Raw genomic sequence first — 57,272 nt, forward strand, 5'->3', positions numbered from 1 at the left:
AGTGCGTCACGGACTGCGGGGGCGAGCGCTTGCGCACGCGGTGTCAAAATACGTACGCGGCCGCTCAGGATAAATAGGTCATCATGGAAATAATCGCGCAGCCGGGCGACGGCCGCACTCATCGCCGGCTGACTTAGGTTGATGCGGCGTGCCGCCTCCGTGAGCTTGCGTTCGGTCAGCAGCGCGTCAAGCACCACGAGCAGATTCAGATCAAGACCCTTGAAACGCATGTCTTAAGCCATCCAAAGCGTGTATGCGCTTCATCTAAACAAACGATTGTACCGATTTTGCAGAACCTTGCATAGGGTATCCAAGGATGGAAGCCCTAAACCTTCTGATGTGGGCGGAACATCAAGCGCGTCGCATGTCCATTGCGACCAGATTTGTCGGTGATCTGCGCAAGCTACGTCGCGGCGGCTCGGCGCGACAAGCTAATTGCGTGGGCGCTTAGCTCGAGAAACCGTAACCAAGATGAGGCTTCCATGCGCTCACAGCTACGATGGAGGTTGTGCTGGGAAAATGAGTTGCAACTGGCCGACCACATCGAACTCGCCGACTTCTTCCGAAAGACTTATGGACCGACTGGGGCCTTCAATGCGAAGCCATTTGCAGGCAATCGGAGTTGGGCCGGAGCAAGACCCGAGTTGCGTGCAATCGGCTATGACTCGGGCGGTGTAGCGGCTCATATGGGCTTACTACGCCGCTTCATTAAGGTTGGCGAAGTCGATCAACTGGTGGGCGAACTCGGATTGTACGGGGTGCGTCCGGATCTTGAAGGACTCGGAATCAGCCTTTCGTTCCGAGTCGTCTATCCAGTGCTGCAGGAGCTTGGCGTTCCATTCGCTTTCGGCACGGTTCGGCACGCGCTGCGAAACCATATTGTAAGATTCTTCAGAGACGACTTGGCGACCATTGTGTCGGGCGTTCGCGTACGGTCGACCCAAGCAGAGGTATATCCCGACCTCCCGCCGACGCGCCTTGAGGACGTGCTCGTTGTGGTCTTACCGGTTACGCGGCCGATGAGCGATTGGCCGACGGGTGCAATAATTGACAGGAACGGGCCAGAGCTATGAACCCCAACTATCTGTCCGAAGTGCCGTTTGAGTTCGCCGACCGCGTTAGCGATCGCAGCGTTTATTTGACGTTTGATGACGGTGCTAACCTACTTTTCACACCGCAGATCCTCGACGTGCTGGCGCAACATCGGGTGCCGGCGACTTTCTTCGTCATCGGTGCCTACGCCGCAGAGCAGCCGGAACTGATCCAACGAATGATCGCAGAGGGGCATGAGGTAGGCAATCACACGATGACCCATACGGATCTGTCCCGATGCGGATTCGAGGAAGTACAACGTGAGATATTTGACGCGAACCTGGCCATCATGATGGCGTGCCCGCAGGCCTCGGTGCGCTACTTTCGCGCGCCATACGGGGCCTGGAGCCAAGAGGTGATCACTGCCTCGGAGATCGCTGGGCTGACCCCCCTTCATTGGTCGGTTGACCCACGAGACTGGTCTCGCCCCGGCGTCGATGCAATCGTCGATGCAGTGCTCACCTCAGTCCGTCCTGGCGCAATAGTGCTCTTGCACGACGGGTGCCCTCCCGACGAGCTGACTCTTGGCGCTTACGCCTATCTGCGTGACCAGACCACAACGGCGCTGTCCCGTTTGATTCCGGCGTTACACGACCGCGGATATGAAATTCGCTCCCTTCCACAACATCACTGATCAATGAGATCCTATGGACCTGCTAGCTCCAGTCAGTACCTTCGTCGTGTCTTTTTATGCGCTGTTCTCGGCCGCATATGAAGGCTTGCAGGCGGTTTATGCCCTGCGGACAAACGGTTCGTCAGCATCGGACGAACTGGTCGGCCCCGACCCTTGGCCGAGCGTAGATGTCATCGTACCCTGCTACAACGAGGACCCGCGCACGCTCTCGGCATGCCTAGCTTCCATCGCAAGCCAACAATACGCCGGAAAACTGCAAGTTTATGTGGTTGATGATGGTTCTACAAATTGCGACGCCGTCGTACCTGTACACGATACCTATGCGCGCGACCCGAGATTCAACTTCATTCTTCTTCCCAAAAATGTCGGAAAGCGCAAGGCCCAGATTGCGGCGATACGCCGCTCATCAGGAGACTTGGTGCTCAACATCGACTCGGACACGACAATCGCATCCGACGTCATCACCAAGCTTGCACGAAAGATGCGAAATCCAGTGATCGGGGCGGCCATGGGGCAGTTGACGGCCAGCAACCGGATGGACACTTGGTTGACCCGATTGATCGATATGGAGTATTGGCTGGCTTGCAACACGGAACGCGCCGCACAGGCTCGCTTCGGTGCGGTTATGTGTTGCTGCGGCCCATGTGCTATGTACCGCCGCTCCGCGCTCGTTTCCCTGTTGGATCAGTACGAGACGCAACTGTTTCGAGGGAAGCCGAGCGACTTCGGTGAGGATCGTCATCTAACGATCCTCATGTTGAAAGCAGGCTTTCAAACCGAATACGTTTCGGACGCCATCGCCGCAACAGTCGTTCCGGACAGGCTGGTGCCGTATTTGCGCCAACAACTCCGCTGGGCGCGGAGCACTTTTCGAGACACGCTGCTAGGGCTGCCCCTCCTGCCCAGCCTCAATGGCTACCTCACGTTAGACGTGGTCGGACAGAATCTAGGTCCGCTATTGCTCGCCGTTTCAGTACTAACAGGGATCGCGCAGCTCTCACTCACGGGCCAAATGCCGTGGTGGACGGTCCTGGTGATCGCATCGATGACATTGATTCGCTGCAGCGTGGCAGCGTTACGTGCACGTGAATTGCGATTTTTCGGCTTTGCTCTTCACACATTCATCCAAATCTTTCTGATAATTCCGGTGAAAATCTACGCGCTGTGTACGTTGAGCAATAGTGATTGGTTGTCACGCAAAATTGGCACTGTGCAAAACAGGAGAAACAGGCAATTCATCGTGCAAATCACGATTGCTGTATCAAAGACTACAGCACGTCTCGCAATTACTGGGTCAACTGACAGGGAAGATCCTTCGCAATGCTCTGCGGGGCTGGCGACGTGTGGCGGCATTTGCCGCGACGAGTAAGACTAGAAGCTCTGACCCCAGACGAGCCGAGCTTCTCATCGAGCATGCGGAGCTCACAGGCCGAATAGCTTTTCGAAGGCTGACGTAAGCGCATGTCTAAATTTGCAATGGAACTCACCGGGGTAAAGAAGTCGTACGGCGACAAAATCGTTGTCGACGGGCTGTCGTTCACCGTTGCACCGGGAGAGTGCTTCGGCCTTCTGGGACCGAATGGCGCGGGCAAAAGCACGATCGCGCGTATGGTCCTCGGCATGATATCGCCAGACGCGGGCAAGATCACGGTTCTTGGTGAACCTGTGCCGTCACGCGCTCGCTGGGCCCGCATGCGCGTCGGCGTGGTCCCTCAATTCGACAACCTTGATCTCGAGTTTACAGCGCGCGAGAACCTGCTGGTCTTCGGACGCTATTTTGGCAAGAGCGCTCGCGAGCTTGAAGCGGTGATCCCATCGCTCCTCGAGTTTGCCCGCCTTGAGAGCAAGGCGAATGCACGTGTGGCCGAGCTATCCGGCGGTATGAAGCGGCGCCTAACGCTGGCACGTGCGTTGATCAACGACCCGCAGCTGCTCGTATTGGATGAGCCGACCACCGGCTTGGACCCGCACGCGCGCCACCTGATCTGGGAGCGCCTGCGTATCCTGCTGGCGCGCGGCAAGACGATTATTTTAACGACCCACTTCATGGAGGAGGCTGAGCGGCTTTGCGATCGGTTGTGCGTACTCGAGCATGGACGCAATATCGCCGAGGGCAGCCCTCACGCCCTGATCGATAAGCATATCGGGTGCCATGTGATCGAGATCTTCGGTGGCAATCCGCGGGAGTTGAGTTCGCTGATCAGGCCTTACGTTCAGCACATCGAGATGAGCGGCGAAACACTCTATTGCTATGCGCCCGATCCGGAACAGGTGCGGGTGCAGCTACGCGAGCGCGCTGGTCTGCGGCTTCTGCAGCGTCCCCCTAATCTGGAGGACGTTTTCTTGCGGCTGACCGGGCGCGAGATGGAGAAGTGAATGATGGACGAAGGTTTTGCGGCGGCTCTACCCGCCAACGCGTGGAATTGGCTTGCCGTGTGGCGCCGCAATTATCTGGCATGGAAGAAGGTGGCATTTGCGTCAATTCTCGGCAACCTAGCCGATCCGATGATCTACTTTTTCGGACTAGGCTCTGGCCTCGGAATAATGGTCGGTCGCGTTGAAGGTACCTCGTACAGTGCTTTCCTGGCAGCCGGGATGATCGCGGCAAGCGCGATGACCGCTTCGACCTTCGAAACAATTTACGCGGCTTTCGCTCGCATGCGCGACCGGCGCATTTGGGAAGCGATCTTGTACACCCAGCTCACCCTCGGCGACATCATTCTCGGTGAGTTGGCGTGGGCAGCCACCAGGGCCTTCCTGGCCGGTACGGCAATTACAATTATTGCCGCCATGCTGGGCTATGCGGCTTGGCCGTCCGTGCTCTATACGCTGCCGGTCATCGCCCTCACTGGCCTAACCTTTGCGAGTTTGGCGATGGTCGTCACCGCCCTTGCGCCGAGCTACGACTATTTCGTGTTTTACCAGACGCTCGTGATCACGCCCATGCTGTTCCTGTCCGGCGCTGTCTTCCCAATCAACCAACTGCCTGGCGCCTTTCAGCAGGTAACACGCTTCTTGCCGCTGGCACATTCGATCGACCTCATTCGTCCGGCAATGCTCGGTCGCCCGGTTGTTGATGTCGGCGTGCATATCGGCGCTCTTTGCATTTACGCAGTAGTAGCATTCTTCTTGTCGTCTGCATTGCTTCGCCGACGTCTGCTGCGTTGATACTGCTTGCGACTTAAAGAAGGAGACACGGGTGCAGCATCGCTACAGCCTGGAGGTAAGCGTGCTCGGATTGGAAGAAGTGGCGCGAGCGGATATCGAAGGCCGAGGCGCCGGCGCAACTGACGCACAACACCACCAGCGAAGATGTCACCTGTTATAGAAGGTCCGGATGGAATCGGAGCAGGTGCTGAGCGCTACGGAGCAAAGCCACCCCCCAGTTTGAAGAGCCGGCGGTGCCAGGATTCTTTGCTGGATCCTTCGCAAATGTTAATCGGAAACGCACTCAATGACCCATCTCCGCACTTCTCCTGAGCCATTTGCAATCCTGGCGATGCCAAGGAGTGGCACGCACTACCTGGAAGAATTGCTAAACGAGCATCCGAATGTGTTAAGCAACGGTGAGTTGCTCAATACATATGATACGAATTGGCCCGATAAGGATCGCCTGCTACGCAGCGATCGCGAACTCCTGGAGCAGGCCTTCTTGCACTACCCGACGAGAAGCGACAAGAAGGTGACGCATGTTGGCTGCAAGATCAACGAACCTCAGTTTTACGAGCGTCCGGGCTTTTTTGGACAACTGGCCCGTTGGGAGGGCCTCAAGGTCATCCTTTTAATTCGCAGAAACACATTGGAATCGCTGAGATCGCTAGTGCAGGCAAGACAAACTCGCCAGTGGCTTAAGTTCAGTTCGGACAAGAATACCGCTCCACCGTCACCCGTGACATTGTCACTCGCCGCCTGTGAGGCCTACTTCAAAGCTGCCGATGATTTCCACGCTCGGGTCGTGAGCGCCTTCGGGTTAACTAACATGCTCGGAATCGAGTATGAGTGGCTTCTTCGCGATCCCGGCGCTTGCGTGGCAACTGTCTTGGATTTCCTTGGCGTTCCAGCGCTTCAGCTCCCTGGTAGCGGCGTCCTTGAGCGCCAAGAAACGCGCCCGTTGCACGAAACGGTATGGAATTTTGATGAGTTGCGGGCACACTTCGCACATGGTCCTTATGCGAAATTCTTTGAGCTCGGTGCCGCCTGACTGGCTCCTCGCAGCCACTGGCGCGCTTACTCCCAGCGTCACATTGCATGCTTGTTGACGTAGCATTCCTTTTGCGGGAAGAGGCGCTCCGCTCTATTGTGTCAGCGCTTCAAGGCATTTGTCGGCCCGGTCCCAGTCTGCTTGTAGTCACCTCGAGGTCCATGTCAGCGCGGTCGAAACAGTTGACCAAGACGACGCCGGCATCGATGTGACGGGTAAAGGCGTGGGCGTTCCCGATGTCGCGCATCCAGATGGATGCCGAGCGCGACGGTTTTGTCGCGAAGCAAGGCTTTCGTCCTGATCTTGACGCCAAATTCGGTCACTCCACCAGGACCGGCGTCGCCATGTTGCCCAAGGCTTTGTTGTGATTTACCGGAGCATTGCCGTTTAGCGGCGAGCGGTCATCCCTTTGGCCTCCCTCACGCTGCCTGGCTGGGCTTACGGGGCAACCCGGTCGAGAAAGACATCGAATGCGGCAGCAACAGCGCGAATCACAAAGCGATGCTCCTGCCGCACGCGGATGAAACCCTTTTCGATGTCCACTATCCCGTCCTCGGCCAGCATCGCCAAGCGTTCAGCTGAATCGAGAAAGCGGCTCGGATCAGATCTATGGGCGGCGCAGATTGCCGGCACATCGGCCTCGAGATCGCTCATCAGCCGCTCGATGATTGCGGCTCGCACGCGGTCTTCGTCGGTGAGGCGGTAGCCCTTTGACGTCGCCAGATGCCCAGCTGCGATGTGCCTGGTGTAGGAATCCCGTGTAACCTCGTTCTGGACGTACCCCTCGCCGACACGGCCGATAGCCGACGCGCCGAACCCGATCAGGGTTTTGCAGGTGTCGGCCGAATAGCCCAGCGAGTTACGCCGCAGGCGACCGGTTTTTTGTGCCAGCGCGAGTTCGTCGTCCGGCAAGGCGAAATGATCGAGCCCGATCTCTCGGTAGCCTGCGGCAACCAGCGTCTCGGCTACGGCCGCAGCATGTTCGGCGCGAGCAGCGCTGTCCGGCAGCGCTGCCTCGTCGATCAGGCGCTGATTCTTTATAAGGGACGGAATGTGCGCGTAGCCGAACACCGCAAGCCGGCTGGGGCGCATGGCGATCGCCGCCGTCGCGGTTTCGATGCAGGACCGCACCGTCTGATGCGGGAGGCCCAAGATGAGGTCGAAATTGATGCGGCTTACTCCATGTCGACGCAGCATTTCGACGGCAGCGGCCGTTTGCGCCTCACTCTGGACCCGGTTGATCTCTTTTTGAACAATGGGGTCGAAGGTCTGCACGCCGAGGCTCGCCCGGTTCACGCCGGCTGCTCCTAAGGCTTCGGCCATCTCGGCCGTGAACGTTCGTGGGTCGATCTCGACGGCGACCATAGCCGTTTTCCTCAACGCGAAACCGCGGCCCAGGAGTTCCATCATGGCCAAGAACTCCGCTGGCCCAATGAGGGTCGGCGTTCCACCGCCGAAATGCACGTCGCTCACGGGCAGCGGTTGCGGCACTTGCTCCAAGACCAACCGGATCTCGTCACGCAGCACCGCGAGATACTTGATGATCGGGGCATCCTGCCGGGTGATGGTGGTAGGGAAGCCGCAATACCAGCACAACGATCGGCAGAACGGAATGTGGAGATAGAGTGACACCGATTCCTCGGCCGGCAGGTCCCTCAGCCATTCCTTGTATGACTCGGCACCGACCGCCTCGGAGAACTCCGGCACAGTCGGATAGATGGTGTACCAAGGCAGGCGGGCCTTGTGATATTTTGTCAGGATCGAGGTCCGCAACGGTTTACCGTCCTATGCCGATAACTGTCATTCTTACCGCTGCGGCTCTCCTGTGTCTTTGCGCTAAGTCAAATCCGTTCCGCTTTCGCCGCGAAACCGGCGTTTCGGCAACCTGCAAGCTCGCGCAACCCAGGTAGAAGCTAATACCGGGAGCGACCAATCGGACAGCGAATTCATGGTCAGCCAACTCGTGTCGTAATTTCGGATTGAATCGTCATTGCGGTGTATAGGGAAGCATCTAGCGGCAGATTCCCAAATACCCGTTGACAAAGAAGCTAGTTGGAACCTGCCTCTTCCAACTGATCAAGCAGAGTCTTTCGCATAGACGGCCGATCCTACTACGCACAATTCACTCCCGATTGCTGCATCGAAGGTCAGCGGCAAGTTTGGCGGAGTCGCGATGGCATTAAGGTCGTGAACGAATCTAAAACTCCTGAGCCATCATTCGTAAGCAGGTGCGGCGAGCGAATACGCATCTGCTTCAGAACGCCCAATGACGACCATTCGGAGTAACAAGAAATGGCGCTTTAGCTTCGCTCGATCCAATTTCGAGAAATTGAGCACCTTGCATCATGTCAAGTTTGCAGTTGAACGAAAAAACTGGCGACATCCTCGCCACCCTATCGCCCGGGGGCAAGGAAAGCTCTATAAATGAGCCCGAGGAGTTCAGACGATCCGTTACCTGCGATCACCTGATCCTTGGAGACGCCGTAGGCATTGGAGGCCGCCTCCCTCAAGCTGATGTTGCCGTCTTCTGGATACAGTTATTGGCGTTCGATGGCTGCAACCGCACTTTCCATTATGCGTGCCGGCAATGGAAATGGGTTCTCATTTGTGTTTTAGTTTGACGCAACCTAAATCCGGTGCTGGTCCGTTGGACGGCAGAGCTTCTAATTGTCTCGTCACTTGCAAAAGGGACGGAAGAACACTTTGCAGTTTTGCATCGCCTTAACACCTTGGTCAGGGCCCGACCGCCGTGAGGTCGGTCGGGCTGTCCTCGATCGGATGGACTGTACGTCGCGGCCGATCGGGCCCTGGTCACGGTCAAGCGCGAGAAACGGCCTGACGTATCACGTCGCAGACATTGCCGTTCCAATTCCATCTGCCGGGAAATTTCTGATGGAATGCTATCATAGACGGCTGGTTTCCTTTCACAAATGAAAGAGAGTTCGATTGACTCTCCTCCCTCATTCCGGTCTCCTAAATCAACGGGTGGTTGTTGGGCGGCAGAAGCCAGACAGCCAAGAACGACGGCCGCGCGTCATGGAAGGAAGGTCTGCCCAGCGCCTCCGCGGTCCCCGGCACGCGCTGACGGCCGAGCGCATACGCCTATTGAAGTAATGGCGGAACAGGTTATCGCTGCCGACGAGACTGGTGGGCTCACTGGCGTTGCTTGCGGCAACCGCCATTCCCCTCGTCATTGATGACGGAGAAGATACAGCAGGCGGTTTCGCGTGCGACGGCACGAAGTCGTCGAGCGCGGCGTCCTTGGGAGCGCGACGACTGCGAAGCCTCTTTTGAACCGCACCATCGCGGGTCGGGAACCAGCGGTCTCTGCTTCTCGACGTCCTATTTCAAAGTGTCGATTGCAGCGCGAGCGCGGCAAGGACACGGTCGCGTAAGGAATACGCCCTTTGCTGGTGCCAACGATGCGGCTCGTCGCAAAGACGACAAAAGCGAGGGGCGAGCAAAACCGCAAGCCCAAGAGGTCGACCGACGGCCGATCTGCCAGGGAACAAAAAGACCTGCTTGAAGGCGCGCCCTTATCAATCTTATGCATTCTTCAGACCGACCGTTGGCGAATCTTCGTGCGAGATTCCGCTAGGGGTGAAGGCAGACAGTGCGATTATCCGCACAAGGCCGCTTGCGCGGCGTGACAAAAGCTCGGGAGAGGACGTTGTGACACAGGTCTTCCATTTGGCACGGCACTTGCGGCGAGATGGCAGCAGCGTTCGACCGGCGCCGCGATGGGAGAAGCCTGTGAAGGGCATGAACAGCCCGCCCCAATCCGGTCAGGGAGAGAAACAGTGTCAGCCCCACAAGTCCCCAGCGCGAGTCCCGCGCCCCGCAAACCCTTCTATGCCAGGCTTTACGCGCAGGTGCTTGCTGCCATCATCCTCGGCGTCGCAATTGGCCATTTCTATCCGGAACTCGGCGAGAGCCTGAAGCCGCTCGGCGATGCCTTCATCAAGCTCGTCAAGATGATCATCGCCCCTGTCATCTTCCTGACAATTGCGACCGGCATCGCCGGCATGAACGATCTCCAGCAGGTCGGCCGCGTTGTCGGCAAGGCGATGGTCTATTTCCTCACCTTTTCGACGCTCGCATTGATCGTCGGCCTTATCGTCGCCAATGTCGTTCAGCCTGGCGCCGGCCTCAACATCGATCCGGCCTCGCTCGATGTCCAGGCCGTGAATACCTATACCGCAAAAGCCCACGAGCAGTCCGTGACCGACTTCCTGATGAATATCATCCCGTCAACGATCGTCGGTGCCTTCACGGACGGCGACATCCTGCAGGTCCTGTTCTTCTCGGTTCTGTTCGGCATTGCTCTGGCGATGGCCGGAGAGACGGCCACGCCGGTCACTTGCTTTTTCCAGGCGCTGATCGCGCCCGTCTTCAAGCTGGTCGGCATTCTGATGAAGGCTGCGCCGATCGGCGCTTTCGGCGCCATGGCCTTCACGGTCGGCAAATATGGCGTCGGTTCGGTCGTGAACCTGGCGATGCTGGTCGGGACGTTCTATTTCACCGCCTTCCTCTTCGTGTTCGGGGTTCTCGGCGCGGTCTGCCGTTACAACGGCTTTTCGATCTTTTCTCTCATCCGCTACATCAAGGAAGAGCTGCTGCTTGTCCTGGGAACATCCTCCTCGGAGGCCGCGCTGCCCTCGCTCATTGAAAAGATGGAAAAGGCTGGCGCCAAGCGCTCCGTGGTTGGTCTGGTCATCCCGGCCGGATATTCCTTCAATCTGGACGGCACCAACATCTACATGACGCTTGCGGCCCTTTTCATCGCGCAGGCGACGAATACGGATCTCTCGATCGGCGATCAGGTCCTCCTGCTGCTCGTCGCGATGCTCTCCTCGAAGGGTGCTGCAGGTGTCACCGGCGCGGGCTTCATCACGCTAGCCGCTACGCTCTCCGTAGTACCGAGTGTTCCCGTTGCCGGCATGGCTCTGATCCTTGGCGTCGACCGCTTCATGTCCGAATGCCGGGCGCTCACGAATTTCGTCGGTAACGCAGTGGCATCGCTCGTCGTGGCCCGCTGGGAAGGCGAATTGGACCAAGTGCAGTTGCAAGCCGCCTTCCGCGGTCACCAGATTGTCGAGACATTAAACCGGCCAACCGATCAAACGCCCATCGACCTGTTAGGTCGTCGCACTCGTCACAAGAAATAAACATCGAACCGCAGGCTCCAAACGGCGCTTCGCGAGCTCATGGAATCAGAGCGCTAATGCGGTGAGCGCAAAATTATGAGTGCCACAAGCAAACGAATCGTATGTTGATAGGCGCCCGGCTACGCTTGCAGTCCTGTTTGTCGATCACGGAGCATGCGCACGCCTTCATTTTTGCCGCCCGTGATCGTGGCCGAGGCGCGCTGGTCGATAGAGAGCCAACGGCATAAAACAAATCAGAATTGGAACATGGCCAAGCGTCCCACAATTGCCGATCTTGCCCGCGAAGCCGGGGTCAGCGTCGCAACAGTCGATCGGGTGCTGAACGCCCGCCATCCCGTGCGAGAGGAAACCGCGCGGCGGGTCCACGAGGCCGCCCGCGCCATCGGCTATCATGCTGCCGGTCTCATCAAGCAACGCCTGCAGCGGGACTTGCCGCACTATCGGCTGGGCTTCATCTTGAGAAAACCCGCCCAGAAATTCTACCAAGACCTCGCGCGCGAGCTCGAAGCCTCGGTCAGCACGGCCCAGTCCTTCCATGGTATTCCGCTCATCGAATTCGCGCCGTCACATGTGCCGGGCGACCTGGTCGCGCTCCTCAAGGATTTGGGCGCACGCTGCCACGCCATCGCCATGGTGGCGCCGGACCACCCGAAGATTACGGCTGCGGTCGAGGAGCTCAAGGCAAAAGGCATTCCGGTTTTCTCACTGCTTTCCGATTTCGCCACCGGCGTGCGCCAGGGCTATATCGGCCTCAACAACCGTAAGGTGGGGCGGACGGCCGCTTGGATGTTTTCCCGGGTCGCAAAACGGCCCGGTAAGGTGGCGGTGTTTGTCGGCAGCCATCGTTTCCAGGGGCACGAGCTCCGCGATGTTGGCTTTCGCTCCTATTTCCGTGAGAACGCGCCGACATTCGAGGTGCTCGATACGTTCATGAACCTCGAGAAACGGCAGATCACCTACGAAGCAACGCTGGATCTCATGCAGAGGGAACCTGAACTCGCCGGCTTCTATCTGGCCGGCGGGGGCATGGAGGGCGCCATCTCCGCGCTTCGTGAAGAGGGCCAAGGTCAGGATCTCGTGGCGATCGTGAATGAAATCACGCCGGAGTCACGGGCGGCGCTCGCAGATAACATCATCACGATGGCGGTCGCCACGCCACTTAGCCGGCTTTGCCAGGAGCTGATGACATTGGTAGTCCGGGCCATCGAGACCGGCACCGCGGAGACACCGGGGCAGACATTTCTGCCGTTCGACATCTATCTGCGGGAAAATATATGACCTGATGGAATTCTATCATCTGAGCTTCCTTTCACAAATGAAAGAAAGGTCGATTGACTATCCTCATTGCGGTCTCGTGAACCAACGGGCGGTTGGGGCGCGGCACAAGCCCAGACAGCCGACAACGGCGGCCGCGCGTTATGGAAAGGAAGGCCGAGCCATGCGCCAGGCATCGCCCTGCCCTGCACCCGATCACATGGCGGCGCATTTTTCACACAGCAGATTCTCGAAATCTCGCGGATGTGGTCTGGACAAAGTGTGCCGCTGCGTAAAGTCCGTTGCAAGTTCGATATCACGCCGGATCGCGTGATCGCCGAGGTGAACGCCTTAATGGATCATTGTAAAAAGGTCCGGGACAAACTTATCGTCGCCAGCGCTCACGACAATCACGATAGCCCAGTTCTGGGTCGCTGATGCATGTGTCAAACTCGCAACCTCGCAGCCTCAATTAGAAAAACACCAGTTCGCACCAAGGAGCGAAAGCATATGGACCGTCGTAGTCTGATCAAAGGGTTCGGCGCATGCCCGATTTGCGCTCAGGCCGCGGATGCGGCGAGCACCCATTGGGGATATGCTGGCCCGGTCGGACCCGAGTACTGGGCCGATCTGGATATGAAAAATTTCGTCTGCTCGGCGGGCACGCAGCAATCACCGATCGATATCAACAGCGCGGTCAAGGCGGATATTCCGCACATCTCTATTGGTTGGCACAAGGGCGGCGGCAAGATGGTGAGGCGCGACAAATGCCGGCTTTGCCGGCCTTGCCGAAGCTTTTCCCATGCGGCTAGGCGAGGAGATGGCGGTCGACGAGGTCGATCCCAACGGGCTTCTGCCGGCCTCGCTTGGCTACTGGACCTATGAGGGATCATTGACGACGACCCCCTGCACCGAAAACGTCGAGTGGATGGTGGCGATGGAACCGGTCCAGGTCGGCGCTGCAGATATCAAGCGATTTACCTCACTCTACCCGTCGAATGCGCGGCCGATCCATTCACCCAATCGGCGCTTTATCCTGGGCCTCTACCCCATGACTCTTGGTATAAGGTGGCCCGCGACGGTTCCGAACCGTCCGGCGGCAAGCCCGCAGCGTCCGCGGCGACGCTGGTCGGCAGAAGCTACGGCACGGTTTGAAGTAGCCGGGTGCGGACGTGTTGGCGAGCGCGCGAGAGGCTGGTCTGGCGGCCTCACTGTTGGACTGGCGGCCCAAGATGATCAAGCGCGATGCGTCACGACATCCGAGCGGGCGATGATGCCGATAGCTGTTGCCATCAATCAGCGTTCCGGCTTGTCGTCCCGTTCGATGAGAATCCGCTCGGCAGCTCCATCAAGATCCTCGTATTGGCCACTCCTCAGAGCCCAAAGAAAGCCAGAGAGCCCAAGCGCTCCGAGGAACAGAGCCACGGGTATGAGGTAGACGAGCGTCGTCATGACATTCGTGCCCATTCGCCGATGCGGGAGCGTCTGTTGTGCGGAGCAATTCTGGCCGGAGCGTTCGACGCAAATCCTTGCAAGCGCAACGCATTTCCGATGACCAGGAGCGACGAGGCGGACATCGCGACCGCCGCGATCAGCGGCGTGACATTTCCCAGAATGGCGATCGGCACCGCGACGGTGTTGTAGACGATCGCTATGGCGATGTTCTGGCGGATCAGCTGACCTGCCTTCCTGGAAATATCCAGCGCGAGGGGTACTGCCAGAAGGCTATCGCGCAAGAAGACAAAATCCGCCGCGTTGCGGCCAATGTCGGCGGCGGTCGCCGGAGCAATCGAGACATGCGCCGCGCCCAGCGCAGGCGTATCGTTAAGCCCGTCGCCGACCATCAGAACCTTATGTCCGCCTTTCGCCAGCGTCTCGATCCGTTCGACCTTGCCGGAGGGAAGCATCGCGGGAACGAAACGATCGACACCCAATGTTTCGGCCACCTCGCCGCAGGCCCTTGCCGTATCGCCCGACAGCATTTCCACCGACAGGCCGGTATCTTTCAGTTGCTTAACGGCTGCGCTGGCATCGGGGCGCAGCGCATCCTCGAAAGCAAAGGATGCGGTGATGATCCCATTCTTCGAGAGGACTGTCGCACCGAACCCGCCTAATTTGCCTTCGCCGCCGGTTCGGGCTTTCCATCCAGCCCATCCGCGCCGGCCAAGACGCCAAGTGTTTCCGGCGGCGCTGGCTTCGATCCCGAAGCCCGGATATTCGCTGACGGATTCGAGCTTGGGCTGGCCGGAAAACCCCGCAAAGCCGGCCATCGCCCTTGAAAACGGATGGCGGGAATGCGCGGCCATGTCGGCTGCGATCGCCAGCATCGTTGGATCGATGGACGATGCATTGACGAGCCGCGGCTGGCCGAGCGTGAGTGTCCCCGTCTTGTCGAATACCGCTGCGTCGATCGTCGCCAGGCGCTCCATGGCCGAACCATCCTTGACCATCACGCCGTTCTCGAACAGACGCCGCGCCGCAACGACCTCCACGATCGGCACTGCGAGCCCGAGAGCGCATGGGCAAGTGATGATGAGAACGGCGATGGCAATCGTGATCGCCCGGTGCCAGTCGCCAGTGGCCAGCATCCAGCCGATGAAGGTCACAAGGGCCGTCAGATGGACGACCGGCGCGTACAGCGCCGAGACGCGATCGGCGATGCGGCGGTACCGTGCGCGGCCACCCTCGGCGGCTTCCATCAGCCGAACCATCTCCGCCAGGAAGGAATCCTTCGCAGCAGCGGTCGCCTCGATCGTAAGTGGACCAGTAAGATTAAGGGTTCCCGCCTGAACCACACCGCCCGGTGCCACTGTGTTTGGCGTGCTCTCGCCGGAGACCAGCGAGCAGTCGAGATCCGATGTCCCGTAGATGATGGTGCCATCAACCGGAATCCTTTCGCCGGCCGCGATCAGCATTTTCATGCCGGGTTCGATCTCGCCGACCGGCAGGTAGTCGCGCGTGCCGTCGTCGCCCAGCACCATAGCCCCGCGCGCGGCCAGCCGCGACAGGCCTTTGACGGCGGTCCGGGCCCGCTCGCGCATCACGTGGTCCAGGGTGCGGCCGATCAGGAGGAAGAACAGCAGTGAGACAGAAGCGTCGAAATAGGCATGGTCGCCATGGTTGATCGTCTCGTAGAGGCTCATGGCATAGGCGAGCGACACACCGACGGCGATCGGCACGTCCATGTTCATCCGGCCATGGCGAAGCGCGTTCCAGGCCGAGCGGAAGTAGATGCCGCCGGCAAAAGCCAAAGCAGGGATGGCAATCAGCGCCGAGACCCAATGGAACAGGTCGCGCGTGGCACCTTCGGCGCCGGACCAGACCGACACTGAAAGCAGCATGATGTTGCCCGCGGCAAATCCAGCGACCGCGACGGCGCGGATCAGTTCAGAGAGCGTCTTGTCCTTCTCTTCGACCTCTGGATCGAACAAATGCGCCTGGTAGCCAAGCCGGCCAAGGGTGGCTACGAATGGCGGGACCTCTTCTCCATGCCAGCGGATCGAAACCCGTTTCGTCGACAGGTTGACGCGAGCAGCATCGACATTGTCGAGCTTGCCGATCGCCGTCTCGATCGACTGTATGCAGGCGCCGCAATGTACCATTGGCACCGACAGGTCGATCTGGCGGAGCTCTCCGCCGAGGGAGCGGCTTGCCAATTTTATTTCCTGGCTCGAGGGCAGGACGGATGTCACACCGTCCAGGTCCAATGCCATTTCGGCATCCGGTGCGCAGCAGTTCATTGAATCGCCCCTTTGGAAATGATAATGCGGCGAACGTCGCGATAGGGTTCGGCGAGGCCGGCATCGGCATCGATTTGAACGATCCAGACGCCGTCCTTTGGCGTGTGTCGTGTGCTGAATTCCTGGTCCCGGCCTGACGCCAGGGTGATGGCCTTGTCCTCGGCCTCGTAGGCAGGATGGCGAAACAGAACCTTGACGCCATTCATTAGAACAGACTTGCCGGCAGCGTCGCTCAACGAGTAGCGCACATTGCCCGATGCGATCGTCAGCTTGCCGGTCCAGCCCAACGCCGCTTGCGCGCGCCCTTCCTTGGCCTTCTCGTTGAACTGCTGGCTGGCCACATAGGTGTTTTCCACGACCAGGCCTGTCCAGCTCGTGCTGGCGAGCGTTGCCATGGTGAGGTTGACGCCGATGACCACGCCGAAGAAGCCGAGGATGGTGAGCAGCATGTGCCTGCCGGTGAACTCGCGGGATTTCTGCGATTGGGCACTCATCTGGCAGTCTCCGGTGCATTGAACGTGGCGGTGTATTCGGCGGACTCGAGGCCTGCCTTGTCCTCTATCCGGAATTTGAAGCTCCGCGCGGTGCCCTCGACCTGGCCCGCCGGCTGGCGCACGAAGACCTTGAGCACCTTCAACCGATCGGGCTCGACAAGCGTCTCGAATGACCGTGCCGGAGGAAGCTCGATGCCGACCGCGCTCATCTCGGCGCCCGGCAAGCCTTGCAAGGTGACGACGATCGCCCTCGGTTCGGGGATCATGTTCAGCAGCTTGACGGTGTAGCCGTTGCGGATAGAGCCGTCGGAGAGCGAGACGAATTGCGGGTTGCGATCATGCAAGACATTCAACTCGAGCCTCTCGCGTGTGAGCAGCGAAATGAGCAGCGCCAGTCCGACCGCCGACCATGCGCCGAGGTAGATGAAGGTGCGCAGACGGAAGATGTTGCGAAGTTGGAAGTGTGCCAGGCCGTCGGAAAATGCGCCTGTGACAGTCCGGACGAGTGCCGGGTTCACCGGGACGGTGCCGCCGGCAGTCGCAAGCGCCATGTTGGCATTGTAGTCCGAAAGCCTCGCATAGGAGATCAGCCCGCGTTCCCTGCCAAGCTTGTCCATGATGCCGTCGCAGGCGTCGATGCAAAGCGCACAGGTTATGCATTCGAGCTGCTGGCCGTCGCGAATGTCGACGCCCATCGGGCAAACGGCGACGCAGGCATTGCAGTCGACGCAATCGCCGACCGGCTGCCCGGCGGCAATAGCCTTCTTGGCATGACGCGAGCGCGGTTCGCCGCGCCAGTCATTGTAGGTGACGGTTAGCGAATTCTCATCCAGCATCGCCGCCTGAATGCGCGGCCACGGGCACATATAGGTGCAGACCTGCTCGCGCATCAGTCCGCCGAACGTGTAGGTGGTCGCCATTAGTACGGCGATGGTCACATAGGCCACAGGAGCGGCGGTGCCTTCTACGACGTCCAAAGCCAGCGTCGGGGCATCGGCGAAATAGAAAATCCAGGCGCCACCCGTTGCAACCGCGATGACCAGCCAGATAGCGTGCTTGGAGACCCGCAACACCAGCTTGCGCATTGTCCATGGCCCTGCATCGAGCTTCATGCGGGCGTTGCGATCGCCTTCGATCGCTCGCTCCACCACCAGGAACAGGTCGACCCAAACGGTCTGCGGGCAGGTATAGCCGCACCAGGCCCGGCCAACCGTCGATGTGATCAGGAAGAGACCGATTCCGGCCATCATCAGAAGGCCGGCGACATAATAGAATTCCTGCGGCCATATCTCGACGAAGAAGAAGTAGAATCGCCGATGGGCGAGATCGAGCAGCACGGCCTGATCCGGGGCGTATGACCCGCGGTCCCATCGAAGCCAGGGTGTCAGGTAGTAGATGCCCAGCGTAATCGCCATCACCAGCCACTTGAAGCGGCGAAAGTTGCCGGAGGCGCGTTTCGGGAAGATCTTCTTGCGCGCGGCATAGAGCGGCTGCCGCGTCTTGGCGGAATTGACCGCCTCGGCTGCGTGGGGCGCTACCTGCGTTTTCTTTAGCACGGGCATCTCCTCGCGCGCCGCCGATGGTATTGGCGTGCAACCGCACTCGTCTGCTTTGGGTAACGTCCAAGATGCTGAGCTAAGCATGTTTTGCCGCATCGACACGGAGCGCCCCATTAATCAGAACAATCGCCGCACGCCCGAATGTGTCGAGGCCCGGCGCGCCGGGCCTCGTCGCTTGGCGGGGAGGGCCGAGAATAGGCTTCCGATCCTATTCTCCGCCGCCAAGCGAATGGACATAGACTGTGAGTTCCTTGACTGCGGTCTGGCCGAGGCGCCCGGCCCATGCCGGCATGATGCCATGCTTCGGCTCGCGGACCTGGGCGGCGATGGCGGTCTCGCCGGATCTGTAGAGCCAAATCGCATCGGTCAGATTGGGCGCGCCGAGCTCCCTGTTGCCTTGTGCCTTGTCGCCATGACAGGCCACGCAGTTCTCGGCGAAGACCTTGGCGCCGGGCTCGACCAGGCTCGCGTCTTTGACAGCCCCCGATAGGCTGGCGACATAGGCGCTGACCTGAGTGATCTGCTCGGGCGTTATGATGTCGCCAAAAGCGGGCATTTCCGAAACGCGTGTATCCAGGTCGGACGCAAAGCGAATGCCATGCATAATCGTTTGCTGAATCTGCTCCGCCTTGCCGCCCCACAGCCAGTCGTCGTCGTTGAGGTTGGGAAAGCCCGCGGAACCTTGCCCGCCGGAGCCGTGGCACTGCACACAATTGACCTTGAAGGCGGCGCCACCGGCTGCGACGGCGAATTCGCGCAGTGCATCGTCGGCAACAATTTCGGATACGCTTTTCTGCTCGATGGCTGCGACGTAAGTGCCTTTGGCTGCTTCGGCAGCCGCAAGTTCGTTCTTGACGTCGTTTCGGCTGGAAAAGCCCAGAACGCCCTTGGTGGCGGAGCTGAGCATCGGCCAGGCGGGGTAGGCAATCGTATAGGCGGCTGCCCAGGCGATGGTGACGTAGAAGGTGATCACCCACCAGCGCGGAAGTGGGTTGTTAAGTTCCTTGATCCCGTCCCACTCATGGCCGGTCGTCGCGATCCCTGAGATTTCGTCGACTTGCTCGTTGCTCATCATCAATCCTCCTCGAGAGGAATCCGGGCGGCTTCATCGGCCAGCCCGCGGCTGCCGGGTCGGAGCGCAAATGCAATGCAGCCAATGAAGAACAGAGCCATGGCGAGCAGGCCCCAACTGTCGGCAAACTCCCGCATCAAATTGTAATCCATCGACATTCTCCTCAGCGGTAGCCGGCGGCTTCGTCGTAGTTTTTGAAATCAACAAGCGTGCCGAGCATCTGCAGGTAAGCGACAAGGGCATCCATTTCGGTGACCTGTTGGGGGTTGCCGTCGAAGTCGCCAAGCTTGGCCTTGGGGTAGCGGCCTTCCAGACCGGACGTGTCGGCATTGGGATCAGCCTGTGCCATCAGATCGGCATTTGCCTGGGCGATCATCTCGTCTGTGTAGGGGACGCCGACTCGCCTGTTCGCGATCAGATGCGTCGAGAAATCCTTCACCTCGATCGGTGTGCCCTTCAGGAAGGCATAGCTCGGCATGATCGATTCCGGTACCACCGAGCGTGGCGCGTTGAGATGCTGGACGTGCCATTCGTTGGAGTAGCGGTCGCCAACGCGCGCGAGGTCCGGGCCGGTTCGCTTCGATCCCCACTGGAACGGATGATCGTACATCGACTCGGCCGCCAAGCTGTAGTGGCCGTAGCGCTCGACTTCGTCGCGGAACGGCCTGATCATCTGGCTGTGACAGAGGTAGCAGCCCTCGCGCACATAGATGTTGCGTCCGGCGAGCTCGAGCGGCGAGTAAGGCCGCATGCCTTCGACCTTCTCGATCGTGTTGTCGAGATAGAAGAGCGGTGCGATCTCAACGATGCCGCCGACCGTCACGACCAGCAAGGACCCGACGAGAAGGAGCGTGGCGTTCTTCTCGATGACTGCGTGTTTGTCCATCAAGCCCATTTCTGGCTCCTTATTCGCCGGGCTGGAGGGCGGGCACGGAACCCGGCAATGGCTGTTCTTTGCGCTGGTAACCGCGAATGGTCATGGCGACATTCCATGCCATGATCAGGGCACCGGACAGATACATCGCACCGCCGATGGCTCGCATGACATAGTAGGGATGCATGGCGGCGACGGTTTCGGCGAAAGAGTAGACCAGGAAGCCCTGCTCGTCGTATTCGCGCCACATCAGGCCCTGCATGATGCCGGACACCCACATCACCGCCGCGTAGACCACGATCCCGAGCGTCGCCAGCCAGAAATGCCAGGTAACGAGCCGCAGCGAATACAGTCGATCGCGGTTCCACAGCTTCGGCACCATGTAATAGATCGCACCGAACGAGATCATGCCCACCCAACCGAGCGCTCCGGAATGGACATGGCCGATCGTCCAGTCGGTATAGTGTGATAGCGAGTTGACGGTCTTGATCGACATCATCGGGCCTTCGAAGGTCGACATGCCGTAGAAGGCGACGGCCATCAGCATCATGCGGATGATCGGATCGGTGCGGAGCTTGTCCCAGGCGCCGGAGAGCGTCATCACGCCGTTGATCATGCCGCCCCACGACGGCATCCACAGCATGATCGAAAACGCCATGCCGAGCGTCTGCGCCCAGTCGGGCAAGGCGGTGTAGTGCAGGTGATGCGGGCCGGCCCAGATATAGAGAAAGATGATCGCCCAGAAATGGATAACCGACAGCCGGTACGAATAGACCGGACGGTTCGCCTGCTTCGGCACGAAGTAATACATCATGCCAAGAAAGCCGGCCGTGAGGAAGAAGCCGACGGCGTTGTGGCCGTACCACCATTGCGTCAGCGCGTCCTGGACACCGGAAAACGCGGAATAGCTCTTGGAGCCCAGGAAGGAGGCCGGCATCGACAGGTTGTTGACCACATGCAGCATCGCGATGGTCACGATGAAGGACAGGTAAAACCAGTTGGCGACGTAGATATGCGGTTCCTTGCGCTTCAGGATCGTGCCGAGGAACAGGACGAGATAGGCGACCCAGACGATGGTCAGCCAGATGTCCACATACCATTCGGGTTCGGCGTATTCGCGGCTCTCGGTGATGCCGAGCAGATAGCCGGTCGCCGCCATGACGATGAAGAGCTGGTAACCCCAGAACACGAACCAGGCGAGATCGCCGCCGAACAGCCGCGCGCGGCAGGTGCGCTGTACGACATATAGAGACGTGCAAAGCAGCGCGTTGCCGCCGAAAGCGAAGACCACGCCCGACGTATGCAGCGGCCGCAAACGGCCGAAATTGAACCAGGGCTGGATGTTGAGATCGGGGTAGGCGAGCTGCAGCGCGATGACCACGCCGACCAGCATGCCGACAACACCCCAAAACATGGTGGCGATGGCGCCATAGCGGACCGGACCGTCCATGTAGGCCGTGGGGTCGATCGGAGCGGCGGGCTTGAACTCCGTGTTGCGCATCAGGATCACGGTGAAGCCAGCCACGGTGAAGAACAAAACCCACATGTGCTGGCGAAAAGTTTCATCCACGCCGAAGCCGGCGGCCACAAGGGCGGCAAAAGCAAACAGGCTCAAAAGGGCGATCTCTGTGCCGAATTTCATCGCAAGTCCCGATCTCGAATTCCCGCGGACGCCAAATCCGCGGTGCATTACTTGCCGAGCCGCCGCGTGCCCGCCATGATCCAGGTCAAAGCCGCACGAATTTACTGGGCAGCATTGAGCTCGGTGCAATCAGAAGGTGGCGATTGACTGAGAAAACGCAGCACGAGCCGCCTGTTCGTGAGAGAGTCCGACGTCCCCGGCCCGGCTTGGAGGCGATTCCGTACGATGTGATGAGAGGCGGCGTATCGGGAAAACTGAGGCTCTGCGACGCGCGCTGGAAAGCGTCAACAATGCCTTTCCGAACGTCTCAAATGTCTTGGCATAGGCAACGCGGGTCGTTCACTTCTCCGTGACGTTTATAGGTTCGAAGAGACGGTTCATTTTCCCGGCGTATGAGGCGTGCTTGACCTCGGCCGGAGTCGATCTTGCCTCCACCAGCCGGTTGCTCGTCGAGTATGTCGAGGATCAATGCTTCGCCGACGAAGTGGTCGAAACACTCCTGGCGATCGGCCATGGACCCAATAGACAATGCGGAAGCTGTCGGGTTCATGCTACGCGGCTCCTTCAAAGGCTTGCGGCGGGAGATCGCGATCGAAGAAGAGGCATGTCCCGCCGCGGCTCGGAGTATCGGACGTAGGTTCCGTCACTTAGGTCTTATTGAAAGAGCGGTTGTCGCGCGCCTCAGCCGCCGCAGCGCTGTTCCAGCCGGCTCATGTTGTCCACCGTCACATGGCGATTGTTCTCGATCCGGATTATGCCGTCAGCCCGCAATCGCGTCAGCTGTCGGCTCACGGTCTCGAACCTCAGTGCCAGGAAGTCAGCAATGTCGACACGCGTCAGCGGCAGATCGAAGCGCGCCGACCTGGCCGCCGGATCAACAGTCCGATCGATATTCCGGGCGATCGTGAGCAGAAAGCTCGCCACCTTTTCTGGTGCCGTCCTGCGCCCCACAGTCACCATCCATTCGCGGGCTGCGTCGAGTTCGATCAACGTCTGCTTGAATAGGCGATGCTCGAGTTCCGGTGCTTCCTTCATAATCCGCTCGACCGCCGCCTTCGGAAACGAGCACAAGGAGACAACTGTAGCCGCTTCCGCGTTGATCGGGCTTTCCACCTTGAAGGGCCGTCCCAGAAAATCCGGTGCGAACTGGAGGCCGACGATCTGCTGCCGACCGTCCGAAAGGCTTTTCGTCAGCTTGACCACACCTGAAAGCACGTTCGAATAGCTGTCGACGGCCTCGGCGTCGCCGATCAGTTTGACCCCGGGCTCGATTTTGTGACGCCACGAGGTCTTGGCGAGCCCGACCAAATGGTCTGGGTCGAGCGCACCGCAGGCACCGCGATGCCGTGCCTCGCAAGACAGGCAAAGGACGGGAATACCGGAACTGTGAATGTCCTGCTGTACCGTCATTACGCTCGCTTTTATTGATCCCAAATGCCGGCAGGATAACAATCGGTGCGAGAGAAATCCTGCGGCAGTTTGTCCATGCCGAGGGTTGACCGAAATCAATGCTTTGGCTCAGCGATGCATCTAGGGTCCCGCGATGCAAACACGGTGGACCGCGATATGCGACCGGAATTAGCTGCCAGACTTGGCGAGAACGTCCCGCGCTATACCAGTTATCCGACCGCGCCGCATTTCCATGCGGGCGTCGATGCTGCCGTTTACCGCGTCTGGTCGCAGGCGCTCGGAAGCGGTGACGAGATATCGCTCTATCTTCATATCCCCTATTGCGACAAGCTGTGCTGGTTCTGTGCGTGCCATACCAAGCAGACGCGTCATTACGAGCCGGTGGCCGCTTATCTGCGATCGCTGCATGGGGAGATCACCACGGTTGCCGGTCTTGTCAGCGGCAAGGGTCGTGTCCGAGCGGTCCATTTCGGTGGCGGTTCGCCGACGATGGTGAAGCCCGAAGATCTAGTCGCATTGGGGGTTCGCCTACGGGACAGCTTCGATTTTCTCCCGGACGCGAAAATCAGCGTCGAAATCGAACCCAATGACATGGATGAAGCACACCTGGATGCACTCGCCGAAATTGGCATGACGCGGGCGAGCCTGGGCGTGCAGGATTTCGATTCGAAAGTGCAAAAGGTGATCAACCGCGAGCAAAGCTTTTTGCAGACCAAGGCAGTCGTCGACGGAGTTCGTTCACGTGGCGTCGAATCGGTCAATCTCGATCTGCTCTACGGCTTGCCGCACCAGACCAGGGGGAGCGTCTGTTCCACCGTAGCGCAGGCGCTGACCCTGGAACCGGACAGGATGGCGCTTTTCGGCTACGCTCACGTGCCCTGGTTCAAGAAGCATCAAACGATGATCGAAGAGGCATGGCTCCCCGGTCCCACGGAGCGGTTCGCACAATCGCAACTTGCCGCACGAGCGATTGTGGACAAGGGATACGAAGCAATCGGGCTCGACCATTTCGCCAAACCGGGCGATGCGCTGGCGGTGGCTGCCCGCACAGGGGCCCTGCATCGTAACTTCCAAGGCTATACAGAGGATCGCTGCGAGACATTGATCGGTCTCGGTCCTTCGTCCATCGGCCGTTTTCGTCAGGGCTACGTCCAGAACATGGCCTCGCCCGCCGAGTACGGACGCATGGTCGCGGATGGCGGGCTGGCCGCCGTCCGCGGCATCGCGCTTTCCGACGACGATCGCGTCCGTGGCTGGATCATCGAGCGGCTGATGTGCGACTTCGCCTTCTCGGCGATCGATCTGGTAGAACGCTTCGGCGAAGCCGGCCAGAGGCTCCTTCAGCAGTCGAGTTCCATGGCCCTCCACGGTCCGGTTCGATTGCTTGAACTTGATGGCGACAAATTCGTTGTGCCGGCCGCAAGTCGCCCTTTCGTGCGAAGCATCGCGGCCAAGTTCGACAAATATTTCGAAAGTAGTACAGCCAGGCACTCGGTGGCAGTCTGAGCAACGCAGACGAACGGTCATCGTTTTCAGTCGATCGCGAACCGATTGCCCTACGTTTGTGACCCTCCATCGGCGACCGTCGCATCAAGATAGGGTTTTGAGAACGGACTAGATGCGAGGGTCTTTGGCATAGGGCGACGATATCGCCGGGTCGTGTCTTCCTTTCGAAGCTCCTCAGTCGCCCGTGAAGAAAGCCATTCGGCACCGGCGTTGTAGGCGAGCCCCGTTTCAGAGGCTATTCCGGTTGAGCTGCGGAGGTCAGGCTGATCGTGGCTGGACCGGTGACGCCGCAGCGGTTGCAGCAGCGCCAAGAGGTAGGCAAACAAAAGCCTCAGCCAGTTGAGCAAGAGGCTGAAGTTGTAGCCGACGCCGGCGAGCATGGCGTTGTTGGCGTCGCTTCGGTGAAGGCCAGGAAGTTGCGGCCCATGCGGTGGTCCTGCTTGAGATGGCCGATGACCGGTTCGACAGCGGCCCGGCGTCGCAGTGCCCGCTTGATGGCCTTGGTGATGCCGCCCCTGGTAGCCGGCGACATGGACCTTGAACATCTTGTCCTTCGGCGCGTTGTGGCCGCGATAGCCGGCATCGGCGACGATCTTGCCGAGATTGGCACCGATAGCGGTTTCGATGGCGGGAATGACGGTGGCCAGTGTGTGGCCGTCATAGCGATTGCCGGGCAGCGCCTTGACATGGGCCGACGAACTGGCCGCCGCGGTTGCGCTGCAGCGTGGTGGCGACCGAGACCTCGACGCCGAACTCATAGGCTTGTGGGCCTACCCTTGCCGATGCATTCCACCTCGGGAGCGTGCAGGGAATAGACCTTGCGGCCGCGCTCGCGCTGCCGCTGGTCCCTGACGCGCCGGGCAAGCCAGCGGCAGGGCGAAGACCTGGGCAGTTCGGGCTGCCCGGCGAGCTTGCGGGTAATGTCGCGGATCACCGCGCCGAGCATGGTGCGCAGCCGCTTAAGCGCCCGGTTTGCGCGCTTGGACTGCTTGGCATGGGCATAACGCTGATGCTTGATCAGCGCGAACTTGCCGACCCGCGCATAGGACTGGCGCAGGCCGATGCCGCTTTTTTGGCCAACTTCACCAGCCACTCGCGGGCCCGATGCATCAGCTTGGCGTCGGTCGGAAAGGTGATGGCCTTCTCCTGCACTGTGGTGTCAACGATCACCGCACGGACGTCGGCCGGTTTGGCCGCCCCCCAGCCGCGTCGCTGCCGCAAGGCTCTCCTGGAGCAAGGCCATCAGCCGCTCCTCGCCCATGCGCAGACGTCAGCGAGCTGCGGTCGAAGGGGCAGGCGGTGCTGGAAGAACTCCTCGCCGCAGAACAGCTGGTAATAGGGGTTCTCAAGCCAGCGCTCGCACAGCGCCTAGTCGGATAGGTTGTGCATCGACTTGAGGATGGCCCAGGCCCGCCATCAACCCGGTTGGCAGCGGCGGCCGGCCGGGGTCGTCGTCATAGACCGCGCCGAGCCGTTCTTCGAGGAAACGCCAGTCGATCGACCGGGCCAGTTTCACCAGCGCATGATCCATGTTGAGGATCTGGTCGAGCCGGGATCGCAACAGGTCGGTCTGTCCGCTTTCGCGTCGTTCCTTCGGCCGCATCGCTCGCTCCCTCGCAGCTTCGCATCAACCGTCGAATCACGCGTACGGGTACGCTTTCAATTTGCCGGAAATCGCAGCTCAAAGCCACGATTTTCGGCAAAATCAAACGCAAAGCTGTAGCAGAATCCTAATTGAATCAAAGCCTTCCGAGTTCGACAATGCGGCGCTTTCCGGACAGGTCGCCTAGTTGGGCCGATTGCGGACAGGCCGCTAAAGGCTTGGATACACGAGAAAGCGGGCAAACATCGTTATTGCAGCCTGCCCATCCTTGACGTTAAGCCTGAGGCACCTTGATGGCGCGCTTGGTCGAAGTTGAGAACTCGACGCGGATACGAGTTCTCAAACTGCTGGCCAACCAGCCGACCTAAAGGCATTCCTCCAAAAGGCGTATTTCCGTTCTCCCTGTCGATTCGACAACAACCACCCAATATCCCATAGTCAAGGACCGGTGTCGGGGGATGCCTTAATGCGTTGGGGTTTAGTGTCGATCGCGGTTGCCGCCTCTGTTATTTCGGGCTGTGCTGCCGACTATTTGAACAACTACGAGACGGTGACGCTGGCAGCGGGCGACTCGCTCAATCAGAACGAGTTGCTGCAAACGGTCGATCCGTTCAATCCGAACAGCAACAACACCAAGATCGAAGGCGATGGCCAGCGCATGACGACGGTTGTCCAGCGGTATCACGGCGTGGCGCCGCCTGCGGCCGCGCTCGGCCAGGTTCCAAACAGCAGCGTCGATCTGGACTGCGCTGGCGGCAAGGGGAACAACCCGGTTGTGCAAGGCCCGGTCGCGGTAGGCCCATCCGACCCAAATGGTCTCGATCGAGATCATGACGGCGTTGGGTGCGAGCGATAAGAATGCGCTCGAAACCGAATAGGTCGAAACATCCCCATAGGGGCAGAGTCCACCAATTAGCAGATAACCGGTACAATCGGCGAAGGTATGACCGTGGGCGCGGCGGTGACCGCGTGTCGTGGTGGGGAGTTGTTTTGTTTTTGATGATGCTAGAGCGGTTTTCCCTTAATCGGAGTCGTTTGTTTGCAGTGAACGGCTTGTTCTGATTCCCTGATCGAAGTGATTTGCGGAAGGAGCAGCGGCATGGCACGAGCTTACAGCCTGGATTTGCGGACGCGTGTTATCGAGGCGATAGAGGCAGGCCTGTCGACCCGAGAAGCGGCACGGCGGTTTGCCATCGGGATATCGACGTCTGGTGCATGGTATCGGGCCTGGCGTTCGAGCGGCAATCTGGAACCTGGGCGGCAGGGCAAGCCGAAGGTATCGAAGCTGGACGCGCACGAGACTTTCATTCTCGCCTTGGTCGAGACCGATGAGCGGGACATCACGCTTGCCGAGATCGTCGATCGCCTTGCGGCAGAGCGCGGGGTCAAAGCCAGCCTGACGACGGTCCATGCGTTCTTCGCAAAGCGTGGCATCACGTACAAAAAAAGACAGCGCACGCGGCCGAACAGCAGCGACCGGATGTTTTGGCAGCGCGGGAAGAGTGGTTCGAAGGCCAACTCGATTTCGATCCGAGCCGCCTGATCTTCATCGACGAAAGTGGCCTCAATACCAAGATGGCCCGGCTACGAGGCCGCTCTGCGCGTGGACAGCGTTGCCGGGCGGCTGTTCCTCATGGGCACTGGAAATCCACGACCTTCACGGCCGGCCTGCGCCTCGACGGGATCGTCGCGCCCTGGCTCCTGGACGGCGCCATGGATGGCGAAGCATTCCTGGTCTACTTGCGCCGCGTCCTCGTACCGACGCTTCAACCCGACGATGTCGTCGTGATGGACAACCTGCCTGCTCATAAAGTGGTCGGTGTCCGCGAAATCATCGAGGCTGCGGGGGCTTCCCTTCGCTATCTTCCGCCCTACTCCCCGGACTTTAACCCCATTGAGATGGCCTTCGCCAAGCTGAAGGCTTTACTGCGAAAGGCAGCAGCCCGGTCCATCCCGGAATTATGGGACGCCGTGGCCGTCGCCATCGATCGTTTCCACCCCAAAGAATGCGAAAACCTGTTCGCCCACGCCGGCTACGATGCCTAACCGTGATTATCCAGAAACTGCTCTAGCACTACTTTGGCAGATTTTTAGCAGCGGGCGCGTTTTTGGAATTCCCAAGAGAGAGTTTGCGTGATTCATGGGAGGTCGGCTTGTGGAGGGCCGATCAATGGATGTGGACTGGCAAGCCGATCTCGAGCACTGGCTTCAACCGTTTTTGGCAGGTCTTTCGCATCCAGCTCGGCGCCGGATGTGTCCGCTGTACATTGCTGGTCTGATCGGGCCGGGCGACCGTAAGAGCGTACAACCGATCAAGATGCTCGGAGAGATGCTCTGAGAGCCAACTTCCGATACTTCCTTCCGTCGAGGAGGTCTAACTGCCATCCGTACGAGGTCCTATGCGACGGGCGAAGGCGAAGATACGTATCCACGCCGCCAGCAGACATATCCATCGCGTTGAGGAGAGCCCCTTTTGCCCATTTTTCAGCCGATGATCCGCTACCTCAAGTCTCGCGAGCTGTTCGCTGGCATCGACCGTATGCCGGCATTGGGCACGCCGGTTAGCGCGCGGACGTTCGAGGTCACTAGTCCATCGACCGGCGAATTGCTGGCCGAACTCCCCGACATGGGTGTCGAAGAAACGCGCGCCGCCATTGACAAGGCCCATTGCGCACAGCCTGGGTGGGCAGCCCTGACGGCCCGGGAGCGCAGCGATATACTCTGGCGCTGGCACCAACTAATCGTGGATCACGCCGACGACCTCGCTGCCATTCTCACCGCAGAGATGGGCAAGCCACTCGCCGAAGCGAAGTCGGAGGTAACCCATGCGGCTGCGTATCTGCAATGGTACGCTGAAGAGGCCAATCGCATCTACGGGGAAACGATCTCTGCACCATCAACAGACCGCCGCATGCTGGTGATCAAGCAGCCGATCGGCGTCGTTGGTACGATCACGCCATGGAATTTTCCCGCCTCCATGGTTGCGCGCAAGATTTCGCCGGCTCTCGCCGCCGGCTGCACAATCGTGCTGAAACCTGCTGAACAGACGCCACTCGTGGCAGGCGCTATGTTCGCCCTGGCCCAGCTGGCCGGTTTTCCCGAAGGCGTGGTCAACCTTATCTACGCTTCCGAAGGCGACGCTATCGGCCGCGAACTCTGCTCCAACGCCAAGGTCCGCAAGATCAGCTTCACGGGCTCGACCGAGGTCGGCCGGCTCCTCATGCGTCAATGCTCGGACCAGATCAAGAAAGTCAGCCTTGAGCTCGGCGGAAATGCGCCTTTCATCGTCTTTGACGATGCAGATATCGATGCTGCCGTTGACGGTGCGATCCAGGCGAAATTCCGCAATGCCGGCCAGACTTGCGTTTCTGCAAATCGCCTTTACGTCCAATCCGGCGTCCACGATGAGTTCGTCGAAAAGCTCGCCGAAAAGGTTTGCCAGCTTTCAGTCGGTGACGGCTTCGATCCGGGGGTGTCCATTGGGCCGCTCATCGACAAACGCGCTCTGGCAAAGATCGAATCCCATATCGCCGATGCCGTTGCGAAAGGCGGAATCGTTCGACGCGGGGGCGATCGCGTCGGTATGGAAGGCACACTTTTTCAACCGACTGTCCTCACCGAGGTTTCTCGCGCGATGACAGTGGCGCAGGAGGAGACCTTCGGACCCCTAGCACCTATCATTCGCTTCCAAGATGCGGATCAGGTTGTCCGCGAGGCCAATGACACAATCTACGGGCTCGCAGCCTACTTTTATGCCTCCAACCTGAAACGCGTGTGGCGCGTGGCCGAAGCTTTGGAATATGGCATGGTGGGCATCAATACAGGACGAATGTCCTCGGAAGCAGCTCCTTTCGGAGGAATGAAGCAATCCGGCATCGGGCGGGAGGGGTCCCGCCATGGGCTCGAGGACTACCTCGAAATGAAATATCTCTGTATGGGCGGAATTTGAAGCAGGGCACGCGCCGGCCGAAACAGGGGTCGGAGCCGGGCTCGTCTTCGGCCGCGAGGGGACGGGGGCTTTGTAGAGCTGAACGGAAAAAGCAGACTCACCTGTTACGTGATAACCACATACTGGTGATAAGAAAGCTTAGCGGTAGGCAAGGCCGGCTCTGAAACAGGAAGCCAGATTGGCAAACAACCAACATATTTCGTACGATTTGTATCAGCCCGGCCAGAACTACGACGGGGTAACATCCAAGCTCAAAGAGCTTGGGAACTGGGCCAAAATCCACAAGTCTTTCTGTATGTGAACCCGTCCTATACGGCCAGCCATGCGGCGGCGCACGTCTGGTCCGCTATGCATACTCGCAATACGTATATGTCGTCGACGCCATGAACAACGAAGCGGCATGCACAATCTGTCGGACGATGCTACCAACTATATTAAGAACCAGTGGTACAAGTAGTCCTTTTCGTCATTTCGCCCTTGTAACGAACCTCATTTTTCTTCACGTTCTCGGCATCGACAGAGGGGCCGCAGAACGAACCCATAGCGGAGATCCGCGCCAAGAGCTCGGATCGATGAAGTAGTCGCTCAAACGTGCGCTTCACCGGCAAGACGCGCAACGGATCGCCCGATGCAAACCCGTGTTAACGGGGTCGAAATGGTAGCAGCGGTCGTAGCAATGGGGGTAGAAGTACACTGGCGCGGCGGCCCGGCGGCTGACACCACGCCGGCGCCCGGACCGCTTGTGCGACGTGGGGCCGGCCACCCCGGTAATAGAGCTACAGGGCGACCAGCTCGGCGAGCTTGGCCGCGACGTCTGCCATCAGATTTTCTGCAGTACTCAGCCCGCTTCGCGAACCGAGCAGGGGGCTGACTTCGCGGAGAGCTTCGTACGTCGTGTCGTGCACAATGGGGACGAGCAGGTCACGCGCTAGGAGTGCCGATAATTCTTTGTCGGCGATGCCCTCTCCTTGGAGGCGGCGCAGCAGCGCAGGGGTCACCAGCACGATCCCGACTCGCGACTTCGTCGCCCTTGTCGATTTCGCGGAGCAACCGCGTGCCGAGGGCGACGTCCTTCTCGCTGAACCAGACCGAGACACCGCGCAACTCGAGCAGATCGTGCAGTTCCGTGGCGGCCCCTCTCCGGTCGTCCCACGCATGGCAGAGAAAGACGTCCCGAAGGTCAGGCCGGGGCGCTCGCTTTTCGACGCTGTCGCGGACCGGCGTGAGTGCCCGCACCTCGGCAAGCGTGTACGCCACGGGCGAACCGGCTCGCGACCATCTCGGCCAAGGAGCCGCTTGCCGCCCTTTTAGGCCTTCGATCCGTTTGCGATGAATGGCGGCTTTCGAAAGTCAGAGAAAGACTTGGTAACGGCCGATTATAGGCGCGAAGCGGGCCAAATGGGTTCATCCAAACCGCGGTTCTTGCAAAAACCCTCTCGGCAATATAGCCCCACAAACGGCACAAACGGGACGTTAATGGAAAATGAAAGCACGATGACTGCATCCGACGAGCAGCACGACAACGCCGACTTGGTATCACTCTCCGCCGACATAGTTTCTGCATACGTGTCGAATAATCTGATACCAGTCCCGGAAAACGTAACCCGTCGTTGTTGGTACAATCCTCGCGTTCCGCCAGACATGGAGGCATGTCTCCATCGATAGATTCAACTCATCAGCCATCCGCCAGCTAGGCCAATGAACGCGTCTCGGTCCCTGGCCGCTTGGGGTATTTCCAACCGCATCGCACCGAGAAGCATGCGCATGTTGGTAGCGATCAAGTCCGCCAAACTCTTCACCTGACGCTTTTCAAGAGCACCGAGACAGTCCGCGAGGCCTAATGCAATCTCGGACGGATAACGCTGGTGCATGCGTTTGCGTGCCGCAGCACTTTCTATTCCCAGCGCCAGGAGAAACGCATTAAGCTGTTCTGGGGTAACTTCATCGAGCGTTTCCGCCTCACCGATCCTGTAAGCGAGCTCGTCGGTCAGAGTGTCGTCGAGCCTGGTCGGCAAGATATCGTAACGCGGCGCAAAGTGGATTCTGCCTCCAGGTTCATAGAGCAGGGCGAAGTTTTTTGCATGTCCATCGTTATTGCCTATCAGGAGATCAAATATCGTGGCCCTGATGAAGGTTTCCTTCGCCTGGGCGGGATCGACCGTCGCCTCAAGTATCCTGCGGATGCCCGAAACGTCGAAGCGCCGGCCTGCCTTGCCACGCCTTTCGTACTTCATCGAGACCGGCAAACCGAGGGCCTGCGCGAAATCCTCCTGATGAAGACGCACGATCCTGTTCTGTCGGTCTCTGCCTCGGTCGAAGCGGGTCACGAGTAGGGTCTCGATCCCGCCAATCGGCACTACAGAGACTTCGGCCGTGTCGAACCCCAGCGCCCCGGAAAGCCTCATCGCCTCGGCCTCATACCGGGCATCCTGCTGATGATCGCGATCGGGCACTTTCAGGATGTGTGTCGTCGGGCCCCCCGATCCCCGCTTCGGCTCGGCAAACCTACCGTCCGGCAGAACAGTCAGGGCTATCTTGCTTTGCACGCCTGCCAAAGGGGACGGATCTTCAGTTCCGTCCGGCAGGCGTTTGCGCTGATGGAGTGCTTCGACGATCGCGATCATGCGATCCTGCGGAATGGGTACATAGTCGCTTTCGTAGTCGCCCGGGACTTTTGTCGGCGGCGATCCTGACGGAAGAACGGAAAGTGCTCCGGCACAGTCTTTTCCAAGGTGATATAGCAGGCCAGCTATGTCATCGCGGGTCAGGCCTTCTCGTGCCAGCACGTCGGTGAGCACGCCGTTGCGCTCCTGCAGAAGGTTGTCGAAGAATGCTCGCGCTATAACGTCACGGTAAGGTTCTTCGGCAAGCGGAAGGGATAGCGATAAGGCGGTCGCATCTGATCTTCGAAGGTAGTCTGCCTTGTAGACGAAGGCGACTGAGCCGTTTTCGTCACGCACGAGGGCGCCGATCGGATCGACGAAACCGTCCAACCGCACATCAAGGGCAAGCACCTCCATTGTATCAGCGCACCTGAGCAAGCAGCGATATGCCGGCTGCTTGCGCGACCTTCAGGACCTTACCCAATTCAAGTGTGGGTTTGCCGTTTTCCAGTTCGGATAAAAACCTGCGCCCCACTCCAGCAAGGTCAGCGAAACTTTGCTGCGAGAGATGTCGGGCCTCGCGGGCGCGCCGGACTAGCCGCCCAATATCTGAGGCAGAGACGATCTCCAGTCCTAAGGTATCCGTCCCGCTATGGCGCGGTGAGGCCGCGCCGGCGTCCTCGTCCTCGTCGTTAGTCTCGCTGCCGCGCAGCAGATAAGCGTCGGGAAGCGTTCTGGGCAGGGCAACCGTGATGAGTTGTGAAACACCAGGAAGCTTCAGGTTGACCTGCGGTATTGCGCCGGTCAGTTGTTTGGTCAGGTCCCCCAGAGCGTTGACGCGGGAAAGTGCCTCGACGGTCCCCGTCGCATTGACTGATTTCCTGATCGTCTCATTACGATGCAACAAGTCCTTGCTGGCCGCTTCGAGCGCTTCACTGGAAGCATTGATGTGTGCGATGTGTTTCGCCAGGTCTTGAGAAGAGGGAATCTGGGAAAGCGCCTTAGCGATCTCTCCCGCCTGCAAAGAGTTCTTGATCGTGGCATTGTGGCGCGACAGGGCCCGAGTGGCGTTTCTAAAGGTATCGTCAGACGATTTGAGATCCGTGAGAAGCTTCGTCAGATTCTGGGCAGGACCCGCCTGCGCAAGCAGCTTTGCGATGTCTGTCGCGCTGCCAGCGCCCGTAAATTGCATTCTTTTGGCCATGCTTTGCTCCCGAGCGGGAACATAGCCTTGCTTCTTCAGACTTTCAAGAAGATTCGCTCCCGAACGGTATCATAGCTCATATTGATCCCGAACGGGTTCAGGCGCTTTTAGTGAGAACATTCTAACGCCGTCTGATACCGTTCGGGTGCATAAGTAGTCGAGGGCCGATTGTCCATGCCTGCGGGCCGACCGTCCGATGTCGGACTGGAGCACGTCGGCGATATTCCTAAAATGTGGGATCGATTTGTCTGGCAGGCTACCAATACATGGTGCATAACAAGTAGAAAGCTCAATTTTTTCAACGGCATGGCGAGAAATCGAAAGACGCTTCCCCCGCCAGTCAATCCCTAAAAAAGGCCGGGAACCATGGGGTTTGGCGATTTTCGCTTAGTGACCAACTAACCAATCTACTAATCAACCGTTCAGGCAGCACAATCACTTCCGATTGTCGCCGTGGGCGGTATTTAATCCGCGCGGGTTTGGGAAAGGGTGTCGGATGATGCGTGGGCGATTTGGCACGATCCCAGCAACATGTTTAGCCAATATGTCGAGGCACGATTGTTCCTAAGACGTTTCTCCCGGCTATCGGCTACGTGATCGTTGAAAAGTCGCGACGGCGCTGGGTGCGAGGTACCATCCCCACCAAGCCCATCCAGTCGTGCAATTGAGGATTGGGGCCGTTTGTGCTTGGATGATCGATGGGCATATGGGAGGGCGACATGAGCGCAAACCAGCAGTCACCTTGGGAACGGTTAGACGCGGCTGCCACGGATCGATTGATCGAGCGGCTTCTCATGGGAGTTGGCCTTGCCGGTATTGTTGCGGTCGTTGCAGTAGCAGTCTGGCTGTACAGCGGCGTTGGTTTCGGCCATTGGTTTGGCTATGTCGTGGCGGTTTTGGTCGCCGCCGGCCTTGCATCAATCCGCATTGGGGGGATAGGCATAGGCCTTTTGGTGACAGCGCTGGCAGCGTTCCTCTTTGGCGTGCTGGGGTTGATTGGCGGCTTGATTTTTACCGTCCTGTTCTTGTTGGCCAGACGGTAGCCCGCAATGCGAATTTCGGATGCTGACTATTACACCTTGGGCCATTTTATCTCCGCAGTCCTAACAAGGGTGCGAGACGGCCAACTGTTCTGCCGGCGAAGGTCGCTCCGCAATAATGCACACGTTGACAGCGTGGGATCGCGAGAACTGGCAAGAATTCGGGCCGTGGATGACGATGATGATGGAACAATGGAAATCCGACGACACCAACCGGACCTAGAAGGCCAGAATTCCTTTGCCGATTTGCGATTGCGGCTAATTCGAATATCTGTTGCTCACTTTAGTCTGGTTATTGAACCACTTTCGGCGAAGCCGATGCCGCGTATGTTGCGGCCAACGCCGCAAACCCATCCGGGTCGGACGCTCTAGCCGTCGCGATAAAGTAAAGTTCCTCGCCCTGCGCCTAATCTAACCCACATCCTCAGCTCGGCTTTGTACGTTCTGGTCAGGTCCAGCTCCAGAAAAGGCTGTTGGTTGCGATGTGGCTGAGCGCCTGATCGAGGGGCAGGACACAGCCGCCCATATCGTCGATGTCTTCCCATTTTCGGCGGTGTGACCAGTAGGCGATGCTGACCTCATCGCCTCTGCCGGTCGGCTTGAGACGGGCGATCGGCGCCTCGGTTGCCAGCAGGTACAGGTGGTAGGCACCTTTGTCCTGGTAGCAGCCAACGCCGCCACCATTGGCCTCGTCGAACGCTTCGATGCCAGGGCCACGTCGTCCTTTTCCATTGTGCAGTCATAGCTGCCGCGGGCCCGGGCAGGCCTGATTCACTTCGCCGCACGGTCATTGCCTTGCAACATGTGCTGGCCGGGATTCGAAGCATGGGATGCTGCACCATCCCAGCGCCGCTGTCGGCGATGCCGTTCCCCAGATCCTGCGCCAGTGGCTTCAAGCGTTGCGCACCTGCTTCACAGCGCCCAGTTGGGAACATGTCCTTGTTCTGATCATGGGAGCTTTGCTGGCGCCGGGCAAGCGGACCGTCAGTTCCTGCCTACGCATGACCGGCCGGGCCGAGGCCGCCAACTTTGCAAGCTACCACCAGATCCTCAACCGAGCCTGCTGGAGCCCCCGCAGCATTGCCAGGCGATTGCTGGGCCTTGTGGTCGAACGGCTCGTGCCAGATGGCCTCATCGTCATTGGCATGGACGACACCATCGAACGACGATGGGGACGCCGGATCAGCGCACGGGGCATCTACCGGGATCCAGTGCGCTCCAGCCATGGCCATTTCGTCAAAGCCAGTGGCCTGCGCTGGTTGAGCTTCATGGTGCTAACCCCGGTGCCATGGACAAGCCTGGTAAAGGCCTTGCCGGTCTTGACCCTGCTTGCTCCGTCCGAGCGATCCGACCATCAACGCGGGCGGCGCCACAAGCTGCTGACCGACTGGGCGCGGCAGGGCGCACTGCAACTCTGTCGCTGGCTGCCGGGGCGCCGCATCATCTTCGTGGGCGACAGCAGCTTTGCCGTCCATGAACTGGCCCATGCCATCACTGCCAGGGCAACGCTCATCAGCCGGCTGCGACTGGATGCCAGCCTGTTTGCGCCGCCGTCAAAGCGGACCACGCGCACCGTCGGTCGGCCAGCGCAAAAAGGTCCAGCGCTACCAAAGCTCAAGACACTCCTGTCCAACCCCGCCACGACCTGGGCCAGGATCATCGTGTCCGCCTGGTATGGCCATGTCGAAGGCAAGACGCTCGAGATCACGTCTGATACCGCCTTGTGGTACAGGCCCGGTACCCCGGTAATGCCGATCCGCTGGGTGCTGGTCCGGGATCCCGATGGCAAACGCGCCCCTCAAGCCTTCTTCAGCACGGACATCCCCTCGAGCCCGCCGAAATCATCGCCCTGTTCGTCCGGCGCTGGCAGATCGAGGTCACGTTCGCTGAGACCCGTGCCCATCTTGGCGTTGAGACCCAGCGGCAATAGTCCGACAAGGCCATTGCACGAACCACCCCGGCATTGCTCGGGCTCTACAGCTTCATATCGCTATGGGCCTGCGATCTGCTCACCGGCACTACCACCCCATACGCCGCAGCGTGGTACCGAAAAACCAGCCTGACGTTCAGCGACGCCATCGGCGCCGTCCGCCTCGCAATCTGGATCGGCGATATTAATCAACACTCCCCGCCAAACCGGGAGCGACAAAATATCCCGCAAGAGCGCATCCTGCGAATGGCCCAAGCCCTGTGCTTCGCCACCTAACGTACAAAGTCGAGCTCAGTTCGTCGGGTGTCGAAACCAATCGCATCAATCAGGATGGCACCCGGGAAGAGGCAATGCTCAGCCGCCTGCTAGGCGAGTTCCGGGAACCGCTTTTGCAGATCATGCCTGCCGCTCTGATTGACGAGATAGATCTCTTGTTCAACTTTCGCGGCGGACCCCCGATACGCCATGAACTTGCACACGGGAAAATGACCGATGGCGAATTCTGGAGCCCGGACGCTACCTATTCGATATGGTTGGTTCTCCACATCGTGATTTTGCCAACGCTGAGGTTCTGGGATGATGTTGCGGCAGAAATAACGCATCGCGGCCGACGCTGGTTCTGCATCAGCCTCGTTCCTGCTCTGGTTTTTGCACTGGAATTTGCTCATGATGGAAAGTTATTGATCTTTCTATCGCAAGAAATCGGATTGAATCCCGCTCTGCCATGTCAAGGGGCACAGAGGTCATAACTGAATACGATCGACTGGACAGCAAAGGAATTTCCCATCGGGAGAATGGCCGTACCGGAGGACCTTCGGATCGATCCCCACACCCCATCGGGTGGTGATCTAGTCTAGGCCAAAATCTAGTAGCACGGCGATCGGTTTCCGAGTTGAAGTGTATGTGCGGTTGCGTTGAGTGAGGCAATATTCGGGAACCGAACCAATCCACAGAAATATTTTGTTGGTATTTTTGTTGGTTAGTGCTGTCGCTGTGCGAGTTCCAAGCGTTTGAAAACAAAGCTAGATTTTCTTGGCTTGGATTCCGCCTCTGGGCACCATCCCTCCTCTCCCCATACGCCCCCTTGCCGAAGCTTCCACGCTTCCGTCTATACAAACCATTGAAATCGTTTATTTTTTCGGCGCACATGGCGCACTTGGACGCATTTCGACGGCTTTCAGTGCATTTGGTCCAACGGGGCGCGGGGATGGTATTTCCGTTGGTATTCGGCATCTTTTTGGTATCGAAACAGCCAAAGGAGATGTGTCGAATCGCCTTTTCCGACGTGAATTGCCGAAACGCTCGCCCCGGTCTCAAACTCGTGAAACTGTCTGACGGTGGCGGGCTCCAGCTATGGGTGCAGCCCACAGGATCTCGCCTTTGGCGGCTCGCCTACCGCTTTGACGGCAAACAGAAACTTTTGGCGTTGGGCAGCTATCCCCTTATCTCCCTGGCCGAGGCACGTGAGGCGCGCGATGATGCTAAACCTCTCCTGCTGGCTGGCATCGACCCCGGGACGCAGTTTGCGCAAGGCCGGTTCGGTAAAAGACTCCTTTCGGTCAATCGCGGACGAATACGTTAACAAGCTGAAGAAGGAGGGGCGTGCCGACCGGACGATTGCCAAGGTCAAATGGCTGCTCGACTTTGCCTATCCGCCTAACTGAAGTGGGGCCGAAAACGGAACGTCCGCTTTCGGGATGTTTTGCGCAAAAGGCCGACCTTTACATCCAGCGTTATACCCCCGGGCTTTGCGCCAGAGCGGCCCTTGCTTTGAGGGCGGCGGACTGCCGCGTAATCTTATTGGAAGAGCGGGAGAAACGGCCAACTATGGACGAACTGCCGGCGAACTGCCGAAGGATTGACGTGCCACCTTTCGCAGCGCGGCGCCCTCAGACGGCGATTTGAAGCGTCCCGTAACGCTTTACCTCAGCCTCGATCTCCCTGACCAGAGTCTCTAGCGCGGGGTTCCTGGGATTGCGCGCGCGCCTGATTACATAAGCCAAGTCTGGAGCCTTTGGGAACTGGTTGTCGACAATCTCCATATCGGGCTGCAGGTACCGCTGACTCAAGATCGCGACTCCGAGCCCCGCGGTAACGCCTGCAATGATTCCGGCTGCGCTGGAGCATTCGAACACGATCTCGAACACCGTATCCTCGTCCTGCCCGACGTCCATGCCCCAGCGCCGGTAAAAGCAGTTTTCATCGAAGGATAAAAATGGGACTGGCTTCCCGTTCGACAGCACCAGGTCTCGCGATTTCACCCAATGCAGCGTCTCGCGGAACAGGAGGATATCGGCGGGGCGGACCTCGTGCTGGAAGACCTGGATGATGGCGGCATCAAGGGCTCCCTGGCTGAGCTGCTCCTGCAAGACGAGGCTCATGCGCACCTGCGTGCGGACGCTCACCTCCGGGTAGAGCCGGCGAAAGCGACCGAGAATGTGCGAAAGGTCCGTGCACGTCGTATCCTCAGTCATTCCCAGCGCGATCTTGCCTTGCAAAGTGCTTTTCGACAGGCTCAGGACCGCCTCGTCATGGATGCCCAGAATGCGCCGCGCATAGCCAAGCAGATCCTGTCCGGCCGTGGTGAACATCGGCGCATTTGCTTTCCGGGTGAGGATTTCGCAGTCGAGACTCGTTTCAAGCCTCCTGATCTTGTGGCTGACGGCCGACTGCGACAGGCCGAGAATCTCGGCCGCGCGCGTCACGCCGCCGTACTTCTCGATCGCGACGAGCGCGCGCAAGGCGTCGACATCCAGGCGGCGGGTCATCACTCCAGCCATGACAATACTCGCTTGAAACTAAAGAGACGCGCCAATCTCTGATCCTCTGATGTCCTTCAGGCAAGTCGATATGCCGGTTTTCGGACCACTTCATGATCATATCGAAATTTGTCATGTGCAAAAGCGCGTGCGTGTCGTCAATAGTCCGCGCCAAAATTGGCCGTGATCCGCTTCCGGGTCACGGGCGCCTGACCAAAGAGATGCCATGACGCTCCTGCACGCCAAAGCCCATCGCCTCGTGTGGCCAATGATGGCGACGGCGCTGGTCGTAAGCTGGAGTTCCGGCTTCGTCGGCATCCGCTACGCCAGCGAGAATGCCGATGTCATGCTGGTGCTGTTCTGGCGGACACTGATGTCCGGATTGATCCTCTCGCCATTTGCTCTCCTGATCGGACCGCGCATAAGCGCCCGTGCCCTGGTCCAGCAGATGGTCTTCGGCGTGGCGATGATGTTCCTCTATCTCGGCGGATTCGCGCTTGCCATCGGCCAGCGCGTGCCGACCGGCCTTGTCGCGCTGATTTCCGATCTTGTCCCGCTCGCCATCGCGGCCTTGTCACAGCCGGTGCTGGGACACCGACTGGCAGGGAGACAATGGATCGGAACGGCCCTCGGAGCGACGGGCGTTCTCATCGTCTCGCTGGACAGCCTAAGCCTCGGGACGGCCCCGGCCTGGGCATATCTGTTGACGGTCGCTTCCATGATGGTTCTGGCGCTGGCAACCCTGGTGCAGAAGCGGATGGGGACGATCAATATGCCCATCCATCAGAGCCTGTGCATACAATGCCTGACGGCAGCAATCCTTTTCGCCGCTTGCGCCAAATGGAATGGCGGGCTGATGCCGCCCCTCGATGCCCGGTTTGGATTCGGCATCGCTTGGCTGGTGCTGTTTTCGACCTTCTTCTGCTACAGCACGTATTATGTAAGCCTGCGCCTCTACACCGCCTCACAGGTCAGCAGCGTGATCTATCTCAGCCCACCGGTGACGATGCTCTGGGGCTGGTCGATGTTCGGCGAGCCGCTTTCGAAGGCGATGCTGGCTGGCCTTGCGGTGACACTGTTCGGTGTCTGGTTCACCTCGTCGGGCAGCGCAGCGGCGAAGGACTTTCAGCTCCGTCAGCGGCAGATCGGCTAATCCCCGAGGCGAAATCGACCTCACGATTGATCGCGATCCACGCCGGCGTCGCTTCACCCACGCACATCAAAGGAGGCAAACCCATGAAGCTCACAGATTTCAAAGCCCTGACCTTCGACTGCTACGGCACCCTGATCGATTGGGAATCCGGCATGATCGACGGGCTGAGGCCGCTGACCGAACGGGCCGCCCGCACGTTGAACCGGAACGACATTCTGGAGGCGCACGCCCGGCACGAATCCAGCCAGCAGAAATGGACGACGGGGAAACGCTACTGCGATCTTCTGGCGATCGTTTACAAGCGACTCGCGGAGGAGTGGAGTGTCATCGTCACTCCTGAGGAATGCTTGGCGTATGGCGAAAGCGTGAAGGATTGGCCGGCTTTTGCCGACACCGCTGAAGCCTTGCAGTACCTCAAAAAGCACTACAAGCTGATCATCCTCTCCAACGTCGACAACAAAAGCTTCTCGTTCAGCAACAAGAAGCTCGGCGTGGACTTCGACGCGATCTATACGGCGGAAGATATCGGCTCCTATAAGCCTTCCGACCGGAACTTCGACTATATGCTCGAAAAGCTCGGTACAATCGGGATAGAGAAGCGAGAGATCCTACACACTGCGGAAAGCATGTTCCACGATCACGTTCCCGCCAACCGCTTCGGCCTGACATCGTGCTGGATCCATCGCCGGCATGCGGATCAGGGCTTCGGCGCCACGATGAACCCAGGCGAGGTGCCGGCGGTGGATTTCCGATTCGACAGCATGGCCGATCTGGTGAAGGCGCACGCTGAAGAAATACGGGGCTGATGTTCGAACCGCCAAGCAACCTGTTGCGTGACACCGCGCGCCCGACCCGATCTGGAAGGAGACAGTCGCGGACGGGAGGCGTTTTCGGCATCATGGTCGACGTCAATGGAGGCCGCCGCCCGATAGTCTTCGCAGATGGCGTGGCGCGTCGCTGGGTTCAGATAGCAACGTAGATACTCGGCGAAGGCCCCCTGCACGAGCAATTCTACGTGCGCCGCCCGCAGCCTCGTGCGGGTGTGTTCCAAGCCTTCGAGTCTTGGTAGTGATTTCAAAGATCGTCGACACGGACCCAGGCTGCATTCCTTTTTGAAGACCGGACGCAGGCCTCAACGAAGGCAACGCCCTTCACGCCGTCGTCGACAGTCGGGTAAACAACAGCCGGATCGACAGCCTTGCCCTTCTTGGCAGCGTTGATGGCGCGCGCTGCTTCGGCATAGATCGTCGCGAAGGCTTCGAGATAGCCTTCGGGATGGCCTGAGGGAACGCGGGAGACGCGCGCGGCGGCGGCACCGGAGCCTGCACCATTGCGGGTGATCAGCCGCTTCGGTTCGCCGAACGGGGTGAACCAGAGATAGTTCGGGTCCTTTTGCGTCCATTCCAGCCCGCCCTTGGTGCCATAGACGCGGACCATCAAGCCGTTCTCGTGGCCTGGCGCCACCTGGCTGCACCAGAGCATGCCCTTGGCTGGTTTTTCCGAACCCTTTGCCTTGAAACGCAGCATCACCTGGGCATTGTCGTCCAGCCGCCGGCCTTCGACGAAGCTGTCGAGATCGGCCGCCAAACTGTCGAGTTCCAGCCCGGTGATGAAGGCGGCAAGATTGTAAGCATGCGTGCCGATATCGCCGGTCGATCCGCCGACGCCGGACTGCGCCGGATCGGTGCGCCATGCCGCCTGCTTCTGGCCGGACTGTTCAACCGCCTCGGTCAGCCAGTCCTGGGGATATTCGGCCTGCACGACGCGGATGTCACCGAGATCGCCATTAGCAACCATTTCGCGCGCCTGACGGACCATGGGATAGCCGGTGTAGTTGTGGGTCAGCACGAACAGCGCGCCGCTCTCGTCGGCAATCTTCTTGAGCTTCTTGGCGTCGGCAAGGTTCGACGTCAGCGGCTTGTCGCAGATCACATGGATACCGCGCCTGAGGAATTCCTTGGCCGCATCGTAATGGACGTGGTTTGGCGTGACGATGGACACCGCTTCGATGCCGTTTTTCAGCCTTGCCTCGCGGATGGCCATCTCGCGATAGCTGGAATAGGTGCGCGACGGATCGAGGCGCAAGTCACGGCCCGACGCCATCGCCTTGTCGGGCGAGGCGGACAGCGCACCTGCGACGAGATCGAACTGATCGTCGATGCGAGCCGCGATGCGGTGCACCGCACCGATGAAAGCACCCGCGCCACCGCCCACCATCCCGAGCCGGATACGAGGCTCGCCTGCTTCTCCCGATGATCCTTCAATTGCCATGGTCTCTCCTCCCCACACCCGCCTGACGGTGGTCTTGGATACTGATTGAGCTTTGCCGCACTACTCGGTTTTGATGAAATCGGCTTTCGTACGCAGGATTTCTTCAGCGTCGAACTCAAAGCCGCTGAGGTGTTCGGCGAGCAGGGCCGAGGCGGCCGGGATGTCGCCTTTCCTGGTGAGCAGATCAACGATACCCGCGTGATCCTTGAACACGCCTTCAAAATAGGACCGATCCACGCCCATCAGGAACATCACGCGCGTCAGTTCGATGGAAACCGACTTCGCCGCGTCATAAGCCAGGCTCAGGTTGCATGCTTCCATCAGGTGTTTGTGGAAGCGGTCATCTTCTTCGAACAGCGCAAAGAGGTCACCTTGCATGGCTTTCGAGTGACTGCGCAGATCGTCTTCCAAGATTCGACGGTCCTGCTTGCCTATCGAGACGATCGAGGAAAGTGCCGCACACTCGATGGACTTTCGCACGAAAATTGCCTGTCGGATCCGTGGAAGGCTTATCAAGGCAATGCGCGTTCCAAGTTGGGCCGAGACTTCGACGAGCCCCTCTTCGATCAGGCGCCGGATCGCTTCCCGGATCGGCGTCCTGCTGATCCCGATTGCGTCGGACAAGTCCTGCTCGGACAGATGGAGACCCGGCGGCAGCTTGGTGGTCAGAATAGCGGATCTCAGATTTTCGTAGGCCTGCTCGCCAAGTGTCGCCCTGTGAGACGGCACGCTGGCTCTCAACGATAGACTGAGGTCATTCTGAAGAAGATTCTTTGGCCTGGCCACTGCGCCCCCGAGGTAGAATAGACGATCGGCGGCGTCAGACGCCGCCGATGTGAGAATTCAAATCAAACGGTCGGAATGTATTTCGACAACGTTTTGAAGCCAAGTTGCAGGCCCTGTGTCTCGGTTCCATAGGCGTTGACGATATCATATTCGGTCTGAATGCCGCCGATCTTGTTGGCCAGGGCGAAGACGTCGTCTTCATGCTCGATATCGATATTGCCATGGTAGCCGACTTCGATCAGCGCGGTAATGAATTTTGCCCAGTCGACCTGCCCCCAGCCCGGCGCACGAGCACGCCACCAGCCGGATCCCAGCCCGTCCACGTCGCTCAGTGCGAGCCCGTAGATACCTGCCTTGCCGAGCACGTCCTGGCGGATTTCCATGTCCTTGGCATGGACGTGAAAGATCTTGTCGCCGAAATCATAGACGGCCTTCAGATAGTCGATCCCCTGCCAGACGCAATGCGATGGGTCGAACTCAAGACCGAGATACTTGGACGGCACGAGGTCGAACATCGCTGCCCAAATCTCCGGGCTGAAGGCAATGTTCTCGCCCTGCATGGTGAAGCGGTTCATCATGGGGCAATTTTCGATGGCGATCTTGATCCCGCGCTTTTCGGCGTGGTCCATGATTGGCGAAAAGGTTTCCTTGAAGAGCGGAAGATTTTCCTTGACGGTCTTGCCTCCATCGCGACCCGCAAAGGTTGCGACGACGGGAATAGACATATTGGCCGCCAGGTCGATCACTTTCTTCAGGTAGCGTTGCGCCTCCTTGGCCTCGCTTTCGTGGTGCGAGAGTGGGTTTGGGTAGTAGCCGAGCGCCGAAATCTCGATGTCTTTCGACTTCAGATCCTGCTTGATCTTTTCGCAGTCGCCCGCCGTTACCTTGTCGGCGTTGAGCGAGGATTCAGGCCACGCGGAGAGCTCAAGCGAGTTGAAGCCGGTCTCCTTGGCGAAGGATGCCAGTTCCGGGGTATAGTTGGTATAGAATCCTAGACGCATTTCATATTCCTTTCGTGTACTAGTATACCATCAAAATGTGCGGATTGCGACATTTGATCTTGGGTTCGCTAACGGAGGCGAATGAGCGAGGAATCGAACGGTGCCGACCGTTCGCAGCTTGTCGATAACACCACAGCCTTCCCCCCCACCGCCGCGGCGGTGAGGGATTCGATGGCCTCAAGGACATGCAGAGCACGGTCGACGGAGGCTCTTGGCTCGCGTTTTTCCGCGATCGCGATGACCATGTCGACGAGGCCGAGGATGCGGTGATCCGTCCAGGTTCCTTCCGGCCCCCCGAAGCGCCGCCCTTCGGTTGCGATTTCCTGCCAGGAAGAGTGCTTGCCGACATGGACAGTGCCACCGAACTGATCTGGATCGGCAAGCCGAAGAGAACCCTCCGAGCCATAGAGTTCGATATGGGGCAGCGTATGCATTTGCACGTCCCAGCTGACGCCCAGGGAAACCTGCGCTCCCGACCTGAAGGCCAACACCGACCAGAACGTGGTTGGGACTTCCACCGGGATCTCCTTTCCGCTCATCGGGCCTTCGGCCGTGACAAGACGTGTAGTCCTTCCGGCACTCGACATGCTCACGACACGCTCAATCGGTCCAAGCAGATTGACGAGACCCGTCAGATAATACGGAGCCATGTCGAAGAGCGGTCCGCCACCAGCCTTGAAAAAGAAGCCCGGGTTTGGGTGCCAGCTCTCCATTCCCGGCGAGAGGAAGAATGCGGCGCCACCGACGATCCGTCCGACGTCACCATTGTCGATGATGCGGCGGGCGAGCTGATGCGACGCTCCGAGGAACGTGTCGGGAGCAACGGCAAGGGAAAGACCCAGGCGCTCGGCTTCATTCTTGAGGGCCAGACCTTCCTGAAAATTCGTGGCGAGTGGCTTCTCGGAATAGACATGCTTGCCGGCCGCAAGCGCTACGCGAGTGACGGACGCGTGCGCAACCGGCGGCGTCAGATTGAGAATGACCTCGATGTCGTCACGGGCAAGCAACTGATCGACGCTGTTCTTGTCGATGCCGAACTCGACACTGCGCGAGGTTGCCAACGCCTCATTCAGATCGGCGACGGCCTTGACCTCGATATCCGCGAATAGCTTCGCATTGCCAAGATAATTCGGGGCAATATTGCCGCATCCGATGACGCCAACACCGAAACTCATAGGGCCGTTCCTTTCTCGATCTCAAAACTAGCGAGCGATATCGGATCGCTCACGCCGCTTGCCCTTTTTCCAAACGCGCGCCGCTCTCCAGATCGAAGACAAGCGGTTCGGGAACACGAGGCGCAAGGCCCACGACATCGCCCACCTTCACGTCCTCCATGGCGGTCATTTCCATGACTAGCAGGGTGTTGAACTTTTCGGTTTCAACGTAGATGTACGCGCGATCGCCATACTCCTCGACGACAGAAACCCGTGCCTTCAGCGAGGCGCCATCGAGGGGCACGGCTTCAAGTTCATGCGCGCGCAGGCCGAGGACTACATCTCCAAGGGCCCCGATATCGCTGGCCGACGGCGTTGCCGCAAAGAGCAGCAACGCTTCGTTCTTCTGAAGCATGTTGATCTTCGGCGACCCAATAAACTCGGCGACAAAACGATTTGCCGGCCTGCGGTAAATATCGAGCGGCGAGCCGAACTGTTCGATCCTACCGCCATTGAGGAGCACGATCTTGTCCGAGAGTGTCATCGCCTCTGCCTGGTCGTGCGTGACATAGATCGTCGTCGAGCCAACGGCGCGATGCAATCGGGCAATCTCAAGACGCGTTTGATTTCTGAGCCCGGCGTCCAGATTGGATAACGGTTCGTCAAACAGCATGACGCCGGGTTCCCGGGAGATGGCGCGGGCAATCGCGACGCGTTGCCGCTGTCCACCCGAGAGCTGTTTGGGCAGGCGCTTGGCGAGTTTCGAAAGCTGCAGACGCTCAAGGACGTCGAGCACTTTTTCCCGAAGGGCGGGCTTGGGCATGCGTCCCTTGAGGCCAAAGGCTACGTTATCATAGACCGAAAGATGCGGATAAAGTGCATAGGACTGGAAAACCATCGCGACCCCGCGCTCCTTTGGAGCGATGTCGTTCACAATCTTGCCATCGAAGAAAAGGTGACCGGAGGAGATCGTATCCAGACCGGCGATCATCCTCAGCAGGGTGGACTTTCCACACCCGGAAGGCCCGACAATGGTCACGAAATCGCCGTTGGCGATGCTTAGATTCAAGGCGTCCAGAACCGTGGTGTGGCCATAGGACTTCGACAGCCCCTTGAGTTCAATGTTTGCCATTTGAATTCCTGCTCATGTCGGACGAATTCAGCCTTTGATCGCCCCGGCGGAAAGGCCGGATACGAGACGCTTCTGGAAGATGAATGCCACGATCACGAGCGGCACGGTGATGATGACCGAGGCGGCGTTTATGGCACCGAAAGGCACCTCACGCGGCGTCGTTCCGCTGAGCAGGGAAATGGCGACGGGCACGGTCCGCGACACTGGCGTGAGCGAAAAGGTCAGCGCGTACAGGAATTCGTTCCAGCTGATGATGAAGGCAAGCACGAACGTCGTGGCGATCGCCGGCATCAAGATCGGCACGATGATGCGAAACAGGGTTCTGAGGCGGCCGGCGCCATCCATCATCGCGGATTCGTCCAGATCGACCGGGATCTCCCGGATGAATGCGGCGAAAACCCACACGGTGAACGGTACGGTCAGCATCAGATGGGAAAAGATCAATGCGCCCACGGAATTATACAGGCCCAGTCCCTGGATGGTGTTGAAAAGACCAGGCAAGGCCGCGACCTGTGGGAACATCGAGATGGCCAGAAGGCAACCGGATACGAGCGCTCGTCCCGTGAACGAAATGCGCGCGATCGCATAGCCCGCCAGAATGCTGACCATGACCGTTACCAGAGCTACGGACGTCGAAACGACGATGGAGTTTGCGAGCGCGCCGAGGAAATCCTTGTCCGTCAACAGGCGGCTATAGTTCTCCAGCCGGAGGACGCTCGGGAAATACGCCACCTGAAATTGTTCGGCGCCCGAGCGCAGTGAAGAGATGAACATGAAGTAGATCGGGAAGAGCACGACCGCTGTAATCGCCGTGGCGGTGAGCCAGTAAAGTATCTTGTAGCGCATCGCGGTCATTCCCCTCGCTCGGTGCGATACCGTCTCAGCATGAGCTGCCCGATGATGATCGTTCCCGTTATGACGAGCAGTGTGACGGAAGCCGCCGAGCCGCCGCCAAGATCCTGGAAATCGACGAGCATTCGCCGGGCGTAGCCGGTCATGCTGATGGTCGCGGGATTGTTGGAGGTCAAAATGTAGATGACGTCGAACACTCCGAGCGCATCGATCGTCCGGAACATCACGGCGACCGACAAGGTTGGAACCAAAAGCGGCAACGTCACGAAAAAGAAGTTACGCAGAGGGGGGACACCGTCGATGCGGGACGCCTCGTAGCATTCCCTTGGAACCGACTGCAGACCCGCAAGAAGAAGGATCGTCATGAATGGCGTTGTCTTCCAGACATCGACCATGATGACCGTCAGCAGACTTGTGCTGCTGGAGGCGGTCCAAGCGACGGACGATGAAATGACGCCCAACCGCAACAGCATGTCGTTGATGACGCCGAATTGTTCGTTCAACGTCCATGCCCAGGCCTTGGACGAGGCCACTGTGGGTATCGCCCAGGGGATCAGAACGATTGCTCTCACGATATTGCGCCCCGGCATTTCGATGTTGAGGAACAACGCCAGCAGGAGCCCAAAAATGGTTTCGAGACTTACGCTGACGGCCGCGAAGACGACCGTGTTCCTTACCGCCAGCCACCACTCGGGATCGGCAAACAGACCGTAGGCCTGGCCATCCTCATAGTAGAAGTAGTTGCGAAGTCCGACGAAGGATGTCACCGGGTTTCCCAGCGTGGCGTCCGTAAAGGACATCACGAAGGTTCGTCCCAGCGGCCAGGCGGCGGTCGCTCCAACTGCCGCGATAAGCGGCAGAAGAAGCAACCAGGCGCTGATTGCGGGCCGGCGATGCACGTTCTTCAGCAAGATATTGCTCCCGATTTTTACCGCGATCGAGCACGTCAGCCGGGAACTACCATTTCCCCTTGTAAATCTGCTTCAGTTTCTGGTCGAGCGATGCCGTCGCGTGGTCCGGGTCGATCTTATGGGAAAGGACGTCGGAGACCGTCGAGAAGATGGCGCTGGAGACGCGGTTATACTTCGACTTCGTCTGGGCCGGCCGCGGCACGAGGATACTGTCCAGATCGGGAAGGCTGGCGAGCGCCGGGTTGGCGGCCTGCACGTCCTTGTCGGCGTAAAGTTCCTTCAGCGAAGGAATAAGAGAGAATTGTGACGCATTCGCTTTTTCGGCCGCCTTGCTGCCCATGTACATAGCGAACCGAGCAGCCAGATCCTGGTGCCTGGAGAACTTCGAGACACCGAAGCCATTGCCGCCGAGGTTGCCGGAATGTTTGCCATCCGGTCCACCCTTGGGCAGTGCGGTTACAGCAAACTTGCCCTTAACAGGACTGTCATCGGCTTCCATCAGCGAGATGGCATAAGGCCAGTTGCGCATGAATGCCGCGTTGCCAGACTGGAACACGCCACGCGCACTCTCTTCGTTGGCGGTCAGCGACCCCTCAGGCGCGATGTTGCCGATGAACCGGGCGATGGTCGAGAAAGCGGCTTTGACCTGGGGGCTGTTGACCGCGATCTTGCCGTCGGGGGAGACAAATGCCCCGCGATAGGAATCCACCCATTCGGCCGCGGCGCAAGTGAGGCCCTCGTCAGCGAACGCATGCAGTGCGTATCCCCAGAAGCTTTTGTTCTGCGCCCTCTCGCCGTCCTGAACGAGCTTGGCGGTCGCAATCAGATCTTCCCAGGTTTCCGGCACGGGGCGGTGGTATTTGTCGAGAAGGTCCTTTCGGTAGTAGAGGACGCCGATATCGAGAAACTGAGGGACCGCGACGAGCTTGCCGTCGACGGTATACGTGTCGATCATCGTCTGGACGTTCTGGGGCGTCAGGTCCTTCATGTACGGTGTCAGGTCGATAAGAAAGGGCGACAGAAGGCCCGGCCAGACGACATCGACCATGACAACGTCGATGTCGCTCGACTGCGCGGCGAAAAGTGTCTGATAGATACCGAGCAGGTCGCTCGAACTGGCGGGGCCCTCGACGACCTTTACGCTGTTTCCGGTTTCCTTCGACCACGCGTCCGCGTCCCGCTTGCACTGGGCGATCTGGACGTCGCCGATCCCGCAGGAAACGGTGATTTCCTCGGAAAATGCCGTGCCGGTCATCAACGAGGCAAAGGCGGCACCCAATGTGAGTATTCTCGTTCTCATGTTTTCAGTTCCCTTCTTGTTGGTTAGTTGCATTCTAGTATACCAAAATTGTTTGTCAATCTGGGCAGATCAAGAATCTGGACGCCGAAGGCAGAGAGCCGTTTGGCGTCAAGACCTATTGCGATCACCTCCCTCTTTCTCGTGGCCGCTGATACAGCACGGGCGGTTGCTCGGCCGGGGTTCCGATGGTCTCGTTGGTGACGCACGCACGCTCATTCCGTCGTAGATCAGGCGCAGGATCATCCGTACGAGCTTCATGGCTTGTCCCCTCTGGATCGCTATCCGTTATCTCCCCGCGCCCAGATACGCCCTCCATCCGCCGAGATCCGTGATCTCGCGGGCCTCGGAGATGGCATAAGCCTCGCATAGGAACCCTGAAACGCTGGAGCCATCATCGAGCACCACTTTTCCTATTCCGAGAGGGCTGGGAATTTTCTGCACGAAACGGCCAAAGGCATCGGCGGGCAACGCCCAGATCTCCACCTCGAGCCCTTGCGCCTTATATCCAGGTTCGCGGATGAGGCCGGGTTTCGGTGGCCTGGTGTTGGGCAAGACATAGAGGCGGTAGTCGCCAGCTGTGCGGCAGGCCTTCACCAGCCGGCCGCCCGGACCGGTGAGTTCGTGGTTGAGCGGCATACCACTCAGATGGGCGCCAACCACTGCAATCTCGATCAGGCCTCCATCGGGAACAACGACACGGCTTGTCTCTGGAAGGACAACATTGCGGTCGATACCCATTCCCGAGGCGGCTGCCCGGTGTAACGCATCGGCGAAGGGCGCCAGCGCATCGTCGGTGAACGCATGAGAAACCAGCATCACGCCGCCCGGCAGGCCGCTGTCGCTGAAGCCAGCAGGAACGGCGATGGCCGCACAATCCAACAGATTGGCGAAATTGGTGTAGCGGCCGAGCCGTCCGTTGAGGACGATGGGATTGGCAAGCATGTCGGCGACCTTGTAGGTCGTCGGCGCGGTCGGCAGCAGCAGGATGTCGGCTTTCTTCCATTCCAACTCTGTCTTGCGGCGCAGCTCCTCCAGCCTGTAGCGGCCATTGAAGGCATCCACCGCCGTCTTGCCCCTGGCGCCTTCGATGATGGCGCGCACCGTCGGATCGAAATCACCGGCATTGGTCTCAAGGAAACCTTTGACAGCGGCAAGGCGCTCGGCGACCCAGGGACCGTCGTAGAGAAGGGCCGCGGCTTCGCGGAAAGGCGCATAGTCGAAAGGCACTATGGTTGCGCCCAGGGCCTTCGCCCTCTCGATTGCCTGATCGTAGAGCCGCTCGACACTGGCGTTGCCGAAGAACTCCCGTTCAGCGCCATCGAGAACGCCGATACGCAAGCCGGACTCCGGCAATGAAGCCGGCTTGGCCTCGCGCGAGAAGGCATCGGCGGCGTCGAACCCTTCCGCGACATGGCGGATGGCGATGCCGTCGCCAACCGTCGCCGCGAAGATCGTGACGCAATCGACGCTTCTGCACGCCGGAACGACCCCGGTATTCGGCAGCAGTCCGGGCGTCGGCTTGATGCCGACGAGGTTGTTGAAAGCGGCGGGAACACGGCCGGAACCGGCGGTGTCGGTACCCAAAGCGAAAGTAGCAAGGCCGGCGGCAACCGCGACCGCCGACCCGGAGCTCGATCCGCCGGAAACATAGTCGGCATCGAAGACCGAGCGCGGCGCGCCGTGGGGTGAGCGCGTGCCGTTAAGTCCGGTTGCGAACTGATCGAGATTGGTCTTGCCGACGACGATGGCGCCAGCGGCCTTCAATCGCGCAACGACCGTAGCATCGCGCTGCGGACTATAGGCGTAGGCGGGGCAACCGGCGGTGGTCGGAAGACCGGCGGCGTCGATATTGTCCTTGACGGCGAAGGGGATGCCCCAGAGCGGCAGGCTGTTCGGTTCGGGCATGTTTGCCATCAGCGCACGGGCGGCCGCCCGCAGATCCTCGTCGGGTGCCTGCGTGATGAAGATCGCCGGATCCCTGGAGGCGGCGCGTCGGGCGATCACCGCTTCAATGATATCGAGCGGCGTCATGCCGGCGTTATATGCGGCTCGAAGGCTTGAAAGATCGAGAATGGTCGGCAGCATGTCAGCATTCCTCCAGGACGACGATGATGTCGCCTGCCTTGACGTTTCGACCTGGCCCGGCACGCAAGTCGCGAACGCGGCCTGCAGCGTGGGCAGTGACGTTGATTTCCATTTTCATCGACTCGATGATGGCAAGTGTGTCCCCGGCAGCAACCGACGCCCCCGGCTCGACCAGCAGTTTCCAAATGTTGCCCGGTACCGCACTGGCGACGCCGAAGCAGCCGGTCGGAATGTCGCCATCGAGACTCTCACCCAGGCCCTCGTGGCTGACGAAGCTGTCGTGCCCCTCGTCCTTCCAGCGCTTGCGCTCGGCATCGAAAGCGGCTTGCTGGACGCTTTTGAAAGCGGTGATGGACTGGGTGTTGGCCTTGAGTTCCCGTTCATAGGCCGCATACGAGAATTCCGTCTCCTCGATGCGAACCGGGTAGCCACCATGCGGAAAGGCCGCCCGCGCTTCCGTCAGTTCCTGGTGGGAGACGGGGAAGAAGCGGATCTGGTCGAAGAAGTTCAAAAGCCAGGGTTTGCCCCTGGTGAAAACAGGCGTCTGCCGCCAGGTGTTCCAGACCTGAATCGTTCGGCCGAAAAGCTGATATCCGCCCGGACCCTCCATACCGTAGATGCACATATAGGCGCCGCCGATGCCGACGGCATTTTCCGGCGTCCAGGTTCGAGCCGGGTTGTATTTGGTCGTCACGAGGCGGTGGCGCGGGTCCATCGGTGTTGCGACCGGTGCACCGAGATAGACATCGCCGAGGCCAAGCACGAGGTAATTGGCGTTGAAGATGATGTCTTTAACCGCCTGTTCGTCGGCGAGCCCATTGATGCGGCGGATGAACTCGATGTTCGACGGGCACCAGGGCGCGTTTGGCCGCACCAGCTCCTGGTATTTGCGCATCGCGAGTTCCGCATCCGGATCGTTCCAGGAGAGCGGCAAATGCACGATGCGGCTCGGCACCTTGACCGCTTGCGCCGCTGGCAGCGATGCCTCGATATCCGCCAGCAACTCAAGCAAGCGCTTTCGTGTCAGTGTGGTTCCATCATAGTGGATCTGCAACGAACGGATGCCCGGCGTGAGATCGATGATCCCGGGTAAACGCGCCTCCGTGACCGCCTGCATCAGCAGATGCACGCGCAGCCGCAGCGCGATATCGAGCGCCATCGGGCCGTATTCGACCAGCAGATTGTCGTCGCCCTGCCGGCGATAGACGACGGAAACGGGGCCATCCTCGCTTCGCCCGACAATCGGAGATCCCCTGTCGTCCATGGCGCGGTGGATCGCTGGCGCCGCGAGCGCATCCCCTGGCCTCGACACCGGATGAAATCGGATGCGGTCCCCCGGTTTGAACTGGCCCATCTTCCATTGCTCGTCGCGCGCGATCACCGCCGGGCAGACAAAGCCGCCAAGGCTTGGACCATCGGGACCAAGGATGATCGGCATGTCGCCGGTGAAATCGATCGCGCCGATCGCATAGGCATTGTCATGCAGGTTAGAGGGATGAAGCCCCGCCTCGCCGCCGTCGCTGCGCGCCCATTTCGGCGCCGGCCCGACGAGACGGACGCCGGTGCGGGCACTGTTGAAATGCACCTCGTAGGCCGTCGAAAACAATACATCGATGTCGTCTTGGGCGAAGAAGTCTGGCGCGCCATGTGGACCATAGAGAACGCCGACATCCCAGGCACGGGTCAGCGCCGCCGGTTCGTCCGGTGCCTTCGCCGGCTCCGTCGGTGCTTGCCGGGCAAGATGCAGCACATGTCCGGTCCTTAGCGCGCCGGTGGCGTTGCCGCCGAATTGCCCGAGACCGAAGGTGGCGCGGGATCCAAGCACGCGTGGTGCGGCAAACCCGCCCTCGACCGCCAGATAGGCCCGCTGGCCGGCGCCGTCGATGCTGGCGATCGATAGTACCTGCCCGGCGCGGATCGTCACCGCCGAATCGTGCGGCAGCAGCTCGCCGTCGCAACGCATCGCCATGCGCGCGCCGGCAAGCGCGACGCGCGTATCAGCGAAGAAACGCAGGGTCGGGCCGGAAACCGTCAACTCGAGTGCGGCAACCGTATCGGCGTTGCCGACAAGCCGGTTGGCATGACGAAAGGAGCGCTCGTCCATAGGCCCGCTCGGCGGCACGCCGACATGCCAGAGGCCGAGACGACCTGGCAATTCCTGGATGCTCGATTGTGCGCCCGGCGCCAGCACCTCGATGACATCAGGCACGAAGGCGAAATCGCGCAATGCCGTCGTTGCCACCTTGCCGCTGGCCAGCAGTTCGGACGCCGCGATCTCGCGCAAATAGCCGAGATTGGTCTCGATACCGGCGATCGACGTATCGGCGAGTGCGGCCTTCAGCTTCTCGATAGCGGCGGGCCTATCGTCGGCGGCAACGATGATTTTCGCGAGCATCGGATCGTAGAACGGCGTCACCTTCGTTCCAGTCTCGATCCAGCTGTCGACACGGGCGGTTTGCGGGAAGGCAACCTCCGTCAGCAGCCCGGCGCTCGGCCGGAAATCCGCATGCGGCATTTCCGCATAGATGCGAACCTCGATCGCCGCACCCTTGGGGACAAGCCTCCCGGCACCGGACACGACATCCTCGCCGGCGGCCTGGCGGATCATCCATTCGACGAGGTCGATGCCGAAAACGGCCTCGGTAACGGGATGTTCGACCTGCAGGCGGGTATTGACCTCGAGGAAATAGAATTCCTCGCGATCGGGATCGTAGATGAACTCGACGGTGCCTGCCGATTCATAGGAAACGGACGTGCCAAGATCGGTCGCCGCCCTGTGCAGTCTGGTGCGCGTCGCGGCGGACAGGCCTGGTGCGGGCGTTTCCTCGACGACCTTCTGGTTTCGCCGTTGCAGCGAGCAGTCGCGTTCGCCAAGGGCAATCACCCGGCCTTTGCCATCGCCGAAGATCTGCACCTCGACATGGCGGGCATCGGCCACGAAGCGCTCGATGTAGACGCGGGCATCGCCGAAGCTCGCGCGCGCCGTGCGCTGCACGCTGTCGAAGGAGGCTTTCAGGCTTGCCAGATCGGCGCACAGCTGCATGCCGATGCCGCCGCCGCCGGCGGTGCTTTTCAACATCACGGGATAGCCGATCGCTTCGGCTTCCGTCAGCGCTTGTTCAGGGCTCCGCAGCAGACCAGTGCCCGGCAGCAGCGGCACGCCGCTTGTCCTTGCAAGCTCGCGCGCCGTGTGTTTGAGCCCAAAGGCGGAGAGATGCTCGGGCCGCGGACCGATGAAGACGATGCCTTCGGCGGCAAGCCTTTCGGCAAAGCCGATGTTCTCTGACAAGAAGCCGTAGCCGGGGTGGACAGCTTGCGCACCCGTCACCTTGCAGGCGGCGACAACCTTATCGATATCGAGATAGCTTTCGCTTGCTGGCGCGGAGCCAAGGCGAACAGCTTCGTCGGCAAGCAGCGTCGCCATGGCGAAACGGTCGGCATCCGAATAGACCGCGACCGATGCGATGCCCATTGTCTTCAATGTCCGGATGACCCGGACGGCGATTTCGCCCCTGTTGGCGACGAGAACCTTGGTGAACATCACTTAGGCCTCGACCGCCGGAGCGGCATCCCAGATCAGCACGCGGATCGGCGTCGGATCGAAGCCGTTGCAGGGATTGTTGATCTGCGGACAGTTGGAGATCACGCAGAGCACATCCATCTCGGCGACCAGCTCGACATAATCACCGGGCGAGGAGATGCCATCGACGATGGTCATTTCGCCATTCGGTTTGATTGGCACATTCATGAAGAAATTGATGTTCGGGACGATGTCGCGCTTGCTCATGCCGTGCTTGGTCACTTCAAGCACGAAGTTGTCGCGGCAGGCATGCAGATATTTCGTGCCATGGCCGAAGCGCACGGTGTTGCTCTCACAAGAACAGGCGCCGGCGGATGTGTCGTGACGACCGCAACTGTCGGCCGACATGACAAGCATGACATTGCCTTCGTTCGACATGATCCTGGTGCCGACGCCGACATATGCGCCGCCCTGTGCCTGCATCGTGTCCTGATTGGAGTAGCGTTCGCCAAAATCATCGGCGCGATAAAATAGCGTGTCGATCGCCTGCTGGCCGTAGCTGTCCTCGATGCGGATCGTCTGGCCCTTGCGCACGATGCCGGACCACGGCGCCTCCGCTGCGATGAAGTGATCCTGGACGGCATTGTCGATGCTGCGCGAGGCCGCGGTCTGGATGAAATTGCTCATCGTTCGCCTCCCCTCAGGCCAGCATCAAGGCGTTGTTTTCGAAGCCGCGGACGGCTTCCGCGGTGGCTGTGCGGGCGAGATCGTCGGCGGCAGGTACCGCGGCGCGGAACCGGGTAACGGTGATCGGTTTGGGCTGATAGGTCGGATCAGGATCGAGCGGATGCGGGCAGTTGGAAAAGCCGACGATCATATCCATCTCGGCGCGAAGCTCGGCGTAGTCGCCGCTGTTGGAGAGCTTGCCGCGCCACTGGAATGCGCCGGCGTCGTCGATGCGCACCGGCGCGAACAGATTGAGGATGGCCGGGATATCCCGTCGTGTAAGACCAAGCTTGCCGGCCAGGAGGATCAAATTATCACGGGTGTTGCGTGTGCCTGTGTCCAGATATTTGACCGCGTTGGTCGCGGCCGTAGATCCGCCCATCAGGCAGTCATGAGCACCTGAGCTGTCCTCGATAAGCGAGAACATGACGCGCCCCATGTCGGAAAAAATCACCCGTCCCTTGCCGAGCGCGGTGGTCCATTGCAGCTTCGCGGTGTCGACAAGGTTCAGCCGCTCGCTGGCATCGTTGGCGTTCCAGGCGACAAGCGCGACGGTCGATCCACCCTCGCCCTGATCTATGCGGATCGCTTCACCGCGCTTCAGCACCGTTGACCAGTACCATCCGCCGGGGACCGTTTCCGCATGG

The 57,272-nt window shown here is 59.6% G+C and carries 48 protein-coding genes and 7 pseudogenes (2 of these 55 cut by a window edge); 22 read left to right on the forward strand and 33 right to left on the reverse strand.

The genetic code is table 11. The annotated features are described in order from the left end of the window. Positions 1 to 230: the start of a LysR family transcriptional regulator gene (locus tag CGZ66_RS04770; protein ID WP_095082092.1), read on the reverse strand. 688 nt of this gene lie to the left of the window's left edge; the window shows 230 of its 918 coding nt (coding positions 1-230); its start codon is at positions 228 to 230; its stop codon lies beyond the left edge, outside the window. Positions 231 to 482: 252 nt separating this feature from the next. Here CGZ66_RS04770 and CGZ66_RS04775 point away from each other — a divergent pair, with 252 nt between their 5' ends. The 7 genes from CGZ66_RS04775 to CGZ66_RS41310 all read left to right on the forward strand — a co-directional run bounded on the left by CGZ66_RS04775 (position 483) and on the right by CGZ66_RS41310 (position 6,295). Beyond that, positions 483 to 1,073, forward strand: coding sequence for a NodA family N-acyltransferase (locus tag CGZ66_RS04775; protein ID WP_095084247.1), 591 nt, complete (start codon positions 483 to 485; stop codon positions 1,071 to 1,073). Continuing rightward, positions 1,070 to 1,726: a chitooligosaccharide deacetylase NodB gene (nodB, locus tag CGZ66_RS04780; RefSeq protein WP_095082094.1), complete on the forward strand. Its 657-nt coding sequence runs from the start codon at positions 1,070 to 1,072 to the stop codon at positions 1,724 to 1,726. Before CGZ66_RS04775 ends, nodB begins: the two co-directional genes overlap by 4 nt. A 13-nt stretch (positions 1,727 to 1,739) precedes the next feature. Then, positions 1,740 to 3,095 (forward strand): chitooligosaccharide synthase NodC, encoded by a 1,356-nt coding sequence (gene nodC / locus CGZ66_RS04785; RefSeq protein WP_095082096.1) that lies wholly within the window; start codon positions 1,740 to 1,742, stop codon positions 3,093 to 3,095. Positions 3,096 to 3,187: 92 nt separating this feature from the next. After that, positions 3,188 to 4,102 (forward strand): nodulation factor ABC transporter ATP-binding protein NodI, encoded by a 915-nt coding sequence (gene nodI / locus CGZ66_RS04790; RefSeq protein ID WP_095082098.1) that lies wholly within the window; start codon positions 3,188 to 3,190, stop codon positions 4,100 to 4,102. 3 nt (positions 4,103 to 4,105) lie between these two features. Next, positions 4,106 to 4,894 (forward strand): ABC transporter permease, encoded by a 789-nt coding sequence (locus tag CGZ66_RS04795; RefSeq protein ID WP_095084248.1) that lies wholly within the window; start codon positions 4,106 to 4,108, stop codon positions 4,892 to 4,894. 286 nt (positions 4,895 to 5,180) lie between these two features. After that, entirely contained in the window at positions 5,181 to 5,927 is a 747-nt protein-coding gene (locus tag CGZ66_RS04800) for a sulfotransferase domain-containing protein (protein WP_095082100.1), read from the forward strand. A gap of 236 nt (positions 5,928 to 6,163) precedes the next feature. After that, positions 6,164 to 6,295, forward strand: coding sequence for a hypothetical protein (locus tag CGZ66_RS41310; RefSeq protein WP_280952788.1), 132 nt, complete (start codon positions 6,164 to 6,166; stop codon positions 6,293 to 6,295). A gap of 70 nt (positions 6,296 to 6,365) precedes the next feature. On the opposite strand, the gene hemN (CGZ66_RS04805) is transcribed toward CGZ66_RS41310, so the two are convergent. From hemN (CGZ66_RS04805) to CGZ66_RS40660, 3 genes and pseudogenes are all read right to left on the reverse strand, one after another. Then, positions 6,366 to 7,700, reverse strand: a complete 1,335-nt coding sequence (gene hemN / locus CGZ66_RS04805) for an oxygen-independent coproporphyrinogen III oxidase (RefSeq protein ID WP_095082102.1) — start codon at positions 7,698 to 7,700, stop codon at positions 6,366 to 6,368. A 179-nt stretch (positions 7,701 to 7,879) separates the two neighbouring features. Next, a pseudogene (locus CGZ66_RS40655) lies at positions 7,880 to 8,213 on the reverse strand (LLM class flavin-dependent oxidoreductase); the annotation flags it as partial. A 16-nt stretch (positions 8,214 to 8,229) separates the two neighbouring features. Next, positions 8,230 to 8,636 (reverse strand): annotated as a pseudogene (locus tag CGZ66_RS40660) (histidinol-phosphate aminotransferase); the annotation flags it as partial. Positions 8,637 to 9,727: 1,091 nt separating this feature from the next. Between CGZ66_RS40660 and CGZ66_RS04820 the strand changes: the two are divergent. The 3 genes and pseudogenes from CGZ66_RS04820 to CGZ66_RS04830 form a co-directional block, all read left to right on the forward strand. After that, on the forward strand, positions 9,728 to 11,095 hold the full coding sequence (locus CGZ66_RS04820; RefSeq protein WP_245331020.1) for a dicarboxylate/amino acid:cation symporter: 1,368 nt from the start codon (positions 9,728 to 9,730) through the stop codon (positions 11,093 to 11,095). Positions 11,096 to 11,341: 246 nt separating this feature from the next. Next, entirely contained in the window at positions 11,342 to 12,373 is a 1,032-nt protein-coding gene (locus CGZ66_RS04825; RefSeq protein WP_095084249.1) for a LacI family DNA-binding transcriptional regulator, read from the forward strand. Between the two features lie 486 nt (positions 12,374 to 12,859). Further along, positions 12,860 to 13,394: pseudogene (locus tag CGZ66_RS04830) on the forward strand (carbonic anhydrase family protein); the annotation flags it as partial. A 251-nt stretch (positions 13,395 to 13,645) separates the two neighbouring features. On the opposite strand, the gene ccoS reads toward CGZ66_RS04830, so the two are convergent. From ccoS to CGZ66_RS04880, 10 genes are all read right to left on the reverse strand, one after another. Further along, positions 13,646 to 13,801 carry a cbb3-type cytochrome oxidase assembly protein CcoS gene (gene ccoS / locus CGZ66_RS04835; protein ID WP_095082106.1) on the reverse strand — a complete coding sequence of 52 codons (156 nt, stop codon included), beginning with the start codon at positions 13,799 to 13,801 and terminating at the stop codon, positions 13,646 to 13,648. Then, positions 13,798 to 16,089, reverse strand: a complete 2,292-nt coding sequence (locus CGZ66_RS04840) for a cation-translocating P-type ATPase (RefSeq protein ID WP_095082108.1) — start codon at positions 16,087 to 16,089, stop codon at positions 13,798 to 13,800. The genes ccoS and CGZ66_RS04840 overlap by 4 nt, the downstream gene beginning before the upstream one ends. Further along, positions 16,086 to 16,583: a FixH family protein gene (locus CGZ66_RS04845; RefSeq protein WP_095082110.1), complete on the reverse strand. Its 498-nt coding sequence runs from the start codon at positions 16,581 to 16,583 to the stop codon at positions 16,086 to 16,088. The genes CGZ66_RS04840 and CGZ66_RS04845 overlap by 4 nt, the downstream gene beginning before the upstream one ends. Beyond that, complete coding sequence (ccoG, locus tag CGZ66_RS04850; protein ID WP_095082112.1) at positions 16,580 to 18,145, reverse strand: cytochrome c oxidase accessory protein CcoG; 1,566 nt, start codon at positions 18,143 to 18,145, stop codon at positions 16,580 to 16,582. The genes CGZ66_RS04845 and ccoG overlap by 4 nt, the downstream gene beginning before the upstream one ends. A 205-nt stretch (positions 18,146 to 18,350) precedes the next feature. Continuing rightward, entirely contained in the window at positions 18,351 to 19,214 is an 864-nt protein-coding gene (gene ccoP, locus CGZ66_RS04855; RefSeq protein WP_095082114.1) for a cytochrome-c oxidase, cbb3-type subunit III, read from the reverse strand. A 2-nt stretch (positions 19,215 to 19,216) separates the two neighbouring features. Beyond that, the gene (locus CGZ66_RS04860) at positions 19,217 to 19,366 is read right to left on the reverse strand and encodes a cbb3-type cytochrome c oxidase subunit 3 (RefSeq protein ID WP_095082116.1); all 150 of its coding nucleotides are present in this window, start codon (positions 19,364 to 19,366) and stop codon (positions 19,217 to 19,219) included. 11 nt (positions 19,367 to 19,377) lie between these two features. Next, entirely contained in the window at positions 19,378 to 20,109 is a 732-nt protein-coding gene (ccoO, locus tag CGZ66_RS04865) for a cytochrome-c oxidase, cbb3-type subunit II (RefSeq protein ID WP_095082120.1), read from the reverse strand. 10 nt (positions 20,110 to 20,119) lie between these two features. Then, positions 20,120 to 21,730 carry a cytochrome-c oxidase, cbb3-type subunit I gene (ccoN, locus tag CGZ66_RS04870; protein WP_095082122.1) on the reverse strand — a complete coding sequence of 537 codons (1,611 nt, stop codon included), beginning with the start codon at positions 21,728 to 21,730 and terminating at the stop codon, positions 20,120 to 20,122. Between the two features lie 307 nt (positions 21,731 to 22,037). After that, positions 22,038 to 22,280, reverse strand: a complete 243-nt coding sequence (locus CGZ66_RS39790) for a hypothetical protein (RefSeq protein ID WP_167392002.1) — start codon at positions 22,278 to 22,280, stop codon at positions 22,038 to 22,040. A 131-nt stretch (positions 22,281 to 22,411) separates the two neighbouring features. Beyond that, positions 22,412 to 23,140 (reverse strand): Crp/Fnr family transcriptional regulator, encoded by a 729-nt coding sequence (locus CGZ66_RS04880; protein ID WP_095082125.1) that lies wholly within the window; start codon positions 23,138 to 23,140, stop codon positions 22,412 to 22,414. 156 nt (positions 23,141 to 23,296) lie between these two features. Here CGZ66_RS04880 and hemN (CGZ66_RS04885) point away from each other — a divergent pair, with 156 nt between their 5' ends. Then, positions 23,297 to 24,646 carry an oxygen-independent coproporphyrinogen III oxidase gene (hemN, locus tag CGZ66_RS04885; protein WP_095084250.1) on the forward strand — a complete coding sequence of 450 codons (1,350 nt, stop codon included), beginning with the start codon at positions 23,297 to 23,299 and terminating at the stop codon, positions 24,644 to 24,646. Positions 24,647 to 24,939: 293 nt separating this feature from the next. Here the strand turns inward: hemN (CGZ66_RS04885) and CGZ66_RS04890 are convergent. Beyond that, positions 24,940 to 26,249: pseudogene (locus CGZ66_RS04890) on the reverse strand (IS5 family transposase); the annotation flags it as partial. A 481-nt stretch (positions 26,250 to 26,730) separates the two neighbouring features. Here CGZ66_RS04890 and CGZ66_RS04895 point away from each other — a divergent pair. The 4 genes and pseudogenes from CGZ66_RS04895 to CGZ66_RS04910 all read left to right on the forward strand — a co-directional run bounded on the left by CGZ66_RS04895 (position 26,731) and on the right by CGZ66_RS04910 (position 30,198). Further along, positions 26,731 to 27,105, forward strand: coding sequence for a calcium-binding protein (locus CGZ66_RS04895; RefSeq protein ID WP_245331022.1), 375 nt, complete (start codon positions 26,731 to 26,733; stop codon positions 27,103 to 27,105). A gap of 243 nt (positions 27,106 to 27,348) precedes the next feature. Then, positions 27,349 to 28,295, forward strand: a protein-coding gene (locus CGZ66_RS04900) for an IS630 family transposase (protein WP_417568610.1) whose coding sequence is annotated in 2 segments (ribosomal slippage) — positions 27,349 to 27,690 and positions 27,693 to 28,295 — 945 coding nt in all. Because the reading frame shifts where the segments join, the coding sequence is not laid out codon by codon here. 87 nt (positions 28,296 to 28,382) lie between these two features. After that, positions 28,383 to 28,563, forward strand: a pseudogene (locus CGZ66_RS04905) (transposase); the annotation flags it as partial. Between the two features lie 177 nt (positions 28,564 to 28,740). Continuing rightward, a complete protein-coding gene (locus CGZ66_RS04910; protein ID WP_095082130.1) occupies positions 28,741 to 30,198 on the forward strand; it encodes an NAD-dependent succinate-semialdehyde dehydrogenase in 1,458 nt (485 codons plus the stop codon). Between the two features lie 776 nt (positions 30,199 to 30,974). Here CGZ66_RS04910 and CGZ66_RS41510 read toward each other — a convergent pair. From CGZ66_RS41510 to CGZ66_RS04925, 4 genes are all read right to left on the reverse strand, one after another. Next, a complete protein-coding gene (locus CGZ66_RS41510; RefSeq protein WP_342586862.1) occupies positions 30,975 to 31,202 on the reverse strand; it encodes a hypothetical protein in 228 nt (75 codons plus the stop codon). Then, complete coding sequence (locus CGZ66_RS41515; protein ID WP_342586850.1) at positions 31,120 to 31,455, reverse strand: toll/interleukin-1 receptor domain-containing protein; 336 nt, start codon at positions 31,453 to 31,455, stop codon at positions 31,120 to 31,122. The genes CGZ66_RS41510 and CGZ66_RS41515 overlap by 83 nt, the downstream gene beginning before the upstream one ends. A 410-nt stretch (positions 31,456 to 31,865) precedes the next feature. Beyond that, positions 31,866 to 33,218 (reverse strand): HipA domain-containing protein, encoded by a 1,353-nt coding sequence (locus CGZ66_RS04920; protein ID WP_095082132.1) that lies wholly within the window; start codon positions 33,216 to 33,218, stop codon positions 31,866 to 31,868. A gap of 4 nt (positions 33,219 to 33,222) precedes the next feature. Continuing rightward, positions 33,223 to 34,005, reverse strand: a complete 783-nt coding sequence (locus CGZ66_RS04925) for a helix-turn-helix transcriptional regulator (RefSeq protein ID WP_206073678.1) — start codon at positions 34,003 to 34,005, stop codon at positions 33,223 to 33,225. Positions 34,006 to 34,724: 719 nt separating this feature from the next. On the opposite strand from CGZ66_RS04925, the gene CGZ66_RS04930 reads away from it, so the two are divergent. The 5 genes and pseudogenes from CGZ66_RS04930 to CGZ66_RS40670 all read left to right on the forward strand — a co-directional run bounded on the left by CGZ66_RS04930 (position 34,725) and on the right by CGZ66_RS40670 (position 38,639). Beyond that, positions 34,725 to 35,048 carry a hypothetical protein gene (locus CGZ66_RS04930; protein ID WP_143748679.1) on the forward strand — a complete coding sequence of 108 codons (324 nt, stop codon included), beginning with the start codon at positions 34,725 to 34,727 and terminating at the stop codon, positions 35,046 to 35,048. An 827-nt stretch (positions 35,049 to 35,875) separates the two neighbouring features. Further along, positions 35,876 to 37,108, forward strand: a complete 1,233-nt coding sequence (locus CGZ66_RS04935) for an IS701 family transposase (protein WP_245331023.1) — start codon at positions 35,876 to 35,878, stop codon at positions 37,106 to 37,108. Positions 37,109 to 37,325: 217 nt separating this feature from the next. Next, the gene (locus tag CGZ66_RS04940) at positions 37,326 to 37,724 is read left to right on the forward strand and encodes a hypothetical protein (protein ID WP_143748680.1); all 399 of its coding nucleotides are present in this window, start codon (positions 37,326 to 37,328) and stop codon (positions 37,722 to 37,724) included. 512 nt (positions 37,725 to 38,236) lie between these two features. Beyond that, a pseudogene (locus CGZ66_RS40665) lies at positions 38,237 to 38,434 on the forward strand (Arm DNA-binding domain-containing protein); the annotation flags it as partial. 16 nt (positions 38,435 to 38,450) lie between these two features. Continuing rightward, a complete protein-coding gene (locus CGZ66_RS40670) occupies positions 38,451 to 38,639 on the forward strand; it encodes a hypothetical protein (protein ID WP_245331084.1) in 189 nt (62 codons plus the stop codon). Between the two features lie 225 nt (positions 38,640 to 38,864). Here the strand turns inward: CGZ66_RS40670 and CGZ66_RS04950 are convergent, their stop codons facing one another. Next, entirely contained in the window at positions 38,865 to 39,755 is an 891-nt protein-coding gene (locus CGZ66_RS04950) for a LysR family transcriptional regulator (protein WP_095082138.1), read from the reverse strand. 205 nt (positions 39,756 to 39,960) lie between these two features. Here CGZ66_RS04950 and CGZ66_RS04955 point away from each other — a divergent pair, with 205 nt between their 5' ends. Continuing rightward, on the forward strand, positions 39,961 to 40,887 hold the full coding sequence (locus CGZ66_RS04955; RefSeq protein WP_095082141.1) for a DMT family transporter: 927 nt from the start codon (positions 39,961 to 39,963) through the stop codon (positions 40,885 to 40,887). Positions 40,888 to 40,970: 83 nt separating this feature from the next. Then, positions 40,971 to 41,693, forward strand: a complete 723-nt coding sequence (locus CGZ66_RS04960) for a haloacid dehalogenase type II (RefSeq protein WP_095084252.1) — start codon at positions 40,971 to 40,973, stop codon at positions 41,691 to 41,693. A 56-nt stretch (positions 41,694 to 41,749) separates the two neighbouring features. On the opposite strand, the pseudogene CGZ66_RS40675 reads toward CGZ66_RS04960, so the two are convergent. From CGZ66_RS40675 to CGZ66_RS05025, 13 genes and pseudogenes are all read right to left on the reverse strand, one after another. Then, a pseudogene (locus CGZ66_RS40675) lies at positions 41,750 to 41,878 on the reverse strand (alpha/beta fold hydrolase); the annotation flags it as partial. Between the two features lie 83 nt (positions 41,879 to 41,961). Then, positions 41,962 to 43,158: a Gfo/Idh/MocA family protein gene (locus CGZ66_RS04970; RefSeq protein ID WP_095082143.1), complete on the reverse strand. Its 1,197-nt coding sequence runs from the start codon at positions 43,156 to 43,158 to the stop codon at positions 41,962 to 41,964. Between the two features lie 60 nt (positions 43,159 to 43,218). Continuing rightward, complete coding sequence (locus CGZ66_RS04975; RefSeq protein ID WP_206073679.1) at positions 43,219 to 43,887, reverse strand: GntR family transcriptional regulator; 669 nt, start codon at positions 43,885 to 43,887, stop codon at positions 43,219 to 43,221. A 119-nt stretch (positions 43,888 to 44,006) separates the two neighbouring features. Then, positions 44,007 to 44,945 carry a sugar phosphate isomerase/epimerase family protein gene (locus CGZ66_RS04980; protein ID WP_095082147.1) on the reverse strand — a complete coding sequence of 313 codons (939 nt, stop codon included), beginning with the start codon at positions 44,943 to 44,945 and terminating at the stop codon, positions 44,007 to 44,009. A 68-nt stretch (positions 44,946 to 45,013) separates the two neighbouring features. Further along, on the reverse strand, positions 45,014 to 46,120 hold the full coding sequence (locus CGZ66_RS04985) for a Gfo/Idh/MocA family protein (RefSeq protein ID WP_095082149.1): 1,107 nt from the start codon (positions 46,118 to 46,120) through the stop codon (positions 45,014 to 45,016). 49 nt (positions 46,121 to 46,169) lie between these two features. Further along, on the reverse strand, positions 46,170 to 47,231 hold the full coding sequence (locus CGZ66_RS04990; RefSeq protein WP_095082151.1) for an ABC transporter ATP-binding protein: 1,062 nt from the start codon (positions 47,229 to 47,231) through the stop codon (positions 46,170 to 46,172). 27 nt (positions 47,232 to 47,258) lie between these two features. After that, the gene (locus CGZ66_RS04995) at positions 47,259 to 48,086 is read right to left on the reverse strand and encodes a carbohydrate ABC transporter permease (protein ID WP_095082153.1); all 828 of its coding nucleotides are present in this window, start codon (positions 48,084 to 48,086) and stop codon (positions 47,259 to 47,261) included. After that, positions 48,083 to 48,994: a carbohydrate ABC transporter permease gene (locus CGZ66_RS05000; protein ID WP_245331024.1), complete on the reverse strand. Its 912-nt coding sequence runs from the start codon at positions 48,992 to 48,994 to the stop codon at positions 48,083 to 48,085. The genes CGZ66_RS04995 and CGZ66_RS05000 overlap by 4 nt, the downstream gene beginning before the upstream one ends. A 46-nt stretch (positions 48,995 to 49,040) precedes the next feature. Beyond that, entirely contained in the window at positions 49,041 to 50,294 is a 1,254-nt protein-coding gene (locus tag CGZ66_RS05005) for an ABC transporter substrate-binding protein (RefSeq protein ID WP_167392004.1), read from the reverse strand. Positions 50,295 to 50,579: 285 nt separating this feature from the next. Next, positions 50,580 to 52,379 (reverse strand): allophanate hydrolase, encoded by a 1,800-nt coding sequence (atzF, locus tag CGZ66_RS05010; RefSeq protein WP_095082157.1) that lies wholly within the window; start codon positions 52,377 to 52,379, stop codon positions 50,580 to 50,582. A gap of 1 nt (position 52,380) precedes the next feature. After that, positions 52,381 to 55,920 carry an urea carboxylase gene (gene uca / locus CGZ66_RS05015; protein ID WP_095082159.1) on the reverse strand — a complete coding sequence of 1,180 codons (3,540 nt, stop codon included), beginning with the start codon at positions 55,918 to 55,920 and terminating at the stop codon, positions 52,381 to 52,383. A gap of 3 nt (positions 55,921 to 55,923) precedes the next feature. After that, on the reverse strand, positions 55,924 to 56,586 hold the full coding sequence (locus CGZ66_RS05020; RefSeq protein ID WP_095082162.1) for an urea amidolyase associated protein UAAP2: 663 nt from the start codon (positions 56,584 to 56,586) through the stop codon (positions 55,924 to 55,926). Between the two features lie 13 nt (positions 56,587 to 56,599). Further along, on the reverse strand, positions 56,600 to 57,272 hold the 3' portion of the coding sequence (locus CGZ66_RS05025; protein WP_095082164.1) for an urea amidolyase associated protein UAAP1. The gene runs 149 nt beyond the window's last position; only the last 673 of its 822 coding nucleotides appear in the window; the start codon falls outside the window, past its right edge; the stop codon is at positions 56,600 to 56,602.

It is taken from the genome of Mesorhizobium sophorae, assembly GCF_002270415.1.
Taxonomy (GTDB): domain Bacteria; phylum Pseudomonadota; class Alphaproteobacteria; order Rhizobiales; family Rhizobiaceae; genus Mesorhizobium; species Mesorhizobium sophorae.

What these genes read in the sequence shown, in the direction of transcription:
- CGZ66_RS04775 (WP_095084247.1), top strand. Translation starts at nt 483, where the DNA reads ATGCGCTCACAGCTACGATGGAGGTTGTGCTGGGAAAATGAGTTGCAA.
- nodB (WP_095082094.1), top strand. Translation starts at nt 1,070, where the DNA reads ATGAACCCCAACTATCTGTCCGAAGTGCCGTTTGAGTTCGCCGACCGC.
- nodC (WP_095082096.1), top strand. Translation starts at nt 1,740, where the DNA reads ATGGACCTGCTAGCTCCAGTCAGTACCTTCGTCGTGTCTTTTTATGCG.
- nodI (WP_095082098.1), top strand. Translation starts at nt 3,188, where the DNA reads ATGTCTAAATTTGCAATGGAACTCACCGGGGTAAAGAAGTCGTACGGC.
- CGZ66_RS04795 (WP_095084248.1), top strand. Translation starts at nt 4,106, where the DNA reads ATGGACGAAGGTTTTGCGGCGGCTCTACCCGCCAACGCGTGGAATTGG.
- CGZ66_RS04800 (WP_095082100.1), top strand. Translation starts at nt 5,181, where the DNA reads ATGACCCATCTCCGCACTTCTCCTGAGCCATTTGCAATCCTGGCGATG.
- CGZ66_RS41310 (WP_280952788.1), top strand. Translation starts at nt 6,164, where the DNA reads ATGTCGCGCATCCAGATGGATGCCGAGCGCGACGGTTTTGTCGCGAAG.
- CGZ66_RS04825 (WP_095084249.1), top strand. Translation starts at nt 11,342, where the DNA reads ATGGCCAAGCGTCCCACAATTGCCGATCTTGCCCGCGAAGCCGGGGTC.
- ccoS (WP_095082106.1), bottom strand. Translation starts at nt 13,801, where the DNA reads ATGACGACGCTCGTCTACCTCATACCCGTGGCTCTGTTCCTCGGAGCG.
- CGZ66_RS04840 (WP_095082108.1), bottom strand. Translation starts at nt 16,089, where the DNA reads ATGAACTGCTGCGCACCGGATGCCGAAATGGCATTGGACCTGGACGGT.
- CGZ66_RS04845 (WP_095082110.1), bottom strand. Translation starts at nt 16,583, where the DNA reads ATGAGTGCCCAATCGCAGAAATCCCGCGAGTTCACCGGCAGGCACATG.
- ccoG (WP_095082112.1), bottom strand. Translation starts at nt 18,145, where the DNA reads ATGCCCGTGCTAAAGAAAACGCAGGTAGCGCCCCACGCAGCCGAGGCG.
- ccoP (WP_095082114.1), bottom strand. Translation starts at nt 19,214, where the DNA reads ATGAGCAACGAGCAAGTCGACGAAATCTCAGGGATCGCGACGACCGGC.
- CGZ66_RS04860 (WP_095082116.1), bottom strand. Translation starts at nt 19,366, where the DNA reads ATGGATTACAATTTGATGCGGGAGTTTGCCGACAGTTGGGGCCTGCTC.
- ccoO (WP_095082120.1), bottom strand. Translation starts at nt 20,109, where the DNA reads ATGGGCTTGATGGACAAACACGCAGTCATCGAGAAGAACGCCACGCTC.
- ccoN (WP_095082122.1), bottom strand. Translation starts at nt 21,730, where the DNA reads ATGAAATTCGGCACAGAGATCGCCCTTTTGAGCCTGTTTGCTTTTGCC.
- CGZ66_RS39790 (WP_167392002.1), bottom strand. Translation starts at nt 22,280, where the DNA reads ATGAACCCGACAGCTTCCGCATTGTCTATTGGGTCCATGGCCGATCGC.
- CGZ66_RS04880 (WP_095082125.1), bottom strand. Translation starts at nt 23,140, where the DNA reads ATGACGGTACAGCAGGACATTCACAGTTCCGGTATTCCCGTCCTTTGC.
- hemN (WP_095084250.1), top strand. Translation starts at nt 23,297, where the DNA reads ATGCGACCGGAATTAGCTGCCAGACTTGGCGAGAACGTCCCGCGCTAT.
- CGZ66_RS04910 (WP_095082130.1), top strand. Translation starts at nt 28,741, where the DNA reads ATGATCCGCTACCTCAAGTCTCGCGAGCTGTTCGCTGGCATCGACCGT.
- CGZ66_RS04920 (WP_095082132.1), bottom strand. Translation starts at nt 33,218, where the DNA reads ATGGAGGTGCTTGCCCTTGATGTGCGGTTGGACGGTTTCGTCGATCCG.
- CGZ66_RS04925 (WP_206073678.1), bottom strand. Translation starts at nt 34,005, where the DNA reads ATGGCCAAAAGAATGCAATTTACGGGCGCTGGCAGCGCGACAGACATC.
- CGZ66_RS04930 (WP_143748679.1), top strand. Translation starts at nt 34,725, where the DNA reads ATGAGCGCAAACCAGCAGTCACCTTGGGAACGGTTAGACGCGGCTGCC.
- CGZ66_RS04935 (WP_245331023.1), top strand. Translation starts at nt 35,876, where the DNA reads ATGCTGCACCATCCCAGCGCCGCTGTCGGCGATGCCGTTCCCCAGATC.
- CGZ66_RS04940 (WP_143748680.1), top strand. Translation starts at nt 37,326, where the DNA reads ATGCTCAGCCGCCTGCTAGGCGAGTTCCGGGAACCGCTTTTGCAGATC.
- CGZ66_RS40670 (WP_245331084.1), top strand. Translation starts at nt 38,451, where the DNA reads ATGATGCTAAACCTCTCCTGCTGGCTGGCATCGACCCCGGGACGCAGT.
- CGZ66_RS04950 (WP_095082138.1), bottom strand. Translation starts at nt 39,755, where the DNA reads ATGGCTGGAGTGATGACCCGCCGCCTGGATGTCGACGCCTTGCGCGCG.
- CGZ66_RS04955 (WP_095082141.1), top strand. Translation starts at nt 39,961, where the DNA reads ATGACGCTCCTGCACGCCAAAGCCCATCGCCTCGTGTGGCCAATGATG.
- CGZ66_RS04960 (WP_095084252.1), top strand. Translation starts at nt 40,971, where the DNA reads ATGAAGCTCACAGATTTCAAAGCCCTGACCTTCGACTGCTACGGCACC.
- CGZ66_RS04970 (WP_095082143.1), bottom strand. Translation starts at nt 43,158, where the DNA reads ATGGCAATTGAAGGATCATCGGGAGAAGCAGGCGAGCCTCGTATCCGG.
- CGZ66_RS04980 (WP_095082147.1), bottom strand. Translation starts at nt 44,945, where the DNA reads ATGCGTCTAGGATTCTATACCAACTATACCCCGGAACTGGCATCCTTC.
- CGZ66_RS04985 (WP_095082149.1), bottom strand. Translation starts at nt 46,120, where the DNA reads ATGAGTTTCGGTGTTGGCGTCATCGGATGCGGCAATATTGCCCCGAAT.
- CGZ66_RS04990 (WP_095082151.1), bottom strand. Translation starts at nt 47,231, where the DNA reads ATGGCAAACATTGAACTCAAGGGGCTGTCGAAGTCCTATGGCCACACC.
- CGZ66_RS04995 (WP_095082153.1), bottom strand. Translation starts at nt 48,086, where the DNA reads ATGACCGCGATGCGCTACAAGATACTTTACTGGCTCACCGCCACGGCG.
- CGZ66_RS05005 (WP_167392004.1), bottom strand. Translation starts at nt 50,294, where the DNA reads ATGAGAACGAGAATACTCACATTGGGTGCCGCCTTTGCCTCGTTGATG.
- atzF (WP_095082157.1), bottom strand. Translation starts at nt 52,379, where the DNA reads ATGCTGCCGACCATTCTCGATCTTTCAAGCCTTCGAGCCGCATATAAC.
- uca (WP_095082159.1), bottom strand. Translation starts at nt 55,920, where the DNA reads ATGTTCACCAAGGTTCTCGTCGCCAACAGGGGCGAAATCGCCGTCCGG.
- CGZ66_RS05020 (WP_095082162.1), bottom strand. Translation starts at nt 56,586, where the DNA reads ATGAGCAATTTCATCCAGACCGCGGCCTCGCGCAGCATCGACAATGCC.